Source organism: Dehalococcoidales bacterium, assembly GCA_041656115.1.
Classification (GTDB): domain Bacteria; phylum Chloroflexota; class Dehalococcoidia; order Dehalococcoidales; family UBA5627; genus UBA5627.
In genome coordinates this window covers 115,343-157,365 of sequence record JBBAED010000003.1, presented here as the reverse complement: position 1 = coordinate 157,365, position 42,023 = coordinate 115,343, and the positions used below count along the sequence as shown (strand labels likewise).

Annotated in this window: 41 protein-coding genes, 3 tRNA genes and 1 riboswitch (1 of these 45 cut by a window edge); of the genes, 25 read left to right on the top strand and 19 right to left on the bottom strand. The window is 43.0% G+C overall.

Translation table 11 applies throughout. The annotated features are described in order from the left end of the window. Window positions 1–327: 327 nt before the first annotated feature. Genes WC958_03295 through iorA form a run of 4 tightly spaced genes read right to left on the bottom strand, consistent with a single transcriptional unit; the run spans window position 328 to window position 3,691 of the window. Entirely contained in the window at window positions 328–813 is a 486-nt protein-coding gene (locus tag WC958_03295; GenBank protein MFA5629266.1) for a DUF6125 family protein, read from the bottom strand. A 22-nt stretch (window positions 814–835) separates the two neighbouring features. Then, entirely contained in the window at window positions 836–1,264 is a 429-nt protein-coding gene (locus tag WC958_03290) for a PaaI family thioesterase (GenBank protein ID MFA5629265.1), read from the bottom strand. A 2-nt stretch (window positions 1,265–1,266) separates the two neighbouring features. Continuing rightward, a complete protein-coding gene (locus WC958_03285) occupies window positions 1,267–1,869 on the bottom strand; it encodes an indolepyruvate oxidoreductase subunit beta (protein MFA5629264.1) in 603 nt (200 codons plus the stop codon). After that, window positions 1,862–3,691 carry an indolepyruvate ferredoxin oxidoreductase subunit alpha gene (gene iorA, locus WC958_03280; protein MFA5629263.1) on the bottom strand — a complete coding sequence of 610 codons (1,830 nt, stop codon included), beginning with the start codon at window positions 3,689–3,691 and terminating at the stop codon, window positions 1,862–1,864. Before iorA ends, WC958_03285 begins: the two co-directional genes overlap by 8 nt. Window positions 3,692–3,869: 178 nt before the next feature. On the opposite strand from iorA, the gene WC958_03275 reads away from it, so the two are divergent. After that, window positions 3,870–6,443: an MMPL family transporter gene (locus WC958_03275; protein MFA5629262.1), complete on the top strand. Its 2,574-nt coding sequence runs from the start codon at window positions 3,870–3,872 to the stop codon at window positions 6,441–6,443. Between the two features lie 10 nt (window positions 6,444–6,453). Here the strand turns inward: WC958_03275 and WC958_03270 are convergent, their stop codons facing one another. Further along, complete coding sequence (locus WC958_03270) at window positions 6,454–6,702, bottom strand: hypothetical protein (GenBank protein MFA5629261.1); 249 nt, start codon at window positions 6,700–6,702, stop codon at window positions 6,454–6,456. Between the two features lie 233 nt (window positions 6,703–6,935). On the opposite strand from WC958_03270, the gene WC958_03265 reads away from it, so the two are divergent. The 5 genes from WC958_03265 (at window position 6,936) to WC958_03245 (ending at window position 13,787) form a co-directional block, all read left to right on the top strand. Further along, window positions 6,936–7,937: an NrpR regulatory domain-containing protein gene (locus WC958_03265; protein ID MFA5629260.1), complete on the top strand. Its 1,002-nt coding sequence runs from the start codon at window positions 6,936–6,938 to the stop codon at window positions 7,935–7,937. 39 nt (window positions 7,938–7,976) lie between these two features. After that, window positions 7,977–9,233 (top strand): Glu/Leu/Phe/Val dehydrogenase, encoded by a 1,257-nt coding sequence (locus WC958_03260; GenBank protein ID MFA5629259.1) that lies wholly within the window; start codon window positions 7,977–7,979, stop codon window positions 9,231–9,233. A 108-nt stretch (window positions 9,234–9,341) separates the two neighbouring features. After that, window positions 9,342–9,815, top strand: coding sequence for an NADH-quinone oxidoreductase subunit NuoE (nuoE, locus tag WC958_03255; GenBank protein MFA5629258.1), 474 nt, complete (start codon window positions 9,342–9,344; stop codon window positions 9,813–9,815). After that, a complete protein-coding gene (gene nuoF / locus WC958_03250; GenBank protein ID MFA5629257.1) occupies window positions 9,802–11,679 on the top strand; it encodes an NADH-quinone oxidoreductase subunit NuoF in 1,878 nt (625 codons plus the stop codon). Before nuoE ends, nuoF begins: the two co-directional genes overlap by 14 nt. After that, entirely contained in the window at window positions 11,676–13,787 is a 2,112-nt protein-coding gene (locus tag WC958_03245; GenBank protein ID MFA5629256.1) for an FAD-dependent oxidoreductase, read from the top strand. The genes nuoF and WC958_03245 overlap by 4 nt, the downstream gene beginning before the upstream one ends. A 60-nt stretch (window positions 13,788–13,847) precedes the next feature. Here WC958_03245 and WC958_03240 read toward each other — a convergent pair whose 3' ends face one another. Continuing rightward, the gene (locus WC958_03240; protein MFA5629255.1) at window positions 13,848–14,699 is read right to left on the bottom strand and encodes a DUF1616 domain-containing protein; all 852 of its coding nucleotides are present in this window, start codon (window positions 14,697–14,699) and stop codon (window positions 13,848–13,850) included. Window positions 14,700–14,933: 234 nt separating this feature from the next. Here WC958_03240 and WC958_03235 point away from each other — a divergent pair, with 234 nt between their 5' ends. Together WC958_03235 and WC958_03230 are read left to right on the top strand one after the other, a co-directional pair. Then, a complete protein-coding gene (locus WC958_03235; GenBank protein MFA5629254.1) occupies window positions 14,934–15,701 on the top strand; it encodes an ABC transporter ATP-binding protein in 768 nt (255 codons plus the stop codon). Further along, window positions 15,686–16,918: a SufD family Fe-S cluster assembly protein gene (locus WC958_03230; protein ID MFA5629253.1), complete on the top strand. Its 1,233-nt coding sequence runs from the start codon at window positions 15,686–15,688 to the stop codon at window positions 16,916–16,918. The genes WC958_03235 and WC958_03230 overlap by 16 nt, the downstream gene beginning before the upstream one ends. 96 nt (window positions 16,919–17,014) lie before the next feature. On the opposite strand, the gene WC958_03225 is transcribed toward WC958_03230, so the two are convergent. The 5 genes from WC958_03225 to WC958_03205 all read right to left on the bottom strand — a co-directional run bounded on the left by WC958_03225 (window position 17,015) and on the right by WC958_03205 (window position 20,815). Then, window positions 17,015–17,620 carry a molybdenum cofactor guanylyltransferase gene (locus tag WC958_03225; protein ID MFA5629252.1) on the bottom strand — a complete coding sequence of 202 codons (606 nt, stop codon included), beginning with the start codon at window positions 17,618–17,620 and terminating at the stop codon, window positions 17,015–17,017. 22 nt (window positions 17,621–17,642) lie between these two features. Beyond that, window positions 17,643–18,290, bottom strand: coding sequence for a molybdopterin-guanine dinucleotide biosynthesis protein B (gene mobB, locus WC958_03220; GenBank protein ID MFA5629251.1), 648 nt, complete (start codon window positions 18,288–18,290; stop codon window positions 17,643–17,645). Window positions 18,291–18,380: 90 nt separating this feature from the next. Next, on the bottom strand, window positions 18,381–18,707 hold the full coding sequence (locus WC958_03215) for a DUF4870 domain-containing protein (protein ID MFA5629250.1): 327 nt from the start codon (window positions 18,705–18,707) through the stop codon (window positions 18,381–18,383). A gap of 69 nt (window positions 18,708–18,776) precedes the next feature. After that, complete coding sequence (gene greA / locus WC958_03210) at window positions 18,777–19,613, bottom strand: transcription elongation factor GreA (GenBank protein MFA5629249.1); 837 nt, start codon at window positions 19,611–19,613, stop codon at window positions 18,777–18,779. 38 nt (window positions 19,614–19,651) lie between these two features. Then, on the bottom strand, window positions 19,652–20,815 hold the full coding sequence (locus tag WC958_03205; protein MFA5629248.1) for an NAD(P)/FAD-dependent oxidoreductase: 1,164 nt from the start codon (window positions 20,813–20,815) through the stop codon (window positions 19,652–19,654). Window positions 20,816–21,008: 193 nt separating this feature from the next. Between WC958_03205 and WC958_03200 the strand changes: the two genes are divergently transcribed. From WC958_03200 to WC958_03185, 4 genes are all read left to right on the top strand, one after another. Beyond that, on the top strand, window positions 21,009–21,650 hold the full coding sequence (locus tag WC958_03200) for a glycerol-3-phosphate acyltransferase (protein ID MFA5629247.1): 642 nt from the start codon (window positions 21,009–21,011) through the stop codon (window positions 21,648–21,650). Next, entirely contained in the window at window positions 21,650–22,840 is a 1,191-nt protein-coding gene (locus WC958_03195) for a glycosyltransferase (protein ID MFA5629246.1), read from the top strand. Before WC958_03200 ends, WC958_03195 begins: the two co-directional genes overlap by 1 nt. 144 nt (window positions 22,841–22,984) lie before the next feature. Then, the gene (locus WC958_03190) at window positions 22,985–24,919 is read left to right on the top strand and encodes a PAS domain S-box protein (GenBank protein ID MFA5629245.1); all 1,935 of its coding nucleotides are present in this window, start codon (window positions 22,985–22,987) and stop codon (window positions 24,917–24,919) included. Continuing rightward, window positions 24,900–25,529 (top strand): response regulator transcription factor, encoded by a 630-nt coding sequence (locus WC958_03185; GenBank protein MFA5629244.1) that lies wholly within the window; start codon window positions 24,900–24,902, stop codon window positions 25,527–25,529. Before WC958_03190 ends, WC958_03185 begins: the two co-directional genes overlap by 20 nt. Before the next feature lie 23 nt (window positions 25,530–25,552). On the opposite strand, the gene WC958_03180 is transcribed toward WC958_03185, so the two are convergent. After that, window positions 25,553–25,625: transfer RNA gene (locus WC958_03180), tRNA-Lys, on the bottom strand. A gap of 117 nt (window positions 25,626–25,742) precedes the next feature. On the opposite strand from WC958_03180, the gene WC958_03175 reads away from it, so the two are divergent. After that, window positions 25,743–27,449 (top strand): hypothetical protein, encoded by a 1,707-nt coding sequence (locus WC958_03175; GenBank protein ID MFA5629243.1) that lies wholly within the window; start codon window positions 25,743–25,745, stop codon window positions 27,447–27,449. 68 nt (window positions 27,450–27,517) lie between these two features. Here WC958_03175 and WC958_03170 read toward each other — a convergent pair whose 3' ends face one another. Together WC958_03170 and WC958_03165 are read right to left on the bottom strand one after the other, a co-directional pair. Further along, window positions 27,518–28,690, bottom strand: coding sequence for a tubulin/FtsZ family protein (locus WC958_03170; protein ID MFA5629242.1), 1,173 nt, complete (start codon window positions 28,688–28,690; stop codon window positions 27,518–27,520). Between the two features lie 116 nt (window positions 28,691–28,806). Next, window positions 28,807–30,030, bottom strand: coding sequence for a hypothetical protein (locus tag WC958_03165; protein ID MFA5629241.1), 1,224 nt, complete (start codon window positions 30,028–30,030; stop codon window positions 28,807–28,809). 116 nt (window positions 30,031–30,146) lie between these two features. On the opposite strand from WC958_03165, the gene WC958_03160 reads away from it, so the two are divergent. The 8 genes from WC958_03160 (at window position 30,147) to WC958_03125 (ending at window position 34,614) form a co-directional block, all read left to right on the top strand. Continuing rightward, window positions 30,147–30,938 carry a DnaJ domain-containing protein gene (locus WC958_03160; protein MFA5629240.1) on the top strand — a complete coding sequence of 264 codons (792 nt, stop codon included), beginning with the start codon at window positions 30,147–30,149 and terminating at the stop codon, window positions 30,936–30,938. Between the two features lie 93 nt (window positions 30,939–31,031). Beyond that, window positions 31,032–31,104 (top strand) — tRNA-Arg (locus WC958_03155). Window positions 31,105–31,131: 27 nt separating this feature from the next. Beyond that, window positions 31,132–31,713 carry a 2-oxoacid:acceptor oxidoreductase family protein gene (locus WC958_03150; protein MFA5629239.1) on the top strand — a complete coding sequence of 194 codons (582 nt, stop codon included), beginning with the start codon at window positions 31,132–31,134 and terminating at the stop codon, window positions 31,711–31,713. Beyond that, on the top strand, window positions 31,706–31,996 hold the full coding sequence (locus WC958_03145) for a 4Fe-4S dicluster domain-containing protein (GenBank protein MFA5629238.1): 291 nt from the start codon (window positions 31,706–31,708) through the stop codon (window positions 31,994–31,996). The genes WC958_03150 and WC958_03145 overlap by 8 nt, the downstream gene beginning before the upstream one ends. Next, complete coding sequence (gene porA, locus WC958_03140; GenBank protein ID MFA5629237.1) at window positions 31,996–33,177, top strand: pyruvate ferredoxin oxidoreductase; 1,182 nt, start codon at window positions 31,996–31,998, stop codon at window positions 33,175–33,177. The genes WC958_03145 and porA overlap by 1 nt, the downstream gene beginning before the upstream one ends. Then, complete coding sequence (gene porB, locus WC958_03135; protein MFA5629236.1) at window positions 33,177–34,133, top strand: pyruvate synthase subunit PorB; 957 nt, start codon at window positions 33,177–33,179, stop codon at window positions 34,131–34,133. The genes porA and porB overlap by 1 nt, the downstream gene beginning before the upstream one ends. A gap of 1 nt (window position 34,134) precedes the next feature. Further along, window positions 34,135–34,512: a 4Fe-4S dicluster domain-containing protein gene (locus WC958_03130; GenBank protein ID MFA5629235.1), complete on the top strand. Its 378-nt coding sequence runs from the start codon at window positions 34,135–34,137 to the stop codon at window positions 34,510–34,512. Between the two features lie 29 nt (window positions 34,513–34,541). Then, window positions 34,542–34,614: transfer RNA gene (locus WC958_03125), tRNA-Pro, on the top strand. Window positions 34,615–34,729: 115 nt separating this feature from the next. Here WC958_03125 and WC958_03120 read toward each other — a convergent pair. Continuing rightward, entirely contained in the window at window positions 34,730–35,137 is a 408-nt protein-coding gene (locus WC958_03120; protein ID MFA5629234.1) for a hypothetical protein, read from the bottom strand. 182 nt (window positions 35,138–35,319) lie between these two features. On the opposite strand from WC958_03120, the gene WC958_03115 reads away from it, so the two are divergent. From WC958_03115 to glp, 3 genes are all read left to right on the top strand, one after another. Continuing rightward, a complete protein-coding gene (locus WC958_03115) occupies window positions 35,320–35,766 on the top strand; it encodes a zinc ribbon domain-containing protein (protein ID MFA5629233.1) in 447 nt (148 codons plus the stop codon). A 147-nt stretch (window positions 35,767–35,913) separates the two neighbouring features. Continuing rightward, window positions 35,914–36,417 carry a molybdenum cofactor biosynthesis protein B gene (locus tag WC958_03110; protein ID MFA5629232.1) on the top strand — a complete coding sequence of 168 codons (504 nt, stop codon included), beginning with the start codon at window positions 35,914–35,916 and terminating at the stop codon, window positions 36,415–36,417. Next, complete coding sequence (glp, locus tag WC958_03105) at window positions 36,414–37,625, top strand: gephyrin-like molybdotransferase Glp (protein ID MFA5629231.1); 1,212 nt, start codon at window positions 36,414–36,416, stop codon at window positions 37,623–37,625. Before WC958_03110 ends, glp begins: the two co-directional genes overlap by 4 nt. A gap of 13 nt (window positions 37,626–37,638) precedes the next feature. Here glp and moaC read toward each other — a convergent pair whose 3' ends face one another. The 3 genes from moaC to WC958_03090 form a co-directional block, all read right to left on the bottom strand. Continuing rightward, window positions 37,639–38,115 carry a cyclic pyranopterin monophosphate synthase MoaC gene (moaC, locus tag WC958_03100; GenBank protein MFA5629230.1) on the bottom strand — a complete coding sequence of 159 codons (477 nt, stop codon included), beginning with the start codon at window positions 38,113–38,115 and terminating at the stop codon, window positions 37,639–37,641. A gap of 22 nt (window positions 38,116–38,137) precedes the next feature. Continuing rightward, window positions 38,138–39,121, bottom strand: coding sequence for a GTP 3',8-cyclase MoaA (moaA, locus tag WC958_03095; GenBank protein ID MFA5629229.1), 984 nt, complete (start codon window positions 39,119–39,121; stop codon window positions 38,138–38,140). A gap of 87 nt (window positions 39,122–39,208) precedes the next feature. Continuing rightward, a riboswitch (molybdenum cofactor riboswitch) is annotated at window positions 39,209–39,330 on the bottom strand. A gap of 275 nt (window positions 39,331–39,605) precedes the next feature. After that, entirely contained in the window at window positions 39,606–40,217 is a 612-nt protein-coding gene (locus tag WC958_03090) for a hypothetical protein (GenBank protein ID MFA5629228.1), read from the bottom strand. 116 nt (window positions 40,218–40,333) lie between these two features. Between WC958_03090 and WC958_03085 the strand changes: the two genes are divergently transcribed. Beyond that, entirely contained in the window at window positions 40,334–41,239 is a 906-nt protein-coding gene (locus tag WC958_03085) for a cysteine synthase family protein (protein MFA5629227.1), read from the top strand. Between the two features lie 4 nt (window positions 41,240–41,243). Here WC958_03085 and cimA read toward each other — a convergent pair whose 3' ends face one another. After that, a protein-coding gene (cimA, locus tag WC958_03080; GenBank protein ID MFA5629226.1) for a citramalate synthase crosses the window boundary here: on the bottom strand, window positions 41,244–42,023 show its final stretch. It continues 798 nt past the right edge of the window; the window shows 780 of its 1,578 coding nt (coding positions 799–1,578); its start codon lies off the right edge, out of view; it ends in the stop codon at window positions 41,244–41,246.

The window sequence follows — 42,023 nt, the reverse complement described above, 5'->3', positions numbered from 1 at the left end:
CTGAATTACTGCAACTGCTTCCGAAAAGAGAGATTGCCCCTCCAAAAGCAGAAAAACCGGCAGCACCCAATAATAACGCCCCGGTTCCTTTTAAAAAGTCTTTACGTGTAACGGTATTCTGTGTGTTTTCTTTGTTAATCATTTGTAACCACCTTCCGGGAAAGACATATAGATGAGGTTGTAGAAGATTTCGGCGCGGAAATAACTTTTCATTTCCATGTTTTTGAGCCTCCTTTTTATTTTACGTTCGCAAAAACGTTGTCAGTATAATACCACCTGAAGGGAATATTGTCTATACAAAAGGGCTTACCGATATTTGAAACAAAGCTAGATATTAAAACGAAAGACACAATGTTTGGCTCCGTCACACATTTTACTCTCAATCGCAAAAGAAATGCCTTTATCAAACTCCTCGGCCCATACCTGATATTCGCTGCCGCATATCACCGTTCCGACTTTTCCCGCAAGATGTTCCCTTTGCGATTTAATCATTAAGTTGAACCATGGACATTTTGTGATAGCAATTGCAAAATTGCCTGCATCGGTATTATCTTCAACTTCAAAGACGAAATCTTCAATGCTTAATTTAGTTGTTAAACATAATAAAAGGTTTTTTAGCGGGCTACCGGCATCGGCAAGCGGTTTTAGCATTCGAGCTTGAATTTTGGGCATGATTTTCCAAACATTTAAATCCAATTCAAGGGCCGAATCGAAATCATATTTTTCTTCGGCTTTCATAAACCATAATCCGTCTACGGACGTGTAGCTTCTTTTGAAAAACTCGATTATTTGTTTATCGGTTAGTTTTAACATTTTACCAATTTTCCTAATGGAACTATTCGTTCTTTTTAATCGGAATGGTAATACCGGTAGCTCTGGCAATCAGCTTATTATCTTGATTTACAACGGTTACCTCGGTAAACCCTGCCCTTTTACCGCTTCTTATTACTTTCCCCTCCGCCGTTAGCGTATCGCCGGTGTGAGCCGCGGAAATAAAATAAACGTTTAAGTTTGAGGCAACGCTTGGGTAAGACATTGAATTGGCGGCGGAGCCAAAGGCTTGGTCTGCCAGTGACATTATAATTCCGCCAAAGATTATACCGTGAAAATTTTCAAATTCGGGGCGCATAAGTAAAGAAACTTTAGCGTAACCCTCGGAGATTTCGAGTATTTCGGATTTTAGGAAAGAAGTTATCGGTTCATTTTTAACTTTATCAATTAATAAGGAGATTTCTTCTTTTTTATTTTCCTTATCATTGGACATATCTAAGCACCCGTTCGGAGTGATTTTATCGATTCCACCCCCGCGTTAAAAGCGGTGATATTAATATCAAGGATTTTAGCGGGCAGGCTTTTAATAATACTGTCTCGCCAGGTTTTATCGCTGATATCGGTAAACTGAGACAGGCACCCCAGCATAAAGATATTTAATACTTTTATATTGCCGATTGCCTCGGATTTGGCGGTTCCCTCAACAAAATAAATTTGATCGGTTTTTTGTTGCAATAACTCTATTATTTCTTTATCGGTAGGATACTGCTCAACACCGCAATTAACGGAAAGAGGCGGCATTTCGCGGTTATTCATTATGACCACACCGCCCGGTTTAAGAAAATTAAAACACCTGGCAGCTTCCATTTTTTCAAAAGAAATTACAATATCCGCTTGGCTCTCACCGATTATCGGCGAATAGATTTGCGGCGCAACGCGTAAATGACTGATAACACTGCCTCCGCGCTGAGCCATACCGATTGTATCGGTTTTTTTAACCTCGTATCCAGATCTGATGGCGGCCTCACCGATAATATTACCGGCAAGGATAACACCCTGCCCGCCGACTCCGGCAATTATAATGTTATAGCTACTCATTACGCCCTCCGGTCAGTTCGGGGCGGTTATGATAAATTGCTTTTACGGGACAAATTTGTTCGCAAAGGCGGCAGACGTCGCCGACACACAAAGAACCGTCGATTACAACTGTATTACCGTCTTTTTGAATTGCCGAGCATCCGATTGAGAGGCATAATCCGCAATCGGTGCATTTATTTATGTCAACCACACAGGGGTTAATCCCTCGTCTGGCCGATACCGCACACGGGCCTCGCGATATAATAACCGATAAGCCGTTATTGGCAAGCGACGCTTTAAGTGCCGCTTGAATTTCCTTAACATTCCAGGCATCCACGACCTGTAAATCGGTTACCCCGCAGGCCTGAACAATTGCTTCTAAACTAACGGCATAGGTATCTTCGCCTTGGGCGGTTTTTCCTGTTCCGGGGTGTTCTTGATGGCCGGTCATTGCGGTAGTGCGGTTATCAAGGATTACCAAAGTAAACTCGGCTTTATTATAGACGGCATCAATTAAACCGGTAATTCCGGAATGGAGGAAAGTGGAATCGCCGATAATTGCCACTATTTTCTCGTTAACAGCGGCTTTTTGCATTCCGATGGCGTTACCAATGCTGGCGCCCATGCAACCGCAAGTATCAAGGGCATTAATCGGTGATAAGGCTCCCAATGTATAACAACCGATATCACCGGTAATTATCAGTTTCGGTTCGCGTTGCTTTTTACCGGGAATTGTATTACGACGCCCGATATTGGCAAGAACATAATAAAGACCGCTGTGCGGACAACCGGAGCATAACAGCGGAAACCTGCCCGGTAATTTAAGGCTTTTCTTTTCCGAATTGTCGGACGTAGCCGCAGGCAGTAATCCCAGCTTGCGTCCGGAGGCGGTAATATTATCCGGTGTCAGCTCGCCGATAATCGAAAAGAACTCTTTTCCGACTGTTTCAATCCCCAGCGACTTAACGTATTCTTCAATAAAAGGGTCCAGCTCTTCAATAACAATCAGTTTTTTGACCTGTGATGCAAAGCTTTTAATCAGATTTTGGGGCATCGGGTACGAAAAACCCAGCTTAAGAACCGAGGCATTCGGAAATACCTCTTTGACATGTTGATACGCCATCCCAGAGGTTATAATTCCAAGATTGGAACCAAGCTTGGAGATGTAATTAAACTCGGATGTTTCGCTAAATTCGGCAAGCTTACGAACACGCTCTTCAACCAGAGGCCTTCTGGCGCGCGCATTGGCGGGGAGCATTACGTATTTGCGAAAATCGTAGCGGAATGTTTTGTCGTTGTGTTCTTTACGGGTAAAATCTTTGATTTCCACCAAAGTTTTGGAGTGTGAAATCCGTGTTGTTGTGCGTAATAACACCGGGGTATCAAACATTTCACTGATATCAAAGGCGGCCTTAACCATTTCGTATGCTTCTTGACTGTTTGAAGGCTCAAGCATCGGAATTTTGGCAAGCCTTGCGAAATGACGGTTATCTTGCTCATTTTGCGAGCTCATTGCGCCGGGGTCGTCGGCAGAGATAATAACAAGCCCGCCGTTAATACCGGTTATCGCCACCGCCATAAACGGGTCGGCGGCAACGTTAAGCCCGACGTGTTTCATTGCAACCAAAGTGCGAGCGCCGGCATAAGAAGCGCCGACTCCCACCTCCATCGCTACCTTTTCGTTAACCGACCATTCGGCATAGATATCTTTAAACTTGGATAAGTTTTCCAATATCTCGGTGCTGGGGGTTCCCGGATAGGCAGCCGCAACCTTCAACCCTGCATGATATGCGCCGAGGGCGATTGCTTCGTTTCCCGAAAGTAACAATTTATCTGTGTTCATTTTTGGTTTTTAATTATAGCATAAACCTTTTCAAAAACGTGAACCCGCCCATTATCCGATTATCTTCGCAGATACCGTTTTACTACTTCCCTTCTATCATATATAATCTAGCGAGGTTTTCCGGTTTTAAAAACAACTTTTGTTTCCTGTCTTATATTAGATTTACGGTTATATCATTATGAGCAAATACGCAAATTACGGCAGAACAATATATCACTGGCTGGGCGATTTACTTAAAACCCACCCGCGCAATTTTTTGTTGTTTATTGCAATCGTTACCGTAATGTTTTTAGTGCCTGCTTTTGTGATGCAGCCAAAAGAAAATGCCGCTATTTTCCCGCCCGATAACAGCTTTATTTTATTAAACGAAGAAATTAACGAAACTTTTCCCGGGGATATCTATGCGGCTTCTTTTATTTTGGAAGTAACCAGAGGCGATATCCTGACTCAAAGCAAACTTTATACTGTTTTAGAAATAGAAAACGAACTAAAAAAGAGCAGTTTATCAACCCTTTTTTACCGCTTTAACGATAGTAAATCCACAATGGGAATCTATTCTCTGGCGGATGCCGTTAACGATTATCTTATCCGAAACAGCGAGAACAAAACGGACTTGCTTACCGCTAGCGACTTTCAGGTAAAAGAGGCCATTTTTTATATTTTTGTCGATTACGATAATACCGATTTCAGCCAAGAATTATCGCTTAAGGCTTCTTACCAAACCAATACTGACGGCGTTCAATTATGGCAATCGCCGGCGCTGATTGTTACCGTTTATGCCGATAAAGAAAAACTTACAAACGGATATATCTCGGCAAACGGCCAAAGCTATTCGGGTATAACAGCTTTGGAATATTTTACCGCTGATATTTTGGAACTAATGCGCTCTCAGGAAGAAATAATTAACGTTTGGGGAACAGATACCGCGGTACAACCGGAAATTGATGCGCTTAACTATATTAATATTGTTATCCCGCCGATAATTATTCTTATTATGATGTTAATTGCGTATATCTTCTTCCGTTCGCTTCCGATTACACTTGTGTGCGGCGGCGGGCTTCTTGCCGTTCTGATTTGGTTTACCGGTTTTTCCAACTTAATCGGAATTAAAAATTCAATTACGGTTGATATGGCTGCCCCTGTCCTTATAATGGTTTTGGGGATTAGTTTTGCGATTCATGCGATTTATCGCTACCGGGAAGAAAAAATTAAAGGCTACCCGCCAGAACAGGCGCTTAGGAATTCAACGCGCAGAGTCGGCAGTGCCTTGCTGTTTGCGGCGCTTGCCCTTATTATTGCCTTTGCCGCAAACGGGGTTTCAAGCATTGAATCTGTGGCTAACTTGGCAATTGTCGGCTCTTTTTCAATCTTTGCCGCATATCTTATTATGGGACTGGCCGCTCCGACGCTCTTAATGTGGTTGGAGCTTAAAAAAGAAGAAAAACCGGCGCTGTTATATGTTAAAAGCGGCGAGGCCAAACGGGCTAAACTAATCGGTAATCTGTTTATCTTTTTTGCCGAAAAACGTAAATTCACGTTCTCAATCGCTGCTTTAGTAATGATACTGGGAATTATCGGCTGGTTTAATTTGGAAGCCAAATTTGACCGTCAAGATTTCCTTCTGCCAACCTCTGATTTTGTTATCGGGCAAAATAAAGCAATTGAGCATTTGTACGGAAGCTCTACCGAGAACGTCTATTTTTATTTTAAAGGTGATTTTAACGGGCCCGAATCGTTGCAAGCAATACAAAACTTGGTTAACGAACTTGAAAACAATAAATACATAAAACCCGCATCAAACAGCATTTCCGTTGTTAATGCCCCGCTCCTTACGGCTGTTAAAGAGGTAGTCGAAAGCGAATATGCCAAACAAGCAATAGAAATTGAATACGGGGTTACAATAACCGATAACGATAGTAACGGGCTGCCGGATAACGCAAGCCAACTTTCGGCAACTTACAAATATCTGCTCAAAAAGAATTATTTATTGACGGAAAACGATCTGAATTACAAGCCGGCCGATACCGCTAAATTCTTTGTTTATAACGAAAGTAAAAACGAGTATTCCGCACTGATAACTGTTGCGGTAAACGATATCAACAATCAATCGGCAATAACCGAATCTGCTAACCTTTTTAATAAAAGCCTTGAAAGAACCGCCGCCGGAACCACAGGCATATCCGATTACGGGTTTACCGGTAATCCGTATATTTTTAACGCACAATACGATGAACTAAAAGCTTCAATGCTTAATTCCTTGCTGATTGCCCTTGTTTGCGGTGCACTTTTACTTTTGGTTACTTTGAAGTCGTGGCGGTACCTGCTTATTACACTGATACCGGTTTTTCCGGTTGTTTCCGCGGTTTATGGAGCAATCTATCTTTTGGGGTATGAAATTAATCTGATTACGGCATCTATTGCCGCTGTAACGGTAGGAATTGTTATCGGCTACAACGCCTACTTTATTGAACGCTTCAGAGAGGAATTTTTGAGGCTGGGAGACCTGAAGAAGGCTTTGTTAAACACCGCTGCCGGCACCGGTAAAACACTGATAGGTTCCTATTTTGCAATGGCAGTCGGTTTTGTCGTTTTGGTTTCGGCGGCAATCCCCTTGTTTGCGGCGTTTGGTGTAATCGGAATCTTAATAGCGGTCTTTTCCCTTTTGGCAACAATTACAATAATCCCCGGATTGGTATACGTCTTTGCTGCGGATAACCATCAAGAGAAAACCCAGCCGGACGTTTTGGATTAAAACTGATTTTTTAGCGGGAACCGATATAAGCCCTTAATTCGTCCTCGTAAACAACCACTTCTTTGTCTTCGTTTTTCATTCTTACGGTGTAAATAAAGACTTGTTTTTTTTTGCCGTCCGGTAAATCCAAACGATAATAATCGGTGATGACCCCGATTCGTCCGGCAAAAGGTTCCAGCCGCGAATCGTAAGGTGATACAAATTGATCTTTGGCCGGTACAATTACAACTCTCTGCCCCCGTTTGTAGTTAGAAGCCATATCCGTACCTCACACAAGATACTCCCAGTAGCATAATAAAGTCAGTAAACGCCGTTGTCAATAGATATTGGCCGAAAATGAAGCGAATTATATTTTTATTGGTTATCCTCTAAAATGCTGGAGTTGCGAAATTAACGGCAAAAATGGATTGATTTTTCGGGCAAATTGTTTGACATTAGCTATAAATTTATTTATAATTATCGGCATATGGTTGCCTACCGCCGGAGATTATTATGGTTTTTGAAACCGCAAATATAGAACGCAAAGTATTAGCCATCCTCGACGCATTACATGAATCCCCGACCGCTATCGGCTCCACTGTAATTGCCAAACGCTTAAAAGATGTCGGGATAGACTTAAGCGAGAGAACCGTGCGCTATCATCTCAGATTAATGGATGAACGAGGGCTTACCAGGCTTATCGGCAAACGCGACGGCAGAATTATTACCGATTTAGGTCAATCGGAGCTTAAAAAGGCAATGGTAACCCATAAAGTAGGGTCTGCGCTAACCAGAATCGAAACTCTTGCTTTTCGCACCGATTTTGATTTAGATAAACTTACAGGCCTTGTTCCGGTTAATATTACCGCTTTTGACCAAGCGGATTTTTCGAAGGCATTCAAAGTAATGCAACCGATGTTTGAATCCCCTTATTCCCTAAGTAAACTTGTTTTTGTGGCAGGTGAGGGCCAATCCATCGGGGATTATATTGTCCCGGAGGGCAAAAAAGCCCTTGCTACCGTCTGCAGTATTGTCGTTAACGGCACGCTTTTAAAAGCCGGTGTGCCTATCGATTCCAAATTCGGCGGGATATTACAAATCAGAAACCGTAAACCGTTACGTTTTGTTGAGCTGATTCATTACGAAGGTACGTCGCTTGACCCTTCCGAGATATTTATCAGAGCCAAAATGACCTCAATCTCAAAGGTGACTCAAGACGGTAACGGAGAGATTTTGGCAAATTACAGAGAAATCCCTTCGATATGCCGATCGCTGGCCGAACAAGTTTCCGATAAACTTAAAAAAGCGGGACTGGGCGATATCTTTTTGCTGGGTAACATCAGCGAAGCCGTTTGCCAGGTTCCGATTGATTTAAATCGCGTCGGGGTTGTCTTAATCGGCGGCTTAAATCCGATAGCGGCTGCCGGTGAGGCCGATATTAACAGTATCAGTTATGCCATGAATACGGTTGTTGATTATAAAGACCTTGTTCATTATTCCGAAATAAAATTATAATTTAAACTAAAAGGTGTTAAAAATAAAAGGAGAATAAAAATGTCGGGTATTAATCCATTCGAAGTAGCCAAACAGCAAATAGACGCTTGTGCCAAAATCTTAAACTTATCTCCGGGAATAACCGCAATGCTCAAAACTCCGATGAGGGAGTTACATGTTTCATTGCCGGTTAAAATGGATGACGGGTCGGTAAAGGTATTCCAAGGGTTTAGAGTCCAACATAACGATGCCCGAGGCCCCGCAAAAGGCGGTATCAGATTCCATCCCGATGAAACAATCGATACGGTAAGAGCCCTTTCTTCGTGGATGACATGGAAGGCTTCGCTTTTGGATCTGCCTTTGGGTGGCGGTAAGGGCGGTGTGGTCTGCAACCCCAAAGAACTGTCAACCGGCGAACTTGAACGCTTAAGCCGGGCTTATATGCGCGCTATTTATCAATTTGTGGGGCCCGAAAGAGATGTTCCTGCCCCCGATGTTTATACCTCTCCCCAGATTATGGCATGGATGATGGATGAATATTCGTCAATTGCCGGTAAAACGCAATTCGGTGTTATTACCGGTAAACCCCTGCCCTTGGGAGGTTCTCCCGGACGCAGCGATGCAACCGCCAGAGGCGGAATGATAACTATCAGGGAAGCGGCAAAAACACTTGGAATTGACCTTGCCAATGCGACGGTAGCGATACAGGGTTACGGTAATGCCGGATACCATGCCGCCAGATTATGCAAAGAACTGTTCGGTTCCAAAATAGTCGCTGTCTGCGACAGTAAGGGCGGTGTTTGCTGTACCTTAAACGATGAGGGAATCGATCCAACCCATGCCTATGAATGCAAAAGCACAACCAGTTCCGTTTGCAACCTGCCGGGGATGACCCAAATTTCTAACGATGAACTCCTTGAGCTTGAGGTTGATATTCTTATTCCGGCGGCAGTCGAAAACTGTATTACCGAAAAAAATGCCGGTCAAGTTAAAGCCAAAATCCTGGCTGAACTTTCCAACGGACCGACAACCCCCGGAGCGGATGATATCCTTTATCAAAACGGTGTCCATGTTATCCCCGATTTCCTTTGCAATGCCGGCGGGGTAACCGTTTCGTACTTTGAAATGGTGCAAAACTTCTATATGTACAGCTGGGATGAAGCCGAGGTTCGCCAAAAACTGGATAAAAAAATGACCGCCGCTTATCATTCGGTTTTAGAAACAAGCAAGGAATATAAAATCAATATGCGCCAAGCTGCCTATGTCAGAGCGGTTGAGCGCGTTGTAGAGGCAATGAAACTCAGGGGTTGGGTATAAATTACCCGCCTAAAACAATAAATAAATCTTTTGTATTGACTTTGGGTTTGGGTTATAATCCTTTAATGTTTTTACAAAGATAAGTGAGATACTTACAGAGGAGTTTTAATGACTGCGACGATAGGTGATATTTTAAAGCAACATTCCAACGATAGGAGAAATCTTATCCCGATACTGCAAGAAGTACAGGGAAAAGAGAGATATATTTCCTGCGCAGCCGTTTCGGAGATAAGCTCTTATTTGGGTATATCCGAAAATGATGTTTACAGTGTTGCCAGTTTTTATTCGCAATTTCGTTTTACCAAACCCGGGGAACATACCATTAAGGTTTGCCAAGGAACCGCTTGCCATGTGCGCGGCGGAGCGAGGGTTTTGGAAACCGCTGAGCGTGAGTTAAATATTAAACCGGGAGAGACCAGCGCGGACGGCAAATATTCCTTGGAAACCGTTGCCTGTATCGGTGCCTGTGCACTGGCGCCGACAATGGTTATCGATGACGAAGTTCAGCGCAACATGACCCCGCAAAAAGTAACCGACTTGCTAAAAGCAAGAAATAAGGCGGCCAATGATGGCAAACAATAAAAATTATACCGTTTACATCTGCGAGGGTACCGGCTGCGTATCGGGGAAATCAAGCGAAATACGCAAGGCTCTGGAACAAAAAACGGCAGAGTTGGGTTTAACCAACATCAAAATAGATTTTACGGGATGCCACGGTTTTTGCGAACAGGGGCCGATTGCAATTATTAAGCCTGATGATATCTTTTATACCCGGCTTAAAGTCGAAGACGTCGATGAGATTATTCAATCCCATTTTATTGAAGATAAGCCGGTTGAAAGGCTCCTTTTTACCGACCCTGTGAGCGGCAAACATATTCGTTACTATAAAGATATTAATTTCTATCGCAAACAGCAGCGCATTATTTTGCGTAATTGCGGGCGTATAAATCCGGAAAAAATCGAAGCCTATATCGAAAAAGAAGGTTATCTCGCACTGCGCAAGGTCCTTTCCGAAATGACACCGACTGAGGTTGTTGAAGAGGTTAAAAAATCCGGCTTACGCGGCAGAGGCGGCGCCGGTTTCCCAACCGGAATGAAATGGGAGTTTTGCCAAAAAGAGCAAAGCGATATTAAATATATGATTTGTAATGCCGACGAGGGTGACCCTGGGGCATTTATGGACAGAAGTATTATGGAAGCCGACCCGCATACCGTTATCGAAGGAATGACTATTGCGGCCTATGCTACCGGCGCAACCGAGGGTTATATTTATATTCGTGCCGAATACCCCTTGGCGGTTAAAAGAGTCCGTTTGGCACTGGCTCAAGCCGAAGAAAAAGGCTTTCTCGGTGAGAATATCCTCGATTCGGGATTTAGTTTTAATATTCATATCAACGAAGGCGCCGGTGCGTTTGTTTGCGGCGAAGAAACAGCCCTGATGGCATCGATTGAAGGCAAACGCGGAATGCCTCGCACCCGCCCACCCTTCCCCGCACAATCCGGGTTATGGGGGAAACCAACCACTATAAATAACGTTAAATCATTGGCATCAATTCCCGTTATTATTAACAAGGGTGCCGATTGGTATTCACAAATAGGAACCGAAAAAAGCAAAGGCACGGCTGTTTTTGCCCTTACCGGTAAAATTTCCAACAGCGGGCTGGTTGAAGTCCCGATGGGAATGACATTGCGTGAAATTATTTACGATATCGGCGGAGGGCTGATTGACGGCAAGGAATTTAAGGCCGTTCAAAACGGCGGCCCGTCCGGCGGTTGTTTACCGGCCAGCGCCTTGGATTTACCGGTTGATTATGAAAGACTGGCAGCTGCCGGTGCCATAATGGGCTCCGGCGGAATGATTGTTGTTGATTCGCAAACATGTATGGTTGATCTTGCCAAATATTTCCTTTCCTTTACCCAGGCCGAATCATGCGGTAAATGTGTGATGTGCCGTGAAGGTACCTTGCAAATGTTAAAAATATTGGAAAAGATTACCGAAGGTAACGGTGAAGAGGGCGATATTGATTTGCTCTTAGAGCTGGCAAAATCGGTTCAGGCAGGCTCGCTATGCGCATTGGGCGGTACGGCTCCCAACCCGGTTCTGACCACTATCCGCTATTTCAGAGAGGAATACGAAGCGCATATCAACGATAAAAAATGCCCGGCAGTAGTTTGTAAAAACCTGATTAATTTTTATATTTTGCCCGACAAATGCCAAGGTTGCGGAATTTGTAAGAGGGGCTGCCCCGCCGATGCCATTATCGGCGATAAACGCATGATTTATATTATCGAACAAGAAAAATGTATTAAATGCGGAAACTGCTTGGATGTATGCCCCGCTCGTTTCGATGCCGTAGTCAAAACCAGTAAGGAAGAAATCGCGGTACCGGACACGTTAATTCCGGTCGGCAGTTGGCAAAATTCTGAATCTGAGGGAAAATCGTGAATATTATCACTTTAAATATTGGCGGAAAAGAAGTTAAAACCGAAGAAGGCAAAACCGTTTTAGAGGCGGCGCTGGATAACGGTATTTATATCCCGACACTCTGTTACCACCCCGATCTTACCCCGTTTGGCGGTTGCAGACTATGTGTTGTTCAAATTGATGGGTTACGAGGTTTCCCCACCTCATGCACCACAGTAGCCAAAGAAGGAATGGTTGTTAAAACCGATACGCCCGATATTAGGCGGGTGCGCAAAACAGCAATGGATCTGATTCTCGCCGCCCATCCGGAAGATTGTTTGGTTTGCTCTCAAAACCTAAATTGCGAACTTCAAGCGGTTGCCCAGTATATCGGGGACAAAAAGAAGCTTGCCCGCAGTGTTAACGAACGGCCGGTAAACATCAGTAATCCTCTTTTTATTCATGATATGAGTAAATGTATCCTTTGCGGGCGCTGTGTCAGGGCTTGTTATGAGCTTAGAGGAGTCGGCGTTCTTTCTTTTATTGACCGCGGTAAAGAAACCTATATCGGCACCTCTTTTGATAAGCCGCTAACGGAAGTTGATTGTCGTTTTTGCGGTGCCTGTATCGAAGTTTGCCCGACGGGTGCGCTAACCGATAAAAAAGGTTTTATTGAAAAAGAAGACCGGGATGCGGCGCTTGTTCCTTGCCGTGCAACCTGCCCCGCTCATATTGATATCCCCCGTTACATAAGATTTATAACCGAAAATAAATATATTGAATCGAATGCGGTTATCAGAGAGAAAGTACCCTTCCCGAGGACATTGGGGTATGCCTGTAACCACCCTTGCGAATTTGTTTGCCGCCGTAAAGAGGTTAACGAAGCCGTAAGTATCCGGAACTTAAAACGCTTTGCCGCCGAAACCGACCAAACCAATTGGGGTGATAATCTTAATATTTCCCCGTCTACCGGAAAGAAGGTAGCGGTTATCGGTTCCGGCCCTGCGGGGTTAACCGCCGCTTTTTATCTTTCCAAATTAGGGCATGCGGTAACCGTTTTTGAACAGTTACCTGTTCTTGGGGGGATGTTGATGGTTGGCATTCCGGAATACAGGTTACCCAAAACTATCCTTGAAAGTGAAATCCGCGAGATTATGAAAGCCGGTTTTAAGGTTGAGCTGAATACTAAAATTGAATCTTCCGATGAACTGCTAAAGAACGGTTTTGATGCGGTTTATATTGCTGTCGGTGCTCACAGAAGCCTAAAAATGAATCTTGAAGGCGAAGAAAACGAGAATGTAATCGATGCCGTTAAGTTTTTGAAGGATATTAATATGGGATTTCCGGTTAAAATCGGCGCAAAGGTTGCGGTTATCGGAGGCGGTAACGTTGCTGCGGATGCCGCTCGTTCAGCGATAAGGTTGGGAGCCAAACAAGTCGATATGATTTACCGCCGTACCCGTAAAGAAATGCCCGCCGGAGAGGAAGAAATTGAAGGCTGTATAGATGAGGGCGTCAATATGGTTTACCTCACCGCGCCCGATAAGATTTATACGGAAAACGGGAAAATGCTCCTTCAATGTACTCAGATGGAGTTAGGTGAACCGGATGCCTCGGGGAGGCAAAGGCCGGTACCGGTTGAGGGGAGTACCTTTATCAACGCTTACGATACAATACTTTCGGCTATCGGGCACGCGCCTGAACTGCCGATTACTTCCGATATCAACGCTATTATGGGCGGCAGGCTTCCCGTTGCCACTGATAAAGCAACCGTTAAGGAAGGGATTTTTGGCGGAGGAGATGCCGTTAGCGGCCCGTCAACTATTATTCAATCGATTGCTTCGGGGAGAGCCGGAGCTATTGCAATTGATAAATACCTGGGCGGTAAAGGCATTATTGATGAAGAGTTAGCTCCGATTAGCGAGCCTTGCGATTGTATCGGCTGCGAAAAAGATTTCCCCTTACAACCGCGCGTTGAACCTTCTTTAATTGATTTGGATCTTCGTAAAACCACCTTTGAGGTTGTCGAGAACCGTTTTACCGAAGATGAAGCGGTTAGCGAAGCACAAAGATGTTTGCAATGCGATTTAAGATTAAGAATTTCTTCGGTTAAATTCCCGCCCCTGGCAAAAACAACCAAGGGCCGATAAAACAAATAAAAAGTTACCGGATGGGGGTGCAAATTCTTCTGTCCAGTAACTTTTTTAAACTCAATAAATGTTAATTGTTAAATTTACTTCCAGATACGGGTTATTATCCCCCTCTTTAAAAAGGATAAAATACACCTTTTGCCCCTCTCCTTCGGTTGGGAGGGTAAATCTGATAACCGTTTGATATTTACCCTCTTTTTCGAGGGAAATCTCATCAATTAATTCTATTCTGCTTGCCGGAATATCATCGCCGGGGGAAGAATCTGTTTTAACTTCAAGGGCGTACTTAAACGCACCTTTTTCGTGATTAACAATAACTACCGTAACCTCTGCCAAATCCCCTATTTTTAGATTGTACGGATAGTTATCGGTACTCCCTTGCGAATCTAAAAGGTATAGTTCAGTATATTCGCTATCGGTTTTGGGGGTTATGATTGTATATGCCGCTGTAACAATTGTTCCGCAAGCAACAATTACCAATAATATCGACAAAATTCTTCCTGCTAAATTCTGTTTAAAAAACCATTCCAAACTAACGATAAAGGCATAATTTGCATCATCCGCTTGTTTTGTTACCCGGATAATTGCGACTAGCGCGAAAAATAAGATAAATATTGCCAGTGCGTATAGAAAGGAGTTAAGCGTAATCCCCCAAATATAGTTAATAACAAGCCCTATAATCGGAATTAAAACCAGGCTGACACCCAGGCTTAGAAATAACCTTTCCGGCCCGTTAAGCCTCCGGTTTGCCGGAAAGAGCGTCATTGTAAGAACATATCCGGGGAGCAGCAAAGTAAAAGGAATCCCCAGTATTATACGCAGGATACTATCCGGGGAAAATCGAATTATTAGTGTCAATGCGGCTGCAACAACAATTGCAATTATAAGTAGGTGTGTATGTTTTATTTTCACAATGATTTAATTAAAAAAAGGAATAATTTCACAAGTATAGCACAGATAATAATCCCATTTAAAAACGGAAAAATTAACCTTATAAACTTGTACGGCTTTAAAAATGATTTCTTTTTTTACGATACGGAATATTGATGATATAATGACAGGTACCTTAGTTCGATATTTAACGGATAAAATTAAAAAAGTTATCTCTTAAATAAAAGTAAATAATTCGGAGAGGAGGTTTCTGTCATGCACGCCGAAAGAACAGGTAAAGAAACCCTTTTGGATGTAAAAGATTTAGTTGTTAATGTCGACGGAAAAGAAATCTTGCATGAGGTAAGTTTAAATATTCCCTTAGGCGAAACCCAAATTATATTCGGACCTAACGGAGGCGGTAAAACTACCCTGCTGATGACTATTATGGGTTTACCGAGATACCAGGTTGTAAGCGGCAAGATTTTCTTTAAAGGTGTCGATATCACCGATATGTCGGTTGATGAGCGTGCCAGAATGGGCATCGGGATTATGTTCCAGCGCCCGCCGGTAGTGCGCGGCGTCAAAACACGCGATATGGTTGCCGCATGTTTAAAGGAAGCCAACAGCGAAGAAATGATTTCCGAACTTGCCGGTAAGGCAAATATGAGTAACTTCCTTTCCCGGGATATTAACCATGGTTTCTCCGGCGGGGAAATTAAACGCTCTGAGCTTTTACAGCTAACGGCGCAATCCCCTAACCTCGTCCTTTTGGACGAGCCGGAATCGGGGGTTGATCTTGAAAATATTGCCCTTATCGGTTCACTGATAAACGATTTACTGGGTAAAGTGCATCCGTTCCATGAAAGGGTAAACAGCGGATTGATTATCACCCATACCGGTCATATCTTAAATTATGTCAATGCCAGAACCGGATATGTAATGTGTGACGGCAGAATCGTTTGTGAAGGCGAGCCGCTGGATATGCTCAATACCATTAAAGAAAAAGGTTATCGGGAGTGTTTCAAATGCCTGAGAAATTAAATAAAACTGATTTAGAAAAAGCCAAGGCAGCTGCAGAAAAACCGGCTTCAATCGGTAACGATATCGAGCTTGCCAAATACGAGCAAATTTCGGTCGAAAACCCGCAAAATATTGACCCGTCCGAATTACCTGCCGAAGATAAAGAAAGAATGCTCTCAACCGGGGTTATGCTTGATGATCCCTCTCAGCGTTCGGGAACCTTTATCCAGGTTGGTAATACCCCCATTCACTATTCGCAAAAGCAAGACGGCATCGAAGTTTTGGCTGTCAGCCAAGCTAAAGAAAAATACGATTGGTTCGGTGATTATTGGTGGAAAGCCGTTGCGCCTGATACCGATAAATATACCGCCCATGTTGAACTTAATAACGCCGACGGCTATTTTATTCGAGCGCTTCCGGGACAAAAAACCGTTTTCCCGGTCCAGGCTTGCTTGTACCTTAACAAAATTGGGGCCGTTCAAGATGTTCATAACATCGTAATTGCCGAGGAAGATTCAGAACTGCATATTATTACCGGATGCACCACATCCCTGCATAATGAACCCGGATTGCACTTAGGCGTTTCCGAGTTTTATATCAAAAAGGGAGCCAAGGTTACCTTTACGATGATTCATAACTGGACACCGGCAATGGGCGTACGCCCCAGAACCGGTATTATTATCGAAGATAACGGATTGCTTCTTAATAACTATGTAATTATGAAACCGGTTGAATCTTTGCAACAAAACCCGACCGCCAACTGTGTCGGTGAAAATGCAACCGTTCGTTTTAACAGCGTTTTGATTGCACCGCCCGGCTCCAATATGGATATCGGTTCGCGTGCGCTCCTAAACGGCAAAGGATCCAGAACGGAAATGATTTCCAGAACAATCACTACCGGCGGCAATATTATTGCCAGGGGTTATATCGAAGGTAACGAACCGGATGTTAAAGGACACCTCGAGTGCCGCGGGCTTATCCTTGGAGATTCGGGTTCAATCCACGCAATCCCCGAACTGAAAGGTAATCTGGCCGGTATTGATTTATCGCATGAAGCCGCAGTCGGTAAAATTGCCGAGGAAGAAGTGGAATATCTAATGGCAAGGGGTCTTACCCGCGATGATGCCACTTCCACTATCGTTCGCGGATTTTTAAATGTTGATATCGAGGGTTTACCGCCGCTTTTGAATGCCGAATTGCAAAAGGCAATTGCAGACAGCGAAGACGATATGTTCTAAGGGAATAAAAACCGCATAAATTAAAAGGCCGTTTACTTTTAGAGTAAGCGGCCTTTTGTTATAACATCGGATTCAATTATATTTACCGTGTTTGATTTAAGTCTTGTCGTTTTTGAAGATATCCTGCGCTTCGGAAAGCTGTTCGGCGGTATTAACGTTAAAGAAGGCCAGGCGGCGCGGGTCGTACTTATCGATAATATCTTCGGAAAGATACTTAACATTTATGTCTTTTAGAAAGGCGGTTATTTTAAGGTTGCCGGCATCCAAAAATTTTTCCATTCGGGGAATACAGTTTCTTGAATAGATTGAATGAAATTGTTCCGTTTTGCCGTCGATTTTGGGTAACAACGCATCATAATCGCGCGGGAGGGAAATCATATATTTTAAAAGCCCTAAATTAATAAACGGCATATCACAGGCCACCGCAATCGCAAAATCGTGTTTTACGGCAAGCAGCCCCGAATACAACCCCATCAGCGAACCGGCGCCCGGTTTTACATCCGTTATCCATTTTACGGGAACGGTAATCGCCTCATAGAATTTACCGTTTGAAGATACAACAATATCGTCGGTCAGTTCGGAAAGCTTTTCGGCAATCAGTTGAATCATAACCGATTCGTTGTTAAGTTTAACTTCGGCTTTATCGGTACCCAGCCGCGAGCTTTTTCCGCCGGCAAGCAGGATAGCGCTTACAGGTGCCATATTCCAACCTCTTTAGCGGTAATCAAGGTAAACGAACGGTGATTTTTATTTCTTTGGCATTCTCGGTGCCGTGCAAAGCGGCAACCAGGCCGCTAACGCTGTTAATAAACATATCTTGGATAAAGGGCTTGAGCATAATAGGCTCCCCGTTAACCGCAAGCGATACTTCCGGACAGGCGTCGGTGTTTATAAATCTTTCTATTATAAAATCGGCAATTCCCTCGGCGTCATCAAATGCAAACTGGGGAACATCGATATCAAATTTACGGTCGGTAACAAGAGCAACTAAATCCTTTTCGGGGCTTAATATCTTATCGCTTACTTCGGAACGGAAAACCTCAATTTTGGGTTTGTTATCGAACTTATAGCCTTCCGAGATAACAATGTCCATTCCGTCTGAAACCATTTCTTTAATTTGATCCAGCGTAAGTTCTTTTTCGGGAGTACGAACAATAGCCGTCTTTTGAGGAGTAGAAATAACCACAACATCGCTGCCGGCCTCGGCTAACCGCCAGGTATCCTTACCCGGAACGTCAAACTCGACATCGCCTTTATGGTGTTTAATTATTGCCAGTTTGTAGCCTTTTTCTTTTAATACGGGAATCACTTTTTCTAAAACGGTGGTTTTTCCGCAATTATGTCTGCCGACAAAAGAAATAATCGGTATCATTTCCATTTCTCCTCTTTTACATTGGCAAGGCAGTTTTTTACTGCGCCGAATCGCAAAATTAGCCTCCGCAAGCGGATACAGTAAAAGATATTATTTATTGGCCCATTTTTCGGCAAGGTCGCCGACAAACGGCAACTTAAATTTTTGGCCCTGGTAGGCCTTGATAATCAGGATTATCCAAAGCACAAAAGCCAGAAGTGAAATAATCGGCCCCAAAACAAACCAAAACGGAACCCAACTGAATATAATGCCTAATAAAGTCACCGCACCAAAAACAATAATCGATTGCATGGCATGAAACCTTACAAATCGGTTATGCGGTTCAATCAGATAGAAAATTAAACCGGTAATCCATCCCAAAACATAGCTCAACAAAGCCGCAATATTTTCTTGCAACCCGCTTGATGTATTCCCCATAGTTCAACCTCCGTTCTATTTGATATGATGTTTACTAGATTATACTGTTAGTTAGTGAGTGTCAATCCTTTATTTTTGTTTCTTGTTTTTTGAATTAGTGAGGTGCTCAATCTTTTCAATGGTATAACACAAAATTCCGGCCGGTACCGTTACCTCAATTTTGTTTCCTTTGCATTTACCGATTAAGGCCTTCCCGAGAGGGGATGCATCCGAAATTTTGCCGTTGGCAGGGTCGGATTCTCTGGCGCTAACCAAAATATATTCACGCGTTTCATGTGAATTTTGATCTTGGATGGTAATGCGGTCTCCGATTCCGATACCGTTATTCCCCTTGGCGCAGCCGTTGAAAATTTCCGCCTTTTTTAATAATTCTTCCAACTCGCTAATTTTACCTTCGATAAGAGCCAATCTCTCTTTGGCGGCATCAAGCGGTGCGTTTTCGCGGAAGTCCTTGTCGGCGGCAGCCTTAGTTATTTCTTCAATAGCCAGGGGCCGCTCAGCTTTTAATTCTTCCAGCTCGTTTTTGGCCTTTTCGTATCCTTCGCTGGTTAAGGTTATTTTTTCGATAATATTATTCTCAACGGTTTTGGTACTTTTTCGTTTGCTTTTCTTGGTTTTTAAGTGACTTGCCAAACTTAATTTAATAACACGTTCTTTTTTGATATACACAAGAAAGGTTTTGAGGATTTCAAGTTTGTTTTCATATTCGCTATCGGATATAGAAAGCCTTTCAGCGTAATTGGCAATTTCAGGGGGGGTAATTTGGCTGCAGACCCTATCCTTTCCGAACCATCGGACAAAGTGATACAAGATTTGTTCGTTATTGGTACCGTCTTCGGTTGGGTTATTGCCGGCAAACCGGGCAGCGATTTCGGCGATTGTAATTTCCGTGTTATTGATATCCATTAATTCTCCAATTTCAAAATATGTAATCTTATTATAGCCTACGACAAAGGATGTTTGGTAAACAACAATTTTAGAATATTGGACGGGGCAGCGGTTTTGCGTATAACTTTACTGTGAAAATCAAAATCCAAATTTGAGGACGAGCTGATTTTATTTACGATCCCCGAAGTATTCCCGAATTCAAAAAGCCAATCAATTTGACGATCATTCAAACGAGAATACAGCCCTTGGGCAAAGCGGCATAATTGTAATTCTTTATTTAATTTTTGCCTCCATTCCTTTTCATACGATGCCAACTTGGATGCCCGTAAGTCGTTTTGAACCAGCGCTTCATCAATGTTTTGAATTGCGATATCGGCACAAAGCAAACCAAAAAATATACCCCCGCCGGTTAACGGCTTAACATGCCCTGCGGCATCTCCTACCACAACAAAACGGTCACTGTGCGTCTTTGCGGGCGGTTCGAGTGTAATACCACGATAAGTCGGAACACTGCCGTTGATTGTAATTTTGCCCCGTTCAGCAAGCAGTGCAAGAAAATCTTTTAAGTATTTATCGGGATTATGCCCGGCCATTAGCCCCACCAAAGCCTTTTTGTCGTCTATTGGCACCAGCCAGCCGAAAAACCCGGGGGCGATATGCTTTCCGATATGAATTTCGATTTCCTCAATGTTTTGATGATAAACTTCAATTTGAGCACCGATTGTAAAATTAGGCTGCTTTTTGGGTTTTATTTTATTTTGCAATGAATTAAAACCGCCGGCATAAACCACAACCCTCGCATCGGTAAAGTCCGAATAAACCCCGTTTTGATATTCCACACGCATCCGATCGTTTAATTTTAAAACATTTTTTACGTTGCGGTTATAAAAGTATTCGGCACCGTGTTTTTGAGCCTCAATTGCCATAACGGAATCCAATTTAGCGCGTTCAATTAAAACGGCTTGGTCTTTTTGGTGGTTTAATCCGAGAATTTTCCCGGAAGGAGAATAAACCTTTGCGCTTTTGGCCTGTCTTATAATCAGGTTGGTATCCGATAAATAGGTTTCGTAGCAATTTTTGCTGATTAAACCGGTACAGCAAATATCCCTAATCCCCTCGGGTTTCTTTTCGAGGACCCCGACCCTGTGCCCTTTTAGAGCTAAACCCTTTGCAACATAGCTCCCCACAGGCCCCCCACCAATAACTAAGGCATCGTACAACTAATGAATCCTTTCTGAATAAATAGGTTTGGATAAGAGAAATTATATCATAAACCTGCCTTCCATGACTATTTGACCTTAAGCGGAAAGGCATTAAGCGGGCTTGAAAATTTCATAACATGCTATGGAATCGCAGCTTGGATTGTTGTATAATTAACTTCCTCGTATTACCCTAATGTGGGGTTTGTCAAAAATGGAAATAGCGGTTTCACTTGTACTGGGGCTTGCCGCCTTTTTACTGGGGGCTTGTCCGTTTGCTGTCCTAATCGGCCGTAAGGTGCTTGCTAAAGATATTAGAAAGTACGGTGACGGGAATCCCGGGGCTTATAACGTCTTCCGTGCCGGAGGAGTTATCCCGGGCATGGCAGCCGTTATTTTGGATATTGCGAAAGGGATTCCGTTTGTCTGGCTGGGTTACATGATTGGCCTTCCGTTTAATAACCTTCTTTTTATTGCTGTTTGCGCAGTTTTAGGGCACGCTTTTTCACCCTTTTTGAAATTTAAGGGCGGTAAGGCGATTGCGGTTACCTTTGGAGTTTTGATTGCCCTGCCCCAAACCGAGCTCTTGTTTTTGTTTGTTGTCTTTATGTTTATTGCCTTTTTACTTATTGAACAGCATTCATGGGTAGTAATGATGGGGCCGACAGGTACTGCACTATCTTTGATTCTTTACTCCGGTTTTACTCTCGAATTAGCCTTTGTTTTATTTATTTTAATTTTATATTTAGGGAAACAGCACAAAGAATTGGATAAGGCACCCGCTTTCAGAATAAGTATTAAAAAAAGACACCACCGCGAAGAGGGGCGGACAAATACAAATAAACAGGAATTATAATGTTAATTCAAATCATTATCGCCGTTATTTTAGTGCTAATCTTAACTAATCTGATTTTGAATCTGAAGCATTTAAAATCACCTTCAAAGGCAAGCGAACTGCCGCAAGACGCCCCGTTTGTATCGGTTTTAATTCCCGCCAGAAACGAAGAGGTTAATATAGCTCAATGCCTCGATTCTTTATGTAAACAAGATTACCCCCATTACGAAATAATTGTCCTTGATGACGGCTCAACCGATCAAACAGCTCCAATTGTAAATTGGTTTGCCGCCCATAATAAATGTTTAAAGGTTATTACAGGGCAGCCGTTACCTTCCGGGTGGTCAGGTAAAAATTATGCCTGCCACCAGCTGGCAAAGGAAGCCAAGGGCGAATGGCTCTTATTTGTTGATGCCGATACAATGCATGCCCCGCATATGCTCAGAAGTGTAACGGCGCTGGCACTTGAATTAAACCCTTCCCTTTTATCAGGGTTTCCGCAACAGATTTCCGAATCGTTTATTATGAAATTATTTACGCCGGTTTGGTATTTTATACTAATGGCATGGTGCCCTTTATGGTGGATGCAAAACCCGAAAAGGCATATGCCTTCCATCGCAATCGGGCAATTTATGCTCTTTTCAAGGCGCGAATATAATAGAATCGGCGGACATGAGGCCGTTAAATCCAAGGTGTTGGAAGATATATGGCTGGGAATTGAAGTTTATAAAAACGGCGGAAAACATATAGCAATTGATTTATCGGAAGTTGTCTTTTGTAAAATGTACGATAATGTCAGGGGAATATGGAACGGACTAACCCGTTCCGTTTACGCAATTGCCGAATTTTCTTCGCTTGCCCTTATCTTTTTAATTTTTATGGCATTTATATGTTTCCTGGTTCCTTTTTATTCGCTGTTACACGGCTCGTTTTTTAGTGATGTTGGTGCGGCGGTTGCTGTTATTGTCATTTTACAAATTGTATTGACATACCTCACCCGCTGGCTTGCCGATTCTCATTTTAATCATAATTTTTCCGTCCCTTCGGTCTTTTTGCACCCTATCGGGATTATATTTTTAATATTGATTGTCGCAAATGCCATTACGCGTAAGACTTTGGGGGCCGGTATCAGTTGGAAAGAAAGATTGTATATCGATGAACCAACCGCTGACGAAAAAGTTACCGGGATTGACCCTAATAAGCTAAGGTAATATTTAATCCGTAAAGGGTTTTTTTGAGGAGTGTTTTGCTTGACAGTCCATACTCGAAGTTATACGATTAGACTGTACTTGCGGGCTTACCCGGCGGTTTAGCCGCTTGCCGTATTGTATTTAGTGATAAATTAAGGAGCCGTGATGCATCGAACTCGTGAAAGCACAGCGGGCGGGGATTTGCCTGCAAAAAGTGCCTTTATTGAAGACGAAGACAACTCTTCTTTGAAAAACTTGCAGTATAACACTGTCAACGAATGGTACACCGCTTTTATTCAAAATGCCTGTGAAGGTTTCTTCCTTTCCGATTTAAACTGCAATATTTTGTATGTTAACGACGCCTTTTGCAAAATGAGCGGCTACTCCAGAATTGAACTTTTATCAATGAATGCCGCCGATCTTATTTTAAAAACACCCGCCGAAATTAAAAAATTTAAAAATAATGTTGAAAAAGCAATCAATAAAGGTGAATCTTCTTTTGAAGTTAAAAGCAAACGCAAAGACGGGCACATCCTTGATTTAGCGGTAAGTTACAGATATATGGATGTCGCACCCGGCTTTATATTCTGTGCTCATCGCGACGTTACCGAACAAAATAAAATCAACCGCGAACTGATTGAATCCGAAGAAAGATATAATGCGCTGGTGGCGTTGGGAGGAAGGGTCGGAGAAGCGGTTATTATCATGCAGGATATTAAAAGAGAAGAAGGCGTCCAAACCTTTGTGAGCGATGAATGGGTTAAAATCACCGGTTATCCGATGGAAGAACTGCTCGGGATGCCCTTTTTCAATTTGTTAAAACCCGAGTATTACTCCGCTTCTTTGGATAGATATCGCAGAAAAATGAAAGGCGAGGTAATGTTAAACCCCTTTGAAATGGAAATTATCCGTAAGGACGGGGTTATCGTTAATATTGAGTTTACCAGCGTTCACACGAACTACAAAGGTAAAATAGCTAACGTTGCTTATATCAGAGATATTACAGAGCGCAAAAGAGTGGAAAATGCCGTTAAAGAATCTGAAAGCCGCTTGCAAAGTGTTTTATCATCGATTGATGATTGGGTCTACGTATTTGATAAGGAAGCACGTTTTATATCCTGCCACCCTGAACCGGCAAAGGAAATCTATGAACTTAAAAAAGATTTTATCGGTAAAAAACACTCTGAGGTTATGCCGGCAAATCTGGATAAACTCTTTAGCGCCGCTTTTAATAAAAACATGAACGGAATGGTTGCGGACTACGAATTTTCAAGGGAAGTCTGCGATAAAAAGAGATGGATTAACGTTAAACTTTCCCCGATGTTGATTGACGGTGAATTTAACGGTGCGGTTGCGGTAATCCGAGATGTCACCCAAAGGAAACAAGCCGAACAAAAACTCAAAGAATCACAAAAGGAGTTGCGCACGTTATCGGTGCACCTCCAGTATATCCGCGAAGCGGAAAGAAAAGATATCGCTTACAGAATACACGAAGAACTCGGGCAGCTCCTAGCAGCCTTAAAAATGGATATTTCATGGCTCCAAAAACAACTATTGAATCAAAACGAAGTCCCCGAAAAGAAAATGGAAGACGTTTTAAAACTGATAAACATGTCAATTCAAATCGCCAAAAGTGTTTCCGCCGAATTAAAACCGGGCTTACTTTATGAATTGGGATTACTGGCGGCGATTGAATGCCAGACCGAGGAATTCTTTAATCTGACCGGAATAAAATGCAATGTGTCATCAACCCCGGCTAAAATCACCGTTGACCAAGAATTATCGATTACGCTTTTTAGCGTGTTTCAAGAACTCTTAACCAATGTATACAAACATGCGGAAGCTACTGTTGTCGATATCGGATTAAGGAAACAATGTAAAAAAATTACGCTTATTGTCAACGATAACGGCAAGGGGATTACCGAAGAACAAATTAATGCACCGCGCTCTCTGGGGCTAATCGGTATCCGCGAGAGGATTCAATATTGGGGCGGGACGGTTACCGTTATCGGAATCCCCGGAGAAGGCACCCACGTTACAATCAATATTCCGCTTAATAAAAAGGGAGGATTAACTGCCGATGAAAGTTCTGATTACTGATGATCATCCGATTGTAAGGCAAGGCTTAAAACAATTATTAAAAGAAACATATGAATCAATTGTGATTGACGAAGCCGGTAACGGCACAGAGGCTCTGGATAAAATAAAGGACCAAAAATACGATATTGTATTGCTTGATATTGCTATGCCGGGGTTAAACGGGCTGGAAGTATTAAAAGAGGTACGCAAATTTGATAAAGCATTACCGATTCTCATAATCAGCATCTATCCCGAGGATCAATATGCACTGCGCTGTTTAAAGGCGGGGGCTTCCGGTTACTTAACCAAAGATACCGCTTTTGATGAATTAACGCTTGCCGTGGAAAGAATCCTTTCCGGTAAAAAGTTTATCAGCCCTTCGCTTGCGGATAAACTGGCGCAACATTTAAACCAAGGGGCGCCGAAATTGCCGCATGAATTGTTGTCAGACCGTGAGGACCAGGTGATGCGTTATATTGCGTCCGGTAAAACCGCAACGGAAATTGCCGCCGAGCTTAATTTAAGCGTTAAAACAATTAATACATATCGCAATCGTATATTAAAGAAAATGCAGATAAAAAACAGCGCCGAATTAATTCGTTATGCGGTGCAGAACCAGTTGCTTAATTAACTAAAGAAGGGTTTAATTTCAAGTGAGCCGCACAGGAATCGAACCTGTAACCTACTGATTAAGAGTCAGTTGCTCTGCCAATTGAGCTAGCGGCCCGCGAAATTGATTTTTTGCTTGAAGGTATTTTAGCAGCAATCGATGGATTTTATCAAATCGATTCCTCTAACAAAGAAATTTAATACTGCATCATATTGAAAGGCAGGGAACGCTTATATGGACAATACTAAAGATAATAATCCCGCACCCGATGCGGGAGTCTCACCGGATGATATCAATAACTTAAAAAAAGAAATCGACAATCTGACTCAAAAAGCGGATGAGGCCAATAAGTTAGACAGAGCCTCGCGTTTATCCGCCGAAGAAGCGATTAAAATTGCGATGGAAATTGTCGAACAGGCGAAAAACATCGGCAAAAACAGCAAAAAAATCACCGATGCCGCTCGCAAAGCCTCAACGGAAGCGATTCAAAGAGCGGAAAGGGTTACCAGAGAAGCCGAGAACACCGCCGAAGAATATAAGCAGTCCTTTGAAAGGGCAATCACCGAAGCGGAAAAACGAGCCAAATGGGCTAAAGAAACCGCCGAAGAAGCGATATCTTCCACGCAGGGAATTATTGATGAAAACGACAAAACCGTAAAACAATCAAGAGATGCGGTAAAAATAGCATTACAGGAAGCTAACGAAGCGGTAAAAAAGAATGAAAAAATAGCCAGGTCAGCCGAAGAAATGTCCGAAGCGGCAATCAAATTAGCGCAGGAAGCAATGGTTACCGCCGAGGATAACGAAAATGTATTTAAACTTCAGGTCGATGAAGCTATGCGCGTATCCAACGAAGCATTAACTTCCGCCGCCGAAATAAAACAATCATGCCGAATTTTAGACCTCGAAACAATGAGAGCGTTGCAAGAGGCCACCGAAAAAGCCGAAAATGCCAAAGTTATTGCCGAAGAAACGAATAAATCCTACCAAAAAGCCTTTAAAGAAGCCATAAAATCGGTTGAAGAAACAAATGCCCACTCCAAGACAATGGCTGAAACCGCATTGGAAAACTCAAAGGCAACCATTGAAAAATCACAGCATGCGGCAGCGCAATCAGCCGAGTTATCTCAACAGGCAATTGTTTTATCACAAAAAGCAATCGAAGATGTTAATAATGCATTGGTACAATTAGAGCAAAAAACTGCCGAAATTAAAAATAAGTCACATGATATCTTTACAAAAATTGATCAAGTCAAAAACGAAACCGGCGAGATTGCCGAATCGGCGATTACCGAATCCGAAAAAGCAATAGATATGATTGAACTGATTAGCGAATCGGCCAAAAAGAAGATTGAAGAATGGGTTAACAATTCAAAACAGGCAATCAACAATGCCGAGGAAAATGCACTGATGGCTCAAAAAGTAAGCGCTAAGGTTCAGCTGGAAGCCAAAGAAGCGATTGCCAAAGCGGAAGAGCTTTGTAAAATATCTCAGGAAGCCGCCGAAGAAGCGATTAAGGCTTCCAGAGAAGCTGCCGAGGCATCCAAAAAAGCGGCGGCCGAAGCCGGAGAATGGTGGGTAAGCGTATTTAAGGAACTGTTAGGCGGTACAGGGCAAGCCACCCTTTATATGAGCAAGGTAATACAACAAACCTCGGAAATTTTGGAACATCCGACGCAAGAAACCCCGTTTGAATCTAAACTGGCTGCCAAAAAAACGGTAAGACCGGTAAAACCCGCTCCTCCGCCCGTTGAGGAATATATCGAGCCCGAAGCGGAGCCGGAAGAAGATTATGACGACGAAGAGAGCGATGTAAGCGAAAAATCCTCCTTCCCTCAGCCGCTTGAAAGCAGTGTTCAAGGGAAAGATTTACAGGAAATAGCCAAGGATCGCTTGGATTCTTTAACCAGAATGTTTTTGTCGGACTCCGACGAAGACTAAGCTTATAAACAATCGGAGCCTTATCTTTTTGGATAAGGCTCCGTCTTTTTCTTTAATTCAATCTAGCGCTAGAGCAAAGAAGGGATATCTTTGAAAGAATCCTCGATACCTCTCTGATCCCAATCGATTCCGCCCTGTCTTTTCTTTGAATTGGCAATATATTCGATAGTTTTGGCAAAGTAATCAACAACCCTCTTGGAATTGACAAGCTCGGAAAGGATTACCGTTACATCAATCGCCTTTTTGCCTCGCGGGTAATCCCCGCTCCTGATAATGGCTTCGGTAGCCATTCCCTTTAGCGAAGCGGAAAGGTCTTTAATAACATCCATACTCATCGCATCATGAGGGCCGGTTGCCAAATATAAGGCCCTTCTGGCATTGTTTGGATTGCATTTAAGGGATAAATCTTCTAAAGCCTCATTCATTGCTTTCGCGCCCTGCTCATTTTGGGCATCTTTTTCTCTAAAATCGGTTTTTCTGCCAAAGGGCATTCTAAATCCGGAAATGTCTTCTTTACCGTAGCCTATTACAGTCCAGCCCGAGAGCGTTTGAATAATATCACCGGCATCCAAAACCTTTGAGCCGATGTATGCGGGCTGGGTTTCTTCTCCGGCACACAGAAGATTATAAAACGGCCTTACAACCATATAGTTAATTTTGGAAAGGTTATCTTTTAAAGAAACGTTCTTTTTAATAAACCTCTGATTATCAACCAAAAAGATTGCATCGGCAGCCAGATAAGTAGATTTTAGGCATGTTCCCACGTTGTAAATTGAACGCCCCTCGGTTAGTTCTTCATACTGGAAAGGAAGAACTACCATATTATAAACAGGTTTATCGTAGCGTTCTTTAATCAAACGAGTCAGTACGGGGATTGCCCCGGAACCGGTACCGCCGGCTGCGGAAGCGATTAACAATATCGCATCGGTTTCGGCAAATTTTTCGGTGCCCCTGATACTGTCAATCACTTTATCGCCGTCTTCGTTGGCAATATGAGCGCCGACTTCGTTTAATTTCCCGACACCGTGCCCGCCGGTTTTCTTGGCTCCGATAAGTATTCTGTGTCTAAAATCCGATTTAATATTTACAAGACCGCTAAGGTCGGCAACATCGGTATTAACCGCAAGCACATTGGTCAGTATATTTAACCCACGCTGTGTTTGGGCGGCTCTGCCTAAACGTGCGAACTCGTCGGCAATTCTGCCTCCGCATTGTCCGCACCCGATAACAAGTAGTTTCATATTGTTCCTCCTGGTGTTTGGGGAGAATCTTGATTAAACCCCAATTAGTTTATCATAAAAAAGCTAACTAACCAACACAATTAAGTATATTTTTTAAATTTTAACGATTGATAACGCTATTCGGAGATATTATGTAAATCATCCAAAGTTTTAATTGAAGACGTTAATTTTATAAAGTCAGTAACACTGTCGCAATTATTTCTTAAATCCCATAACATATCCCCGATTGGGTTAACCGATCCCGAACCGCCGGCGTAAGTTCCGTAAAAGGCAAAATAAGCCTGGTTAAGGCGCCGGATATAATAGCCGTTTTCAAGTATGTACAATCTTCTTTCTTCCATGTATGCCTCGGCTTTTTCTACTTCACCGTTGGCAAGATAATCATCAACGGTTAAGCGAATGTTTCTCATTTCGGCATAATAATCAAAGGTATCGGCTGACGCGTAGGTTTGAGGGCTTTCTTGAAAATAGCGGGCATAATATTTTTGATAGACTATATCGGCAATTTCATCGCTGACAATCCCGGCGATTGTTTCGTTAATTGTTGATATATCACTGTCTTCGTAGAGCCCTAAAAGATAAGAAGCATACAAAAATCCGGTTGTTTTAAAAAAGAAATATTGATGGAACCATTCCTCAACGACGGTGCTAAGCGTATATTTTAAACCTGATGTGTTGGAAACAAAAGCGGGAAAGGTTGCCATCCCCCCTACCCTTAACACAATAGAAGAATATCCGAGTGCATCAACTTCTTTTTCAATATATTCGATTTCATCGGCGGTTAAATCCTGCAATAAAATCGATTCCCTCATTCGGGAGATATTGTCTCTGGGGGAAACTATCAGAAGATGCGGCGGAGTTTCAATCGAAAAATTAATCGGCGGGAACGGGATATTAAACCCGATAATATCGTTATAAAAATAGAGATCCAAATCTTTTAAGGTTTCCCTGATTTGCAGACCGATTATTTTCTCCGCTTCCCTTTTTTGTAAATCGCGCTCCTTTTGGAAACGAATCAATTTGTTTTGGAAGTAATCATATTCTTCGGGTGTAAATTCATTTTTATAAAATGAGAGCTGAAACTCTAAAGAGGAAATTTCTTTAACCACATCAAAAAAATTAATCACAAAGTCGGTATTGTTAATATCAATGTTTTTATCGCCGATAAGGGCATCTTCAATTTCAGATGTTAAAGTTTTGATTTCCCAGCTCACCAAACTGAAACGATAAGGGTCAATTACATCCCCCAGCGCCCGGTCAAAATCACTCTTCTGCTGACAGGAACTAAATAAAACCGACAGCACAAGGAGAAACGAAATAACGTATAACTTAGCTTTCATTTTTAAGACCTCGTTGAAAACAAGTGATTATCTACTATATAATGAGCAATAGGTATACCCACTATTATAACATCAAAATTCATCTGTCACAGCGTTTTATCCCGGAACAATAAATTATGAAAGATTACTATAAAATACTCGGTATTCCCGAAACAGCAGACCAACAACAAATTAAAAGCGCCTTCAGAAAACTTGCTTTTCAATATCATCCGGATAAAAACCCCGGTAACGAAAAAGAGGCCGAGGCCAAATTTAAAGAGATTAACGAAGCTTTTGCCGTACTCGGTGACGAAAACAAAAGGCGCCAGTACGATGCAGCAAAGAGCGGAGGCTTTGCCGGCAGCGGCTATCAGGGTTTTAACTTTTCACAAGAGGATATTTTTAACGGAATTTTTACCAATCAGGCTTTTTACGAAGAGTTAAGCCGTATGTTTAAACAAGCCGGGTTAAGATTCGATAACGATTTTTTCGGCCAAACTTTTACGCAAGGCAATACCACTTTCAGATTTTATACCAATATGGGCAGTGCCGGCGCCGGTTTCGGGCAAGCCGCTTCTCAAAGCGGTTCGGCTAAACCCGGGTTAAGAGAACGGGTTGCCACAAAAATATTAAAGAAATTTTCACAATTTGTACTCAAAAAAGTATTCGGCATCGAATACAAACCGAACTTAAATATCGAAACACAAATTGAAATCCTTCCCCAAGAAGCCTTAGCCGGTGTTGAAAAGGAAATCACTTACCAAAGAGGCAAGCGCAAAAAGAAACTTATTGTCAAAATCCCTTCCGGAATAAAAAATTTGACCAAAATCAGGTTAAGCGGAATGGGTTTAACTTCCAAAAAAGAAAAGGGAGATTTAATCGTTCATGTAAGAATTAACGAACAATCTCCATTGGATTCAGGGTCATAATAGACCAACAATACTTGTAAGAAAACTGTGTAACAAGTTGTAAATAAAAATTTGATTGCCAAAATTTACTTTGATAGGGTAAAATGCTATATTGCCCTCGTAGCTCAGTCGGATAGAGCATCAGCCTCCGAAGCTGGGGGCGAGAGTTCAAGTCTCTCCGAGGGCGGTTATACTATGAAAGGGGTATCTGTATATGGAATCAAATGAACCTATTGCAATAAGGCTCCACGGACGCGGCGGGCAAGGTACCGTAACCATGGCCGAACTGGTGGCTCAGGCCGCAATCGGTGAAGGCAAGTACGCACAGGCCTTTCCCAGTTTCGGACCGGAAAGGAGAGGCGCCCCCGTACAGGCCTACATCCGTATCGACGACAACAAACCCATTCGTAACAGAGCGGGAATCGTTTCCCCCGATATTGTTGTTGTGCTTGATCCCGGCTTGTTGGGTGTCGTTAATGTTACCGCCGGTCTTAAAGAAGACGGTATGCTTATCGTTAATACCCGCCAGAACATAGAAGATTTTGAACTTGAATTGGGCGAAAACCAAGAACTGGCCGTTATCGATGCTACCGCCGTCGCCAGAGAAACACTGGGTGTTCCGATTGTTAATACCACAATGATCGGGGCATTAATTAAAGCCAAAGGTGTCGTTAACACAGACGCTATGCTCGAACCTTTAAACAAAAGGTTTGGTCGATTGGCGGAGAAAAACATCAATGCCATGCAAAAAGCATATGAAACTACCTTGATTAAGGAGAAAAAAACAATTGGCTAAGTCAGAAAATGAATTAACATGGAAAGACATTGAAGTCGGCGCGATTGTTACCGAACCCGGTAACGCCAGCCAATACAAAACCGGTGATTGGCGCTCTGATAGGCCGGAGTACGATTTTTCCAGATGTATCAAGTGCGGCATTTGTCAGATATTTTGCCCCGAAGGCTGTATTGGCACTAATGAAGAGGGTTATTTTGTGGCAGACCTTTTCTATTGTAAGGGATGCGGAATCTGCGCGCAGGAATGCCCGACTTTTGTAATTACAATGAAGGAGGAGGAATAATGTCAAAAAGGGTTGGTGTTGAGGTTTCAATAGCCCTGGGTGATGTCGTTAAAATGGCGGATGCGGATGTTATCTCCGCGTATCCGATTACTCCTCAAACTCATATCGTTGAACATCTCGCGGAACTGGTTGCCAACGGCGAACTTGATGCGGAATATATCCCCGTTGAATCCGAGCATTCCGCTATGAGCGCATGTATGGGCTCCGCCGCCGCCGGTGCGCGAACTTTTACCGCCACGGCCGGCCAGGGGCTTGAATTAATGCACGAATGTTTATATGTTGCCAGCGCAATGAGATTACCGATTATTATGGCGGTTGCCAACAGGGCTTTATCGGCTCCGATTAGCGTTTGGGGCGACCATTCCGATGTTATGGCTTGCAGAGACACCGGTTGGATTCAAATCTTTACCGAAAACGGACAAGAAGTTGTTGATATCGCATTATGTTCTTTCCGTATCGCCGAAGATAACAATGTTTTATTGCCGGTGATGCTCCATTTGGACGGCTTCCATTTATCGCATGTTATCGAGCCGATTATTATGCCCGACCAAGAACAGGTTGATAAATTCCTTCCGAAAAATAATTACCCGTTTGCCTTAAATCCGGCCAAACCCGTGGCAATGGGCGATTTTGCCCCTCCCGCTGTTTATACGGAAGTTAAATGGGCACAAGAGGTAAACTTGCAGAAATCCAAGGAAACGATTCTCAAGGTTTGGGATGAGTTTGAAAATGTTTTCGGTCGAAAATATGAACCGGTCGAAACCTACCGTTGCGAGGATGCCAAGGTTCTGTTAATGACTATGGGCAGTTTCAGCGAAACGGCAATGACTGCCATTGATAAAATGAGAGCAGAAGGCGAAGTCGAAAATATCGGTTTGTTAAGGCTGCGTTTATGGCGTCCGTTCCCGACGGAAGAAATCAGAGAAGCGGTAAAAAATGCCGATGTTCTTATAATTTTGGACAGGGCTTTATCGTTTGGTTCTGCCGGCGGGCCGGTAGGCATGGAAATTAAATCCGCTTTGTATGGCGTTGCCGATAAACCGAAAATCGTTAATTTTGTCGGAGGCTTGGGCGGCAGAGATATTACCGTTGCCAATTTTGAAGAAATTGTCCGCAAAGGTATTGAAATCGCCCAAAACGGCAGCAAAAATGAATTTGAAATATTCGGAGTGAGGGAGTAATGGAAAATTATACGGTTTACGTCCCCAAGATGGTTACCAAAAAAGAAATTCTGGCGCCGGGCCATCGTGCCTGTATCGGTTGCGGTGAAGCGCTGGCGGTCAGGTTGGTTTTTAAAGCCGTTGGGCAAAATGCGATCGTGGTCAATGCAACCGGGTGTGTTGAAATTTTCACATCCCAATTGCCTTATACCTCTTGGCGCGTCCCCTGGATTCATACCCTTTTTGAAAATACGGCAGCGGTTGCTTCCGGAATCGAATCCGCCCGCAAAGCAATGATTCGTAAAGGGATTATTGAAGATAAAAAGACTAAAATCGTTGCCATTGGCGGCGACGGAGCCACAATTGATATCGGTTTACAGGCCCTTTCCGGGGCAATGGAAAGAGGACATGATTTTCTTTACATCTGCTTTGATAACGAAGCCTATATGAATACCGGTATCCAAAGATCTTCGGCAACCCCCTTCGGCGCTTCAACCACCACTTCGCCGGCCGGTAAAGTCAGTATCGGGCAAGTGGCATGGAAAAAGGATATGCCCGCTATTGCGGCGGCACATAATATTCCGTATGTCGCAACCGCAAACCCCAGCTATCCCTTTGATTTAATGGAAAAAGTTAAAAAAGGGCTTGAGGTTGAAGGCCCGGCATATATTCAAGTGCTTTCGGCCTGTCCCACCGGTTGGGGATGCCCCGGTGAGATTTCGGTAAAGCTCGGCAGGCTTGCCGCTAAGACAGGCGTATTCCCGCTATACGAGGTGGAAAATGGTAAATACAGGATTACCGTTGACTTCCCTAAATTGCTCCCTATTACCGAATATACGAGCTTACAGAAGAGGTTCCGTCATTTGCAGCCTGAAACATTGGCGCAAATCCAAGAAAAGATTACTCAAAAATATGAGGAACTGAAAGAAAAAGCCGAAATAAGTAAATGTTCCTGTCAGAAGGAGTCGGAGGACTAATATGGAAGATATAATGTTAAACGACACAAATGACAGATGTACTTTATGTAAAAAATGCGTAGGGATTTGTCGTAAAACGGTAGGCAGAGAGGCCATCAGCTACGTTGAAGACGAGAGCGGCAACGCCTCAATTATTTTTGATTTTGACAAATGTATTGCATGCGGATCGTGTGCGTATGTTTGTGCCGATAATGCGATAATTATTCAAGATATCGATGACGCCAGAATAATGGTTGTTCCCAGCGGGCGCAAGGAGTTTAAATCCAAGCAGTGCACAAAATGCGGTTACTATTGGGCCCCCGAACAACAAATTCAATATATGGCGGAAACAGCCAATCTGCCGCTAAGCAAATTTGATTTATGCCCCGATTGTCGTTAATCTATTGAGTAGTGTTTAAACCAAAATAGCGGGGTGTGGCGCAGTTGGTAGCGCGCAGCGTTTGGGACGCTGAGGTCGGAGGTTCGAGACCTCTCACCCCGACTTTACGATAATTAGTTAAAAGTATTGCTTTATAAACAAAAGGCTGCTGACAAAGTAAATCGTCAGCAGCCTTAGTTTTTGCAAATCAAACGGCACAGTACCGCAAGTTAATTTTTTAGCTCATGTTTTTATTTTCTAATCCGGACAAAAACTCCTGGAAACGGGCGCGCAAGTCTTTATACTCGTTAATAATTTTTTGGCCCTCGGCGGTAAGGATTGCCTGACCCCCGCCAGCTCCGCCCAGCATCTTAATTACAAGCGGCCTGGGAGCCAATCTGTTCATATCTTCAACTTCCAGCCAAGCATTGCGGTATCCCATCTTCATTTGACGGGCGGCGGCGGCAATCGAGCCCAGTTTATCTATCTGTTCTAAGAGTTCAACCCTGCCCCAGCCCATATAAACCTCGCCGTCTTTTTCAACCCACACTTTTCCCTTGGCTCTGTAATGCGATCCGGTACCGGGGTCTCCCGCTAGCGGAACCTCAATAATATCGTGTTCTTCCCTGTTGTCTTTTTTACTCATAAGCGTTATCTCTCAAATATACTAACTGAAATATATTGTAACTTGCAATATCCTTTAATGCAACATCATTTTATTTTTGGTACTCAATTTTGATATATTCACAATTTATATCCTGCGTGATATAATTAGCCGCAGAAGCATATTCCTGTCGGTTTAAGATGTTAATATTGTAGGAGAGGCAAATGATATGCTCCTCTTGCGGGAAAGAAATCGATAAAAAACGTTTCCCGGCAAACATTACTTTTTGTCCTTATTGCGGCGACGAGTTACACGACTCGGAGGATCCGAATGCGTTGCAATTCTGCCCCTATTGCGGGGAAAAACTGATTATCCAATCCAAATTTTGCCCGCATTGCGGAAAGAAATTATTGGCCGGTGAAAGCCCCGCCCCCGCACCCCGCAAACCGGAAGGGAAAAGCTTTATTGAACAAACCGCAAAACCGGTTATCGAATCCCTTAAAGAAAGCTTTGGCCCCGAAAGAAAAATGAGAAAGCTCTATAAACAATGGATTGAATACTCCAATTTACCGCCGGAAGAAATTCCGTCAATCAATAAAGATATCGAATCCAGAAATCAACCGCCGGCGAGTGACCCCCGCCGAAAAACCGACGAAGATTTCCTTTCATAGGTTATCTAAAATTACCTCTTTTTATATTTTTAAGTCTTGGATATATCAATTTAGTTAGCCGATTAATTTAATATGTAGGGTTATTTTTTGCCCTTTACACACGGTATTAGTATAATTAACTACCAACTTGAATAGGATATACAGAATATGGGCTATCATGATCACAAAGAACACTTGCCGGCAAACGTAAGTTGTGCCGTCCTTATTATTTCCGGGTCGAGAACACTCAAAACGGACGAGTCCGGGAAATACATAGTGGCAAAGCTGGAGGAATCCGGTAACATCGTTACCGATTATTCCATTATCGGTAACGACCCCGACCAAATCCTTGGCACTATCGAAAAATTATTTAATGACGGGGTGACACAAGCCATAATCACCAGCGGCGGAACCGGCGCCAGCTCACAGGATATCACAATCGAAACGATTACCCCGATTTTAGATAAAAAAATGGACGGTTTCGGCGAATTATTCAGAACACTTACTTACCAGGAAATCGGCACCGGCAGTATATTAAGCCGGGCAATGGCCGGTATTATAAACGGGAAAGTCATAATATCGCTTCCCGGTTCGCTGGCAGCCGTTAAACTGGCAACCAATAATATTATTATCCCCGAACTGGCTCATCTTGTAAGGGAGGCCTCCAGATGAGTTTTTGGGATACGCCCACCTGTTACGATGAAGCCGACAGTTACGTTTATGCAGCCATCAAACCAATCCTTAGAACGGAAACAATCAATTTAGAAGACAGTTTATATCGAATCTTGGCCGAGGAAATTACCGCCGCCAAGAGCATTCCCCCGTTTAACAGAGCCACAATGGACGGTTATGCCGTAAGAGCCAAAGATACCGTCAGAACATCGCCAGAGGAACCGAAAATCTTTGAAATAATCGATTATGTCTATGCCGGCAGCGTATCCAAGAAAAATATTTGTGCCAATGAGTGTGCCCAGATTACCACCGGAGCCAGAGTTCCCGACGGGGCCGATGCTGTTGTAATGACCGAAAATACAGGCGTAGAAAACGGCAGATTATGTATCTACAAACCAATCAGTTACGGCGAAAACATAGAATTTGAAGGGCAGGATAAAAAACGCGGACGCCAGCTTTTGAAACAGGGAACCCTTATCACCCCGTCTGCAATCGGCTTAATTGCCGGGCAAGGTTTATCAAAGGTTAAGGTTTATGAAAAACCCAAGGTTGCTGTTATTTCCAACGGTGAAGAGCTTGTCGGAATTGATGATATTGTCAAAGACGGTCAAATTTACGATGTTAACTCCTCTGTAATTGCTTCAATTATTAAAGAAAACGGTTGCCTGCCTTTAAAATTCGGGATTGTCGGTGATAACCCTCAGCAAATTAAGGCTATTATCGAAGAGGCGTTAAAAGTAGCCGATTTTGTATTTGTTTCGGGGGGAACATCCAAGGGCGATAAAGACTATTTAACCGAAATATTGCAAAAGCTGGGTAAAGTGCCTTCCCTAAAAATTAAAGGACGCAATATTAAATCGGGGTTACTGGTTATTGCGGACGGCAAACCTGTGTTAAGCACCCCCGGATTCCCGGTTTCCTGCCTGATAAATGCCTATATTCTGCTTGTTCCGGCACTGCGAAAAATGGCGCAAATCCCTCCCGTTTGTACAAAAACTTTTATTGCTAAAATGGGTGATTCGGTTGATATCGCAGACAGCGCCAGGGGGCGTTTCCTGGCAGTCAAAATCGAAGGCTCCGCCGCCTTTCCGGTAGAGCTTACAAATAAGGGGCTGGTTGATATTGCCGGTGCGGACGGATATATTGTTTTAGACAGCGAAACCGCGACACTTCAAAAAGATGCCACGGTTTCCGTTAATTTGTTTTAGATTTTTTTAAAAGCTACGGCTTAACATAGGTTCCGCTTTTCCCGCCGCTTTTCTTTTGCAAGCATATATCTTCGATTGTCATACTGCGGTCAATGGCCTTGCACATATCGTAAATAGTAAGGGCGCTTACCGCAACGGCAGTCATTGCTTCCATTTCAACGCCTGTTTTACCGATACTCTTGGCCATAGCGACAATCTCAATAAAATCATCGCCGATAAATTCAAAATCAACGGTAACTTCGCTCACCAATATCGTATGGCATAAAGGAATTAAATCGGGTGTTTTTTTGGCGCCCATAATTCCCGCAATTCTGGCCGCCGCCAGAACATCGCCTTTTTTCATTCGATTCTGTTTTATTTTATCTAACGTTTCAGGCTTCATGCGAACACCGCCGCTCACAACGGCCTCGCGAACGGTATCGTCTTTCGGTGAAACATCAACCATTTTAGCTTCACCCTTATCGTTAATATGTGTCAGTTCTCCCGTCATTATTACACTCCGCTAAATATTATTACCCGCCTATTTGCCACATCTGTCTCTTTTTGAGATCCATATCTTCCCGTTCGGGATGTTCTTTTTGCTTTAAATGGACAGCCTGCTTAATAATTTCTTCCAATTCTTCGATTGTTGCACCGGCTCTTAGGGGGCCTTTAATATCGATTTCATCGTCACGCATCAGGCACGGCATCAATCTCCCGTCAGAGGTAAGTCTGAATCTGTTACACTCGGAACAGAAATTATGGGTCATTGCACCGATAAAGCCAATCGTGCCCTGTGCATTATCCAATTTATAATACTTGGCGGGGCCGTTTCCGATTGAAACCCCATCCGGCTTCATCTCTCCCAATTCAGCGGTGATTTTCTGTTTTATTTCGTCAATCGAAACCATTTTTTTCTTATCCTCAACAGAATCAACAAACGGCATATATTCTATGTAGCGAATGTTCCAGCCGTCGGTAAGGCTCTTTTTGGCAAAATCAATTATTTCATCATCATTGACGCCCTTAATGGGAACCATATTAATTTTAACCGGATCAAGACCGGCATTGATTGCGGCATCAATCCCTTCCAAAACCTGATTAAGATCACCGCCGCCGGTAATATATTTAAACTTGTCGGGGTTAAAGCTGTCGAGGCTGATATTGACTCTTTTTAAACCTGCATCGGTGAGCTCATCCAAATATTTCTTTAAAAAGAAGCCGTTGGTAGTTAAGGAAATATCGTTGATTCCTTCGATATTATACAAAAGTTCAATCAGCGCCCCGACATCCGGCCTAACCAAAGGCTCGCCGCCGGTAATACGAATGTTTTTGACTCCCAACCTGGCAGCGGCTTTAACAATTTTCTGGATTTCTTTATAGCGTAATATTTCGTCGTGCATCAAATGAGGGGTGAGGTGGGAATTGCAGTAAATGCACCTCATATTACAACGGTCGGTAATTGATATGCGCATATAATTTATGTTGCGATGAAAAGTATCAATCAGTTTTGCCATATTTCCTCCGACAGACTCAAAAAGTATCCCGATTGTAAAATATTCTCTTCAAACAAATACCTCCCGAAGGAGGTACAACAAATTAACAAAAATCAGTATCCCCCCCTTTCCAAATACGGGCAGTATAAAGGTTTCCCACATACCTTAACCGGCTGCAATCCATAGGCAAAAAGCCCTTAGGCGCTTACAGCTCGGAGGGTTTAATAGGTAACATATTTTTAAAGAATCAATCTATGTTTAATATACTATGATAAGCCAAACCTGTCAACAATATAACTTGCTGAATATACCCGACTTGCTTAAGGGTGATTGAATCCGGGATTATTTAAGGAATGAATCATAAATAATGTTTGCGTTGTAACAGATAGTATTTAACAATAGAGCCGGAGGATTTACCGTATATCGGTTTGATTGCATATTAAGATTAACCTATTCGATAGGTATAATCTTTGTTTGAGACCTTTAATATTTTATCGCAAAGGGTTTATTTAATCTCAGCCAGTTCCTTTTTATACTCGTTTAGGTAGTTCGCGTATTGATTTTCTATTTGCATTAAGACCTTATTCCATTCTTCTTTAAACTGAGGCAGGGTTTCAACATTGACTTTAACATTATTTGCTGTGCCGGTCTGTTGGGCCAGCGCTTGGTTAACTTTATCTTGAAATTCCTTTTCCAGCAGTTTGTAAGTTTGATCTTTCTGCTGTTTTCCTTGCGTATTGTAGTGTTCAAAAATGTAATTAATCTTATCAAAAACGGCCGTAACCGTATCTTTATCTTCACTGATAAAAAGCAAACTATCCATAGCTTTGCGGGTATTTTTTTTGCTAATATCGTTTTTGGGTAAGCCGATATTGGCAATTAAGACCTTGCGTGCGCCTTGTAAGATAAACGGCCTGGTTTGATTATCGTATTTTTTAATTTCGTTTTCGATTTCTTTATTGCTGTTTAAGCACGAAGCCGCTAATTTTTCCCCTTCGGGAACATATTTCCAGCCCAGTTTTTCTTCTTCCGAAGCGTCTCCGATTGCCGCAATTTTTTCCATTGCAATTTCATAAAAATTTTTAATATCCGACATAGCGTTTCCTTTATCAAACATTTGCGACAGGCGCCCGTTTATACTATAACAAATTGAGTGCGAATCATAAAGCCGGCGGCAGGTTTAATAGTTGGTTTATTGATGTTATAATTTAGGCAGCAAAAAAGGAGATTGTGATGTATTTTAAGAACGCTCTGGATGCCCTCGGACATACCCCGTTGGTTGAACTTTCGGGATTAACTGAAAACAATAAAGTGCGTATTTTAGCTAAGCTTGAAGGGCAAAATTTGGGCGGCAGCGCCAGTAACAAAGACCGCGTCGCTAAATACATAATCGATAACGCCGTTAAAAGCGGAAAGCTTGATAAAAGCAAAACCATTATCGAGGCCACAAGCGGAAACACAGGCATATCTCTGGCTTGGCTGGGCAAAAAAATGGGTTATGATGTTACTATTGTTATGCCTGAAAACATGAGCAAAGAAAGGCAGCAACTGATTGAAATTTTCGGCGCCGAGCTTATTCTGACCAAGGCAAGCGAGGGCGTACTCGGTGCGATTAATTTGGTTAACGATATGGTTTCCAAAAGCGCAAAGTATTTTGTGGCAGACCAGTTTGCCAACCCCGCTAACCCTCAGGCACATTACGAAACTACCGGAGTCGAAATACTGAACGATTTTCCGTACGATAAAATTGATTACTTTGTTGCAGGAATCGGCACCGGCGGAACAATAACCGGCGTTGCCAAAAGATTAAAAGAAAAATACCCCCAAATGAAAACTATCGGGGTTGAACCGCCTCTTAACGATTGTATTCAGGGATTAAGGTGCCTTGAAACGTTTATCCCGCCGGTGTTGGATTTAGCGCTTGTTAGCGAACGGGTATGTGTTACAAGCAGCGAAGCAAATGAAGCTTGTAAAGCCCTGCTGCAAACTAACGGCATCTTTTGCGGGCAATCATCGGGGGCCAGCGTCCATCAAGTTATCGAAATCGCAAACAGCATCGATGAAGGGAATATCTTAACGGTGCTTCCCGACGGCGGTTGGAAATACCTGAGCCTTGAATTCTGGAGCGGCAAAAGTTAAATCCCTACTTGTTTTTAATTAACCAGTATTCCAGGCTATCGGCCAGCGCCAGCCAACTGGCCTCGATAATATTGGGAGAACTCCCAACGGTCCGCCAGCGGTCAACGCCATCGGTCGATTCTATCAGTACACGCACCTGTGAAGCGGTATTTTTTGAATCAAGAATGCGGACTTTATAATCTACTAACTGAATACAGGAAATTTGCGGATATAACTCTACTAAAGCCTTTCTTAAAGCACGGTCCATCGCATTAACCGGTCCGTTTCCTTCCGATACGGTATGCATTATTTGCCCGTCTACTCTGACTTTTACCATGGCCTCGGAGAGCGGTTCATCACCGTTATGAGTGGTAGGCTTGCGCCGCCTGCTTTCAATGATAACCATATAATCAATTAATTCAAAGGGTGATTGATATTCGGCTTGAGCCCTGTGAACCAGTAAATCAAAAGAGGCTTCGGCGTTTTCGTATTGGAAACCGCGGCTTTCAAGATCTTTAACCGTTTCCAGGAGTTTTTGGGCTTCTTTGCCTTTGGGAGGAAGAACAACCCCTATTTGGCTTGCACGATGAACGATATTGGCCCTGCCGGCAAGCTCGGAAACAAGCATCCGCGATTTATTGCCCACAAGCTCGGGGTCAATATGCTGATAACTGCCCGACCATTTGCTTAAACCGGAAACATGTAACCCGGCCTTATGGCTAAAGGCGCTGCTTCCGACATACGGCAGCGAAGAATTCGGGTTAAGATTAGCCATTTCGTTAATATAACCGGCAATATCCGATAG

Coding starts and splice junctions, on each gene's coding strand:
- WC958_03110 (MFA5629232.1), top strand. CDS start 35,914: ATGGGCTATCATGATCACAAAGAACACTTGCCGGCAAACGTAAGTTGT.
- nuoF (MFA5629257.1), top strand. CDS start 9,802: ATGGCAAACAATAAAAATTATACCGTTTACATCTGCGAGGGTACCGGC.
- WC958_03165 (MFA5629241.1), bottom strand. CDS start 30,030: ATGAAAGCTAAGTTATACGTTATTTCGTTTCTCCTTGTGCTGTCGGTT.
- nuoE (MFA5629258.1), top strand. CDS start 9,342: ATGACTGCGACGATAGGTGATATTTTAAAGCAACATTCCAACGATAGG.
- WC958_03195 (MFA5629246.1), top strand. CDS start 21,650: ATGTTAATTCAAATCATTATCGCCGTTATTTTAGTGCTAATCTTAACT.
- WC958_03225 (MFA5629252.1), bottom strand. CDS start 17,620: ATGGCACCTGTAAGCGCTATCCTGCTTGCCGGCGGAAAAAGCTCGCGG.
- porA (MFA5629237.1), top strand. CDS start 31,996: ATGTCAAAAAGGGTTGGTGTTGAGGTTTCAATAGCCCTGGGTGATGTC.
- WC958_03285 (MFA5629264.1), bottom strand. CDS start 1,869: ATGAGTAGCTATAACATTATAATTGCCGGAGTCGGCGGGCAGGGTGTT.
- WC958_03175 (MFA5629243.1), top strand. CDS start 25,743: ATGGACAATACTAAAGATAATAATCCCGCACCCGATGCGGGAGTCTCA.
- WC958_03160 (MFA5629240.1), top strand. CDS start 30,147: ATGAAAGATTACTATAAAATACTCGGTATTCCCGAAACAGCAGACCAA.
- WC958_03085 (MFA5629227.1), top strand. CDS start 40,334: ATGTATTTTAAGAACGCTCTGGATGCCCTCGGACATACCCCGTTGGTT.
- WC958_03265 (MFA5629260.1), top strand. CDS start 6,936: ATGGTTTTTGAAACCGCAAATATAGAACGCAAAGTATTAGCCATCCTC.
- greA (MFA5629249.1), bottom strand. CDS start 19,613: ATGGATATCAATAACACGGAAATTACAATCGCCGAAATCGCTGCCCGG.
- porB (MFA5629236.1), top strand. CDS start 33,177: ATGGAAAATTATACGGTTTACGTCCCCAAGATGGTTACCAAAAAAGAA.
- WC958_03130 (MFA5629235.1), top strand. CDS start 34,135: ATGGAAGATATAATGTTAAACGACACAAATGACAGATGTACTTTATGT.
- WC958_03120 (MFA5629234.1), bottom strand. CDS start 35,137: ATGAGTAAAAAAGACAACAGGGAAGAACACGATATTATTGAGGTTCCG.
- glp (MFA5629231.1), top strand. CDS start 36,414: ATGAGTTTTTGGGATACGCCCACCTGTTACGATGAAGCCGACAGTTAC.
- WC958_03150 (MFA5629239.1), top strand. CDS start 31,132: ATGGAATCAAATGAACCTATTGCAATAAGGCTCCACGGACGCGGCGGG.
- WC958_03275 (MFA5629262.1), top strand. CDS start 3,870: ATGAGCAAATACGCAAATTACGGCAGAACAATATATCACTGGCTGGGC.
- WC958_03270 (MFA5629261.1), bottom strand. CDS start 6,702: ATGGCTTCTAACTACAAACGGGGGCAGAGAGTTGTAATTGTACCGGCC.
- WC958_03200 (MFA5629247.1), top strand. CDS start 21,009: ATGGAAATAGCGGTTTCACTTGTACTGGGGCTTGCCGCCTTTTTACTG.
- WC958_03185 (MFA5629244.1), top strand. CDS start 24,900: ATGAAAGTTCTGATTACTGATGATCATCCGATTGTAAGGCAAGGCTTA.
- moaC (MFA5629230.1), bottom strand. CDS start 38,115: ATGACGGGAGAACTGACACATATTAACGATAAGGGTGAAGCTAAAATG.
- iorA (MFA5629263.1), bottom strand. CDS start 3,691: ATGAACACAGATAAATTGTTACTTTCGGGAAACGAAGCAATCGCCCTC.
- WC958_03260 (MFA5629259.1), top strand. CDS start 7,977: ATGTCGGGTATTAATCCATTCGAAGTAGCCAAACAGCAAATAGACGCT.
- moaA (MFA5629229.1), bottom strand. CDS start 39,121: ATGGCAAAACTGATTGATACTTTTCATCGCAACATAAATTATATGCGC.
- WC958_03230 (MFA5629253.1), top strand. CDS start 15,686: ATGCCTGAGAAATTAAATAAAACTGATTTAGAAAAAGCCAAGGCAGCT.
- WC958_03295 (MFA5629266.1), bottom strand. CDS start 813: ATGTTAAAACTAACCGATAAACAAATAATCGAGTTTTTCAAAAGAAGC.
- WC958_03170 (MFA5629242.1), bottom strand. CDS start 28,690: ATGAAACTACTTGTTATCGGGTGCGGACAATGCGGAGGCAGAATTGCC.
- WC958_03215 (MFA5629250.1), bottom strand. CDS start 18,707: ATGGGGAATACATCAAGCGGGTTGCAAGAAAATATTGCGGCTTTGTTG.
- WC958_03235 (MFA5629254.1), top strand. CDS start 14,934: ATGCACGCCGAAAGAACAGGTAAAGAAACCCTTTTGGATGTAAAAGAT.
- WC958_03190 (MFA5629245.1), top strand. CDS start 22,985: ATGCATCGAACTCGTGAAAGCACAGCGGGCGGGGATTTGCCTGCAAAA.
- WC958_03115 (MFA5629233.1), top strand. CDS start 35,320: ATGATATGCTCCTCTTGCGGGAAAGAAATCGATAAAAAACGTTTCCCG.
- mobB (MFA5629251.1), bottom strand. CDS start 18,290: ATGATACCGATTATTTCTTTTGTCGGCAGACATAATTGCGGAAAAACC.
- WC958_03090 (MFA5629228.1), bottom strand. CDS start 40,217: ATGTTTGATAAAGGAAACGCTATGTCGGATATTAAAAATTTTTATGAA.
- WC958_03290 (MFA5629265.1), bottom strand. CDS start 1,264: ATGTCCAATGATAAGGAAAATAAAAAAGAAGAAATCTCCTTATTAATT.